Source organism: Vibrio sp. 378, from assembly GCF_033339435.1.
Genome location: NZ_JAWOUO010000002.1, coordinates 604,221 through 659,766 on the forward strand (window position 1 = coordinate 604,221; position 55,546 = coordinate 659,766).

General features: G+C 45.4%; 60 protein-coding genes (2 of these 60 only partly in view). 26 read left to right on the forward strand and 34 right to left on the reverse strand.

Annotation, left to right across the window (positions count from 1 at the left end; all coding sequences use genetic code 11):
* Positions 1–198, forward strand: partial view of a sodium/glutamate symporter gene (gltS, locus tag R7Q48_RS06050; RefSeq protein ID WP_005374448.1) — the final stretch only. The gene continues 1,038 nt to the left of window position 1, outside the view; 198 of the gene's 1,236 nt are visible here — the last part of the coding sequence; its start codon lies beyond the left edge, outside the window; its stop codon occupies positions 196–198.
* Between the two features lie 100 nt (positions 199–298).
* On the opposite strand, the gene R7Q48_RS06055 is transcribed toward gltS (R7Q48_RS06050), so the two are convergent.
* The 3 genes from R7Q48_RS06055 to R7Q48_RS06065 are packed head-to-tail and all read right to left on the reverse strand — an operon-like array spanning position 299 to position 2,354.
* The gene (locus R7Q48_RS06055; protein WP_017821047.1) at positions 299–1,129 is read right to left on the reverse strand and encodes a membrane protein; all 831 of its coding nucleotides are present in this window, start codon (positions 1,127–1,129) and stop codon (positions 299–301) included.
* Complete coding sequence (locus tag R7Q48_RS06060; protein ID WP_017821046.1) at positions 1,129–1,986, reverse strand: ABC transporter ATP-binding protein; 858 nt, start codon at positions 1,984–1,986, stop codon at positions 1,129–1,131. The genes R7Q48_RS06055 and R7Q48_RS06060 overlap by 1 nt, the downstream gene beginning before the upstream one ends.
* The gene (locus R7Q48_RS06065; RefSeq protein ID WP_005383223.1) at positions 1,983–2,354 is read right to left on the reverse strand and encodes a GntR family transcriptional regulator; all 372 of its coding nucleotides are present in this window, start codon (positions 2,352–2,354) and stop codon (positions 1,983–1,985) included. The genes R7Q48_RS06060 and R7Q48_RS06065 overlap by 4 nt, the downstream gene beginning before the upstream one ends.
* 413 nt (positions 2,355–2,767) lie before the next feature.
* Here R7Q48_RS06065 and gltS (R7Q48_RS06070) point away from each other — a divergent pair, with 413 nt between their 5' ends.
* Both gltS (R7Q48_RS06070) and R7Q48_RS06075 read left to right on the forward strand, forming a co-directional pair.
* Positions 2,768–3,994: a sodium/glutamate symporter gene (gene gltS, locus R7Q48_RS06070; RefSeq protein WP_025768732.1), complete on the forward strand. Its 1,227-nt coding sequence runs from the start codon at positions 2,768–2,770 to the stop codon at positions 3,992–3,994.
* Positions 3,995–4,148: 154 nt separating this feature from the next.
* Positions 4,149–5,015 (forward strand): hypothetical protein, encoded by an 867-nt coding sequence (locus tag R7Q48_RS06075; protein ID WP_005374442.1) that lies wholly within the window; start codon positions 4,149–4,151, stop codon positions 5,013–5,015.
* Between the two features lie 90 nt (positions 5,016–5,105).
* Here the strand turns inward: R7Q48_RS06075 and nagB are convergent, their stop codons facing one another.
* A complete protein-coding gene (gene nagB, locus R7Q48_RS06080; protein WP_005374441.1) occupies positions 5,106–5,906 on the reverse strand; it encodes a glucosamine-6-phosphate deaminase in 801 nt (266 codons plus the stop codon).
* 374 nt (positions 5,907–6,280) lie between these two features.
* On the opposite strand from nagB, the gene R7Q48_RS06085 reads away from it, so the two are divergent.
* The gene (locus tag R7Q48_RS06085; RefSeq protein WP_005374440.1) at positions 6,281–6,532 is read left to right on the forward strand and encodes a DUF3081 domain-containing protein; all 252 of its coding nucleotides are present in this window, start codon (positions 6,281–6,283) and stop codon (positions 6,530–6,532) included.
* Between the two features lie 147 nt (positions 6,533–6,679).
* Here R7Q48_RS06085 and R7Q48_RS06090 read toward each other — a convergent pair whose 3' ends face one another.
* On the reverse strand, positions 6,680–7,033 hold the full coding sequence (locus R7Q48_RS06090) for a DUF413 domain-containing protein (protein WP_005374439.1): 354 nt from the start codon (positions 7,031–7,033) through the stop codon (positions 6,680–6,682).
* 149 nt (positions 7,034–7,182) lie between these two features.
* On the opposite strand from R7Q48_RS06090, the gene R7Q48_RS06095 reads away from it, so the two are divergent.
* Positions 7,183–8,076 carry a LysR family transcriptional regulator gene (locus R7Q48_RS06095; protein WP_176311387.1) on the forward strand — a complete coding sequence of 298 codons (894 nt, stop codon included), beginning with the start codon at positions 7,183–7,185 and terminating at the stop codon, positions 8,074–8,076.
* Positions 8,077–8,157: 81 nt separating this feature from the next.
* On the opposite strand, the gene R7Q48_RS06100 is transcribed toward R7Q48_RS06095, so the two are convergent.
* The 3 genes from R7Q48_RS06100 to R7Q48_RS06110 form a co-directional block, all read right to left on the reverse strand.
* Entirely contained in the window at positions 8,158–8,853 is a 696-nt protein-coding gene (locus R7Q48_RS06100; protein ID WP_213968184.1) for a pirin family protein, read from the reverse strand.
* 9 nt (positions 8,854–8,862) lie between these two features.
* Positions 8,863–9,306: a DoxX family protein gene (locus R7Q48_RS06105; RefSeq protein WP_213968183.1), complete on the reverse strand. Its 444-nt coding sequence runs from the start codon at positions 9,304–9,306 to the stop codon at positions 8,863–8,865.
* A gap of 325 nt (positions 9,307–9,631) precedes the next feature.
* A complete protein-coding gene (locus tag R7Q48_RS06110; RefSeq protein ID WP_017633816.1) occupies positions 9,632–9,835 on the reverse strand; it encodes a hypothetical protein in 204 nt (67 codons plus the stop codon).
* 194 nt (positions 9,836–10,029) lie between these two features.
* Here R7Q48_RS06110 and R7Q48_RS06115 point away from each other — a divergent pair, with 194 nt between their 5' ends.
* From R7Q48_RS06115 to R7Q48_RS06125, 3 genes are all read left to right on the forward strand, one after another.
* Positions 10,030–11,397: an AlkA N-terminal domain-containing protein gene (locus R7Q48_RS06115; RefSeq protein WP_256903101.1), complete on the forward strand. Its 1,368-nt coding sequence runs from the start codon at positions 10,030–10,032 to the stop codon at positions 11,395–11,397.
* Positions 11,394–11,876, forward strand: coding sequence for a methylated-DNA--[protein]-cysteine S-methyltransferase (locus R7Q48_RS06120; RefSeq protein ID WP_256903102.1), 483 nt, complete (start codon positions 11,394–11,396; stop codon positions 11,874–11,876). The genes R7Q48_RS06115 and R7Q48_RS06120 overlap by 4 nt, the downstream gene beginning before the upstream one ends.
* Before the next feature lie 100 nt (positions 11,877–11,976).
* Positions 11,977–12,795, forward strand: coding sequence for a hypothetical protein (locus R7Q48_RS06125; RefSeq protein ID WP_017821039.1), 819 nt, complete (start codon positions 11,977–11,979; stop codon positions 12,793–12,795).
* Positions 12,796–12,867: 72 nt separating this feature from the next.
* On the opposite strand, the gene R7Q48_RS06130 is transcribed toward R7Q48_RS06125, so the two are convergent.
* A complete protein-coding gene (locus R7Q48_RS06130) occupies positions 12,868–13,476 on the reverse strand; it encodes a YitT family protein (protein WP_005374427.1) in 609 nt (202 codons plus the stop codon).
* Positions 13,477–13,677: 201 nt separating this feature from the next.
* Between R7Q48_RS06130 and R7Q48_RS06135 the strand changes: the two genes are divergently transcribed.
* Positions 13,678–14,073, forward strand: a complete 396-nt coding sequence (locus tag R7Q48_RS06135; RefSeq protein WP_256903103.1) for a GFA family protein — start codon at positions 13,678–13,680, stop codon at positions 14,071–14,073.
* 37 nt (positions 14,074–14,110) lie between these two features.
* Here the strand turns inward: R7Q48_RS06135 and nhaD are convergent, their stop codons facing one another.
* A complete protein-coding gene (gene nhaD, locus R7Q48_RS06140; protein ID WP_256903104.1) occupies positions 14,111–15,541 on the reverse strand; it encodes a sodium:proton antiporter NhaD in 1,431 nt (476 codons plus the stop codon).
* 420 nt (positions 15,542–15,961) lie between these two features.
* The gene (locus tag R7Q48_RS06145; RefSeq protein WP_213885271.1) at positions 15,962–16,987 is read right to left on the reverse strand and encodes an acyltransferase; all 1,026 of its coding nucleotides are present in this window, start codon (positions 16,985–16,987) and stop codon (positions 15,962–15,964) included.
* Between the two features lie 250 nt (positions 16,988–17,237).
* On the opposite strand from R7Q48_RS06145, the gene R7Q48_RS06150 reads away from it, so the two are divergent.
* Together R7Q48_RS06150 and R7Q48_RS06155 are read left to right on the forward strand one after the other, a co-directional pair.
* Positions 17,238–17,828 carry a TetR/AcrR family transcriptional regulator gene (locus R7Q48_RS06150; protein WP_005374416.1) on the forward strand — a complete coding sequence of 197 codons (591 nt, stop codon included), beginning with the start codon at positions 17,238–17,240 and terminating at the stop codon, positions 17,826–17,828.
* Positions 17,829–17,956: 128 nt separating this feature from the next.
* Positions 17,957–18,814 carry an alpha/beta hydrolase gene (locus R7Q48_RS06155; protein ID WP_017633823.1) on the forward strand — a complete coding sequence of 286 codons (858 nt, stop codon included), beginning with the start codon at positions 17,957–17,959 and terminating at the stop codon, positions 18,812–18,814.
* 168 nt (positions 18,815–18,982) lie between these two features.
* Here R7Q48_RS06155 and R7Q48_RS06160 read toward each other — a convergent pair whose 3' ends face one another.
* Positions 18,983–21,529, reverse strand: a complete 2,547-nt coding sequence (locus tag R7Q48_RS06160; protein ID WP_213973025.1) for a glycosyl hydrolase family 18 protein — start codon at positions 21,527–21,529, stop codon at positions 18,983–18,985.
* Between the two features lie 369 nt (positions 21,530–21,898).
* Positions 21,899–22,402: a DUF2850 domain-containing protein gene (locus tag R7Q48_RS06165; protein ID WP_005374408.1), complete on the reverse strand. Its 504-nt coding sequence runs from the start codon at positions 22,400–22,402 to the stop codon at positions 21,899–21,901.
* A gap of 328 nt (positions 22,403–22,730) precedes the next feature.
* Between R7Q48_RS06165 and R7Q48_RS06170 the strand changes: the two genes are divergently transcribed.
* On the forward strand, positions 22,731–23,015 hold the full coding sequence (locus R7Q48_RS06170) for a pyrimidine/purine nucleoside phosphorylase (protein ID WP_005374407.1): 285 nt from the start codon (positions 22,731–22,733) through the stop codon (positions 23,013–23,015).
* A gap of 132 nt (positions 23,016–23,147) precedes the next feature.
* On the forward strand, positions 23,148–23,429 hold the full coding sequence (locus R7Q48_RS06175) for a hypothetical protein (protein ID WP_005374405.1): 282 nt from the start codon (positions 23,148–23,150) through the stop codon (positions 23,427–23,429).
* A gap of 3 nt (positions 23,430–23,432) precedes the next feature.
* Here the strand turns inward: R7Q48_RS06175 and R7Q48_RS06180 are convergent, their stop codons facing one another.
* Entirely contained in the window at positions 23,433–24,581 is a 1,149-nt protein-coding gene (locus R7Q48_RS06180) for a GGDEF domain-containing protein (RefSeq protein WP_053308037.1), read from the reverse strand.
* 507 nt (positions 24,582–25,088) lie between these two features.
* Here R7Q48_RS06180 and R7Q48_RS06185 point away from each other — a divergent pair.
* A complete protein-coding gene (locus R7Q48_RS06185; protein WP_005374400.1) occupies positions 25,089–26,429 on the forward strand; it encodes an MATE family efflux transporter in 1,341 nt (446 codons plus the stop codon).
* A 97-nt stretch (positions 26,430–26,526) separates the two neighbouring features.
* Here R7Q48_RS06185 and R7Q48_RS06190 read toward each other — a convergent pair whose 3' ends face one another.
* The 3 genes from R7Q48_RS06190 to R7Q48_RS06200 form a co-directional block, all read right to left on the reverse strand.
* Positions 26,527–28,206, reverse strand: coding sequence for an RluA family pseudouridine synthase (locus tag R7Q48_RS06190; RefSeq protein ID WP_053350103.1), 1,680 nt, complete (start codon positions 28,204–28,206; stop codon positions 26,527–26,529).
* A gap of 117 nt (positions 28,207–28,323) precedes the next feature.
* Complete coding sequence (locus R7Q48_RS06195; RefSeq protein ID WP_025631368.1) at positions 28,324–28,944, reverse strand: DsbA family protein; 621 nt, start codon at positions 28,942–28,944, stop codon at positions 28,324–28,326.
* Positions 28,938–29,804 (reverse strand): MBL fold metallo-hydrolase, encoded by an 867-nt coding sequence (locus tag R7Q48_RS06200; protein WP_256903105.1) that lies wholly within the window; start codon positions 29,802–29,804, stop codon positions 28,938–28,940. The genes R7Q48_RS06195 and R7Q48_RS06200 overlap by 7 nt, the downstream gene beginning before the upstream one ends.
* A gap of 126 nt (positions 29,805–29,930) precedes the next feature.
* Here R7Q48_RS06200 and R7Q48_RS06205 point away from each other — a divergent pair, with 126 nt between their 5' ends.
* Together R7Q48_RS06205 and R7Q48_RS06210 are read left to right on the forward strand one after the other, a co-directional pair.
* Complete coding sequence (locus R7Q48_RS06205; RefSeq protein ID WP_005383264.1) at positions 29,931–30,818, forward strand: LysR family transcriptional regulator; 888 nt, start codon at positions 29,931–29,933, stop codon at positions 30,816–30,818.
* 94 nt (positions 30,819–30,912) lie between these two features.
* Entirely contained in the window at positions 30,913–31,716 is an 804-nt protein-coding gene (locus R7Q48_RS06210) for a Cof-type HAD-IIB family hydrolase (RefSeq protein ID WP_054729173.1), read from the forward strand.
* Positions 31,717–31,808: 92 nt separating this feature from the next.
* Here R7Q48_RS06210 and R7Q48_RS06215 read toward each other — a convergent pair whose 3' ends face one another.
* The 5 genes from R7Q48_RS06215 to R7Q48_RS06235 all read right to left on the reverse strand — a co-directional run bounded on the left by R7Q48_RS06215 (position 31,809) and on the right by R7Q48_RS06235 (position 36,276).
* Positions 31,809–32,198, reverse strand: a complete 390-nt coding sequence (locus R7Q48_RS06215; protein ID WP_256903106.1) for a hypothetical protein — start codon at positions 32,196–32,198, stop codon at positions 31,809–31,811.
* Between the two features lie 24 nt (positions 32,199–32,222).
* Complete coding sequence (locus R7Q48_RS06220) at positions 32,223–33,320, reverse strand: GGDEF domain-containing protein (RefSeq protein WP_053303994.1); 1,098 nt, start codon at positions 33,318–33,320, stop codon at positions 32,223–32,225.
* A 5-nt stretch (positions 33,321–33,325) separates the two neighbouring features.
* Positions 33,326–33,781 (reverse strand): oxidoreductase, encoded by a 456-nt coding sequence (locus R7Q48_RS06225; RefSeq protein ID WP_256903122.1) that lies wholly within the window; start codon positions 33,779–33,781, stop codon positions 33,326–33,328.
* A gap of 444 nt (positions 33,782–34,225) precedes the next feature.
* Complete coding sequence (fghA, locus tag R7Q48_RS06230; RefSeq protein ID WP_256903107.1) at positions 34,226–35,065, reverse strand: S-formylglutathione hydrolase; 840 nt, start codon at positions 35,063–35,065, stop codon at positions 34,226–34,228.
* Positions 35,066–35,127: 62 nt separating this feature from the next.
* Entirely contained in the window at positions 35,128–36,276 is a 1,149-nt protein-coding gene (locus R7Q48_RS06235; RefSeq protein ID WP_213901572.1) for an S-(hydroxymethyl)glutathione dehydrogenase/class III alcohol dehydrogenase, read from the reverse strand.
* Between the two features lie 293 nt (positions 36,277–36,569).
* Between R7Q48_RS06235 and R7Q48_RS06240 the strand changes: the two genes are divergently transcribed.
* Together R7Q48_RS06240 and R7Q48_RS06245 are read left to right on the forward strand one after the other, a co-directional pair.
* On the forward strand, positions 36,570–37,376 hold the full coding sequence (locus R7Q48_RS06240; protein ID WP_256903108.1) for an arylamine N-acetyltransferase family protein: 807 nt from the start codon (positions 36,570–36,572) through the stop codon (positions 37,374–37,376).
* 80 nt (positions 37,377–37,456) lie between these two features.
* Positions 37,457–38,329, forward strand: a complete 873-nt coding sequence (locus R7Q48_RS06245) for a LysR family transcriptional regulator (protein WP_017633836.1) — start codon at positions 37,457–37,459, stop codon at positions 38,327–38,329.
* A gap of 99 nt (positions 38,330–38,428) precedes the next feature.
* On the opposite strand, the gene R7Q48_RS06250 is transcribed toward R7Q48_RS06245, so the two are convergent.
* The gene (locus tag R7Q48_RS06250) at positions 38,429–39,202 is read right to left on the reverse strand and encodes a siderophore-interacting protein (protein WP_017821025.1); all 774 of its coding nucleotides are present in this window, start codon (positions 39,200–39,202) and stop codon (positions 38,429–38,431) included.
* A 178-nt stretch (positions 39,203–39,380) separates the two neighbouring features.
* Positions 39,381–39,965, reverse strand: a complete 585-nt coding sequence (locus R7Q48_RS06255; protein WP_062730858.1) for a LysE family translocator — start codon at positions 39,963–39,965, stop codon at positions 39,381–39,383.
* Positions 39,966–40,079: 114 nt separating this feature from the next.
* On the opposite strand from R7Q48_RS06255, the gene R7Q48_RS06260 reads away from it, so the two are divergent.
* Together R7Q48_RS06260 and R7Q48_RS06265 are read left to right on the forward strand one after the other, a co-directional pair.
* Positions 40,080–40,520 (forward strand): Lrp/AsnC family transcriptional regulator, encoded by a 441-nt coding sequence (locus tag R7Q48_RS06260; RefSeq protein WP_031780811.1) that lies wholly within the window; start codon positions 40,080–40,082, stop codon positions 40,518–40,520.
* Between the two features lie 214 nt (positions 40,521–40,734).
* On the forward strand, positions 40,735–41,913 hold the full coding sequence (locus R7Q48_RS06265) for a lytic polysaccharide monooxygenase (RefSeq protein ID WP_031813569.1): 1,179 nt from the start codon (positions 40,735–40,737) through the stop codon (positions 41,911–41,913).
* Positions 41,914–42,029: 116 nt separating this feature from the next.
* On the opposite strand, the gene R7Q48_RS06270 is transcribed toward R7Q48_RS06265, so the two are convergent.
* Genes R7Q48_RS06270 through R7Q48_RS06280 form a run of 3 tightly spaced genes read right to left on the reverse strand, consistent with a single transcriptional unit; the run spans position 42,030 to position 43,660 of the window.
* Entirely contained in the window at positions 42,030–42,650 is a 621-nt protein-coding gene (locus R7Q48_RS06270) for an HAD-IB family hydrolase (protein WP_130545288.1), read from the reverse strand.
* Positions 42,651–42,688: 38 nt separating this feature from the next.
* Positions 42,689–43,000, reverse strand: coding sequence for a cupin domain-containing protein (locus R7Q48_RS06275; protein WP_005383281.1), 312 nt, complete (start codon positions 42,998–43,000; stop codon positions 42,689–42,691).
* Positions 43,001–43,009: 9 nt separating this feature from the next.
* Entirely contained in the window at positions 43,010–43,660 is a 651-nt protein-coding gene (locus R7Q48_RS06280) for a Qnr family pentapeptide repeat protein (RefSeq protein WP_130545287.1), read from the reverse strand.
* Positions 43,661–44,155: 495 nt separating this feature from the next.
* Here R7Q48_RS06280 and ompW point away from each other — a divergent pair, with 495 nt between their 5' ends.
* The 3 genes from ompW to R7Q48_RS06295 all read left to right on the forward strand — a co-directional run bounded on the left by ompW (position 44,156) and on the right by R7Q48_RS06295 (position 47,524).
* Positions 44,156–44,797 carry an outer membrane protein OmpW gene (ompW, locus tag R7Q48_RS06285; RefSeq protein WP_213889927.1) on the forward strand — a complete coding sequence of 214 codons (642 nt, stop codon included), beginning with the start codon at positions 44,156–44,158 and terminating at the stop codon, positions 44,795–44,797.
* A gap of 214 nt (positions 44,798–45,011) precedes the next feature.
* Positions 45,012–46,037, forward strand: coding sequence for an HlyD family secretion protein (locus tag R7Q48_RS06290; RefSeq protein ID WP_256903109.1), 1,026 nt, complete (start codon positions 45,012–45,014; stop codon positions 46,035–46,037).
* Entirely contained in the window at positions 46,034–47,524 is a 1,491-nt protein-coding gene (locus R7Q48_RS06295; RefSeq protein WP_256903110.1) for an MDR family MFS transporter, read from the forward strand. The genes R7Q48_RS06290 and R7Q48_RS06295 overlap by 4 nt, the downstream gene beginning before the upstream one ends.
* 96 nt (positions 47,525–47,620) lie before the next feature.
* On the opposite strand, the gene R7Q48_RS06300 is transcribed toward R7Q48_RS06295, so the two are convergent.
* Positions 47,621–47,866, reverse strand: coding sequence for a Rho-binding antiterminator (locus R7Q48_RS06300; protein ID WP_020841653.1), 246 nt, complete (start codon positions 47,864–47,866; stop codon positions 47,621–47,623).
* 180 nt (positions 47,867–48,046) lie between these two features.
* Between R7Q48_RS06300 and R7Q48_RS06305 the strand changes: the two genes are divergently transcribed.
* On the forward strand, positions 48,047–49,183 hold the full coding sequence (locus tag R7Q48_RS06305; protein ID WP_318132210.1) for an MBL fold metallo-hydrolase: 1,137 nt from the start codon (positions 48,047–48,049) through the stop codon (positions 49,181–49,183).
* Positions 49,184–49,259: 76 nt separating this feature from the next.
* Here R7Q48_RS06305 and R7Q48_RS06310 read toward each other — a convergent pair whose 3' ends face one another.
* The 5 genes from R7Q48_RS06310 to R7Q48_RS06330 all read right to left on the reverse strand — a co-directional run bounded on the left by R7Q48_RS06310 (position 49,260) and on the right by R7Q48_RS06330 (position 53,291).
* Positions 49,260–49,685 (reverse strand): VOC family protein, encoded by a 426-nt coding sequence (locus R7Q48_RS06310; RefSeq protein WP_017634369.1) that lies wholly within the window; start codon positions 49,683–49,685, stop codon positions 49,260–49,262.
* Between the two features lie 173 nt (positions 49,686–49,858).
* Positions 49,859–50,344 (reverse strand): VOC family protein, encoded by a 486-nt coding sequence (locus R7Q48_RS06315; RefSeq protein WP_005374344.1) that lies wholly within the window; start codon positions 50,342–50,344, stop codon positions 49,859–49,861.
* Positions 50,345–50,483: 139 nt separating this feature from the next.
* The gene (locus tag R7Q48_RS06320; RefSeq protein WP_033907198.1) at positions 50,484–50,813 is read right to left on the reverse strand and encodes a DUF4144 domain-containing protein; all 330 of its coding nucleotides are present in this window, start codon (positions 50,811–50,813) and stop codon (positions 50,484–50,486) included.
* Positions 50,814–50,837: 24 nt separating this feature from the next.
* Complete coding sequence (locus tag R7Q48_RS06325) at positions 50,838–51,374, reverse strand: DUF924 family protein (protein ID WP_206957590.1); 537 nt, start codon at positions 51,372–51,374, stop codon at positions 50,838–50,840.
* A gap of 69 nt (positions 51,375–51,443) precedes the next feature.
* On the reverse strand, positions 51,444–53,291 hold the full coding sequence (locus tag R7Q48_RS06330; protein WP_206957588.1) for a M3 family metallopeptidase: 1,848 nt from the start codon (positions 53,289–53,291) through the stop codon (positions 51,444–51,446).
* A 276-nt stretch (positions 53,292–53,567) separates the two neighbouring features.
* Between R7Q48_RS06330 and R7Q48_RS06335 the strand changes: the two genes are divergently transcribed.
* Positions 53,568–53,930, forward strand: a complete 363-nt coding sequence (locus R7Q48_RS06335) for a hypothetical protein (RefSeq protein ID WP_017634365.1) — start codon at positions 53,568–53,570, stop codon at positions 53,928–53,930.
* A gap of 70 nt (positions 53,931–54,000) precedes the next feature.
* On the opposite strand, the gene R7Q48_RS06340 is transcribed toward R7Q48_RS06335, so the two are convergent.
* Entirely contained in the window at positions 54,001–54,174 is a 174-nt protein-coding gene (locus R7Q48_RS06340; protein ID WP_005374332.1) for a hypothetical protein, read from the reverse strand.
* A gap of 234 nt (positions 54,175–54,408) precedes the next feature.
* On the opposite strand from R7Q48_RS06340, the gene R7Q48_RS06345 reads away from it, so the two are divergent.
* Positions 54,409–55,546: the 5' portion of a sugar diacid recognition domain-containing protein gene (locus R7Q48_RS06345; protein WP_005374330.1), read on the forward strand. Its footprint extends 5 nt past the window's final position; 1,138 of the gene's 1,143 nt are visible here — the first part of the coding sequence; it begins with the start codon at positions 54,409–54,411; its stop codon lies beyond the right edge, outside the window.

Sequence of the window (55,546 nt, forward strand, 5' to 3'; positions counted from 1 at the left end):
GATGCTGCGGTTATTGCAGGGGGGCACTGCGGTTTTGGCTTGGGTGCAACCCCAACAGCCGTAATGAACATGGGTTCAATCGTTAACCGATTTGGACCGTCGCCACAAGCATTTATGGTGGTGCCAATTGTGGGCGCTTTCTTTATCGACATCGTCAACTTAATTATCTTGCAAGGCTACATTTCATTCCTTGGTTAAAGTTAAGTGGATGAGCTCCTAGAGGCGAAATAAAAACGGTCACAACACTGGTTGTGACCGTTTTTTTATGACTTGGTTTGGTCGTTTATTGAACGAAGAATTATTGGATAGTTCGGCTGAACTTGAGGCTAGCTGTCCAACCAAGAATACCAATGAAGGCGTAAATGCCAACGTTTAACCAACCCGCTTGAGGAATGGCATTGAATGGGTTTGGTGTAATAATGGCGTGCAGCGGAAGGTAAAGCACTTCGGAGAAAAACTGATCTAGCCCGTAGAAACCAAAAAGTGCGATAGGCATCCAACGCAGCGCATAAATGGCGATAAACAAAATGACCAGTGGTGAGTTCACTTTTTGTGAAATAGCCATCGCAGTTAATGCCAGCGGTAACAGCAGAATACCGGCGAAAAACATTCTGATTAAAAACTCTCCCCAATGCAGCAGCACGTAACCTAACGAGGCTTGGCGGTACAATAAAGCCAATTGGTGATCAGTAGAGATGTTCAGCAACCACAACATTAAATTTGCAGCGAGTACGAGCACCGAGCAGACGAGCGGAATCACCAATAAGCCAAATCCTAGCTTCACTAAATGGGTTTTTATGTCACTGACAGGCATACTGCGCCAAAACATAATGCTGCCTTCCGCCCGTTCTTTGCGTAGCGTTCTTGGGAAGTACTGAACGGCTAACAAGATAGACAGCAGCCCTGCTCCTCCGGTAATCAACATATTGACATCATCGCCAAGCTCTTTGTGAATGTCACTGACATCGCCACCAAAGCTCATTTGGAAAAACATATTGTGTTGTAGAGTGTCGTTACTCATTAAACTCACAAAGAGAATAACTCCACACGCCAACACAAACAGTGGAATACGTAAAACAAGAGGGTTTTCTAACCACTCTTTTTGCAACATCGCGACAACTGAACGCATTACGCTGCCTCCTTCTGCAATGCTAAAAATAGATCCGCTAACTTCACCCCATGGATGGAGCCCATTGTTTCTGCTTGTTGGGCATACTGGGCTTTGAGTAACCATTTCGTTGAACCGAGGCCTTTTTGTGACGAGAGTGGGTTCATCGCTTCAATTTGTGTGCGGTGCTCGTCGTTGGCTTCAAGAATGAAATAGTCTTCACTGATACTGTCCATCGAGGTTTGCAGAACGGGGCGACCATGCTTAAGAATCAGAACATCTGTCAGCAAGTGCTCAATCTCTGATACTTCATGACTGGCGATGATCAACACGCGATCGCCGTCGTGAAACCATTCCAATAAGTGACGATAAAACGTCTCGCGATACACGAGATCTAACCCGAGTGTCGGTTCATCCAATATGAGGATTTGGGTGTTGGTTGCGATCACAATCGCGAGGTGTAATTGCACCTTCATCCCTTTGGATAAAGATTTGATACGCGCACGAGGTTTGATGTCCGTTTGACGAAGTAGCGTATCTGCTTGGGCGCGATTGAACCCTGGATGCACGCCCTCGGTATAGTTAAGCAGTTGAGCAACGGTCATCCAATCTGGCAGAACGTTGACATCCGAGATGTAGGATAAGCTCTGCATTATCTTGTCGCGTTGCATAATGGGTTCAAATCCGTTGATACGAATAGTGCCCTGATATTCATGTGCACCGAGTAGGGCATTAATAAGCGTTGATTTACCTGCGCCATTATGGCCGAGTAAGCCAAGTACTTGTCCTGCATGTAGGTCGAAACTCACTTCATGCAGTGCTTCTCCTTGTTGCTGATAGTGCTTGGAGACGTTGTTTACACTGACTAATGCGCTCATTGGTCACCTTTCAAGTGTGGTTTTAGTTGTAGAATGAATTCGTCGAGTGACATATCCAGACGCTGTATTGTGTCGGCTATCTGCGGAATTTGTTGCTGAAGAAAACGTGCCTTCTCGTCTGCGAGTAATTTGAGCTTTGCTCCTGAAGCGACAAACATACCTTGACCGCGTTTTTTCTCCACTAGCCCGTCATCAACAAGCAATTGATAGCCTTTCATTACGGTGAGGTGGTTAATTTTCATATCTGCAGAGATGCTACGGACGGAGGGCAGAGCATCGCCTTCTTGCCAGACACCTTGCAGTATTTGCTGCGTGATCTGGTCTGCCAACTGTCGAAATATCGGTTGGCGATCATGCCAATTAGTCATGAGTGAATCTCTTGGTTGAGATGGTGTTATATATATGTATAACACCTAGTGCATTAGAGAGAAAGTAATAATTTAAAACCTAGTGTATCCGCCTCTCTCATTCGCTCTAAATATCCACCTATGTGGTCGTTGTTTTGAGGTTTTGTTTTATATGGAAATTAATTGCTTCTCATAAGTTGAGAAGTGTTGTTTTTCTCTTCCCATCAATACACTTATCGCCTGTTCTAAATGAATATTCTCACTGAATGATAATTAGCATAATTTTAGGTCTGCCTATTTCTTACTTGATGAGAATCAATGGTCAAAGAGGCCTAGAAAACAAAAGTTTCGAGAGGCAATCTGACTGGCTTAGGCACCTATCTCACGTTGAGCGCGTGCTCAATGAATGAGAAAGAGTAGAGTAAAGAGGTCTCATGAATCAGGTAATATCTATCGGCCCACAGGAGTCGTTCCTCGTCGCAATTTGCGTGTTGTTTTTAGGGCAGTTCATCAATACCAAGTTACCAACCTTAAAAAAATTTAATATTCCAGAGCCAATTGTTGGTGGTCTAGTGGTCGCTTGCGTCATCACGACGATGCACTTAAACGGTGTGGATGTTTCCTTTGATTTACCACTGCAAAACGTCTTTATGCTGATGTTTTTTGCAACCGTTGGCTTAGCGGCAAATTACACCCAACTGATTAAAGGCGGTGCGAAGGTTTTCATCTTCCTAGTTGTGGCATCGGTCTACATTCTTATCCAAAATGCGGTCGGCGTGTCCTTAGCAACAGCGTTGGGGTTAGATCCACTCATGGGGTTGATCGCCGGATCCATTACGCTTTCTGGCGGACATGGAACTGGAGCTGCGTGGTCGCAAACTTTTCAAGAAATGTATGGTTTGCATAATGTTCTAGAGGTGGCAATGGCTTCTGCTACATTTGGCTTGGTGATGGGCGGGATTATTGGCAGCCCTGTTGCACAAAAGCTACTAAACAAACACAACTTGGAATCGGAATACGGACGCACCAATCAAAGTCATCAGAGTTTCCCTGAACTGGTGACGTACAACGAACATGAGGAAGATCGTGTCACAGCGAAAAGAGTCGTTGAAAGCTTGTCCATCATTCTACTTTGCGTGACAGGCGCGAAGTATCTGGAGAGTTGGGTAAGCAGTTTTGACATCAAGTGGTTAATGATTCCCGATTTTGTTTATGCGCTGTTTATTGGTGTTGTTATCACTAACATCATGGAAGTGACGAAGGCGCGCAAGGTTGATTTAGAAACCGTTGATATTCTTGGCACAGTTGCACTATCTCTATTTCTTGCCATGGCCTTGATGAGTTTGAAATTGTGGAATATTTTCGATCTTGCGATCCCATTCCTTATTATTCTTGCTATTCAGTCGGCAGTGTTGGCGATGTTCACTTACTACGTAACATTCCGCATGATGGGAGGCAACTACGATGCGGCGGTGATCGCTAGCGGACACTGCGGTTTTGGGTTAGGTGCTACACCGACTGCGGTCATGAATATGGGCTCCATCGTGAGTCGATATGGTCCATCACCACAAGCATTTATGGTGGTTCCAATTGTCGGTGCATTCTTCATCGACATTGTGAATTTAGTGATTTTGCAAGGATGCATCGCTTTTATTAAATAACATTCGCTTTTTTACCGAAATAACAAAGCCAGCACCTATACGCTGGCTTTGCTATTTGTAACACGAAATCTTGTTTGCCTGACTTCAAGCCGTGAAATCAATGCGTTACTATGACGACATAGTGTTCAATTTTGCAGCAGCATGAGGTACCCACATGTCTGAAAAAATATCGACGTCGGCATTAGCGAAAATGCGCAAGGTAGAAGCTAAGCTGCTGTTTGCCGATCTCAAACGTGCAGGCTACATCGTTCGCCAAGATGAAAAGTGGATTTTGACCGAAGAAGGGGCAAAGTTTGGCGGTGAGTATGTGGATCACCCTAAATTTGGCCAGTTCATCGTCTGGCCGACCAACTTACATATTGAGCTGACTCCCAGCTCAGGGAAAACATTGAGCGCGACACAACTGGGTGAAAAGCTGAAATTGAATGCGAAGCGCATGAACCAGCTTTTGAGTGAACTGGGTTGGTTGACCAAATCCGAAGAGGGATGGAGTGTCACAGAAGCTGGTGTGCGCGCTGGTGGGCAGCAAAGAACCGATAAAGAAACACAAAATACCTTTGTCGTATGGCACGATGTGGTGCTGCGTAACAAGCGTCTTAAGCAGTCTGTCATTGAGTTTTTAGGGCAAGACGCGGAGTCACATTCTACGGATAAATCGTACTCAAGCTTTCGCCAAAAATTTGAAGCCAAGCACCGAACATTAGATGGGCATTACGTACGCTCTAAGGGTGAGTTGCTCATTGACAACTGGCTGTACTTGGCTGGTGTAGTGCACGCTTATGAGCGTCAGTTGCCGATTGACCAAGATGTCACTAGCGATTTTTACTTGCCAGGTGGCAAAGTCTATTTGCAATTTTGGGGAAGTGACGATGGGGAGATGGCTCAGGCCGACCGTGAGACCATTCGTACTGTTTATGAGCAGCATCATTTCAATCTTATCGAAGTCGAACCGAGTGAACTAGACAAGTTGGATGAAGTGCTTCCTAAGCGTCTTCGTCAGTTTGGTATTAAAGCTTATTGACGACTTAAGCCCGCTGTTCAGATAAGAAAAAACCCGTGTTCAACACGGGTTTTGTATTTTTAGTGTATTTCTAGGCTGCCATCCTATGGGTTAAAAGCCTTTGATGTTTTCTGCTTCTAGCTCAGAGAAGTACTTCACTGTCTTCACTTTCAGTTCTTGTTGAGCTGGTTCGTCGCATACGATCACCGCTTTAGGGTGAAGCTGAAGTGCAGAAACTGTCCATAGATGGTTTACACAACCTTCCACGGCTGCTTCAAGTGCCTGAGCTTTGTTATGGCCAGTGACCAAGATCATCACTTCTTCTGAGTCTAGAAGCGTACCAACACCGATAGTCAGCGCGTATTTAGGCACTTGGTTGATGTCGCCGTCAAAGAAGCGAGAGTTCGCAATGCGAGTGTCTTCAGTGAGGGTCTTGATGCGAGTACGAGAAGAAAGAGATGACGCTGGCTCGTTGAACGCGATGTGACCGTCGTTACCCACGCCGCCCATGAACAGGTTGATCTTGCCGTAAGACTTAATTTTGTCTTCGTAACGCTTACATTCTGCGTCGTGATCGTCTGTGTTACCGTTCAGTAGGTTGATATTTTCTTCTTGAATATCAATGTGATTAAAGAAGTTGTTGTACATGAACGAGCGGTAAGATTCTGGGTGATCCGCAGGGATGCCAATGTACTCATCCATGTTAAAAGTCACGACGTTTTTGAAGCTGACTTCGCCGGCTTGGTAAAGCTCGATTAGGGCTTTGTAGGTTGCTAGAGGAGTGCCACCAGTTGGTAGACCCAGAACGAATGGACGCTCAGCAGTAGGTTTAAAGTCGTTGATACGCTTAGCGATATGCGCAGCTGCCCACTTACCTACTTGTGCTGCTCGAGTTAACGGGATAAGTCTCATTTTGTGCCCCTAGTTATTGGAATTGACGATGTACTGAAACATTAATTCGCATTATAAAATAAGTAATGGCGAACTGCTATTGTTTTAGGTCAAAATTTTGCTTTTTCTTTAACCAATGTTGGTTTTGTCGACGATTTTTATATCTAAATGCTTTTATAAGACGATTTTTTACAAAGAAATTGCATTATGAAACTGACGAATCAATAGATAAAATTTATGATCTAAATTAAGTTCTGCCTTCGCACTTAACCTTGTTTTTTAACAACCTACAGAGTGCGAAATCGCACACGAACTTCAAATATTATGGGTTAGATATGGCATGGCGCTCATTCTTTAACCATAATTGAAATGTGTAAACCAGTGAGGAATTCGGTATGAAAAATGAGTTAGATCCGAGCAAAGTACTACAGGCTTACGAATGTGTGATGAACAACGGTACGCCAACCGAATTTGGTAAAATGTATGAAGGTGTAGAAGCGTTTTCTGACTACGATGGGTACAACGTTTTCTTGAGAGGGAATGGTGTTGAGCTAAAAATTGGCTTCCACAACACCTATCACTTGGAATATGACCAAGAGCATTTGAAAGAGAGCTTTCTGAAAAAGATTGCGACGCTCGCCAAGTAAACGGTCATCACCCAAATATTAAAAAAGCCCTTGGGAGAATGCCCCCTTGGGCTTTAGGAGAAGAAATGAGCTTGTCTTGCTCGCTCAGTAAAGTCAAACGAGCTTTCGCCTACTGCTAGAAAAAGGCGAGAACTAGGTTATTGGTTATTAATCGTCTTCAACCAAACTCTCTTCAATGTATTCTTCTGTGGCGTCAGGCTTGTTACGACCATTTAGCGTATGGAAGCGCTTGCGACCACGAGCAAGTTGGGTGTACTTTAGCCACGTACGCTCAAGTTTTGTTTTTGCTTTGCCCGGGTTTTCTAACACCTTGATGAAGTGTTTCTCTTCGCTGTTTTCAGGTGTTAATTCGCCTGACTCTAAGCCAAGCATTGTATCCCCATAAATTGTTAGGATTTCCTCTTCTGAAAGAGTAAAATCGCCAGACTTTGCAAAGCCGCGTGGGAATTTTACGTTATCGTAAAAACGTTTTTTGCCATGACGGAATTCAGTGTCAGACATGTCAACAGCCTCTGTAACCGTTATTGATGAATGTAGTGAACTTACGGCGAAAATTAGGCTTAAATCTAACAAAAGAAAAACAAAACTTTTTTGTCGTCATGATTTTAATTAGTTGTTAATCTGGTTTTATATTAACCAGGAGATGGTTTATGGATGTAAAAGTCTTTCGAACATTTTTAGAGCTGGCAAGAGTTCGTCACTTCGGACGTGCTGCTGAGAACCTTTATATTACCCAAGCCGCTGTGAGCGCACGTATCAAACAATTGGAAAGTTACTTCGATACGCAATTGTTTATTCGTGATCGAAATAACATAAAGTTGACCTCTGCAGGTGAGCGCTTAATCAGCTATGCCGAGGTAATGGTCACTACATTGCAACAAGCGAAGCTAGAATTATCGCTTGAAGATGGCAAAGCGCTGCAACTAACGTTAGGTGGCACGCCAAACATTTGGGACGCTTATTTACAGAATTGTTTAAGTGTCGTCACAGATTCGTTTGGTGGTTATGGCTTCATGGCAGAAGTGATGGGACGTGAGATGCTCAGTCGTAGCTTGCTAGAGCGCACGTTAGATATGGCATTTGCGTTCGATCAGATCAAAGCTGATGAGCTTAACTGTAAAAAAGTGGCGGATGTTGTTCTCGTTCTGGTATCAACTGAGAAAGATTCTTTAGACACCGTTTTCGAAAACAAATATGTGTACGTTGACTGGGGGACGCGTTTCTCCTCAGAGCATTCTGAACGTCACCCTAAGATTCCGGCTCCATATTTACGCACTTCAACAGCGCGTATCGCATTAGACTTTATTTTAGAGAAGGGTGGTGCCGCTTACTTACCAATCTCTCTTGTGGAGCCATTTATCGCCAATGGGCAGCTTTACAAGGTGTCTGGAGTAGAAGATTGGTGTCGCCCTATCTATTTGAGCTATCGTAAAGCTAGCTCGTCTGTAGACGCGATTAAGCAAGTGGAAGAAATTGTCAAAGAGATCGATCCACTGACCGCTTACAGTTTTCAGCAAATTGGTTCTGGCACTTCCGACGAATAGCGTTGAATGAAAAGTCAGAAAAACGAAAAAGCCGCCTTGAGAAATCAAGGCGGCTTTGTTTTTATCTCGATGAATCGATAGTTATGGTAAGTCAAACAACAGGGCTGTTGTGCTTTCGTTTGATGTATTGCGCAAAACAACCTTACTCTGGTGTTCAATCTTCGCGCCGTCGCCAGCCGTCAAAGTGGTATTGTCGACACTAAGGCTCCCAGTCACTTGATGGATGAATAGATTTCGGCCCGACTCAATCTCAAAGTTTAGTTCGCTACTTGGCTCAAGAATTAACTGATGCAAAGTCGCATCTTGCTTAATAAGTAGCGTGCCGTTTTCTCCAGTTGGAGTTGCGATAGTCGTTAACCCAGGATTGCGACCAAAATATTTTTGCTGATAACCTGGTTTGGTTCCAAATGTGTTCGGTTGAATCCAAATCTGTAGAAACCGCAGCGTATCTTGGTTCGATGCATTGTACTCACTGTGGTAAATCCCTTTCCCTGCCGACATGAGTTGGAATTCACCTGCAGGTAGTGTTTTGACGTTACCTTCACTGTCTTTGTGTGCGATAACACCTTCCAACACATAGCTGATGATCTCCATATCACGGTGGCCATGTGTATCAAAACCCGCGCCAGGCTTGACTACATCGTCATTAATGACTCTCAGCTCGGAAAAGCCCATATGTTGAGGATCGTAGTAGCTACCAAAAGAAAACGTATGTTTGCTATCAAGCCAGCCAAAGCTTGCTCGACCTCGGTCTGCTGCATGTCTTACCGTAATCATAAGGCCTCCTTAAGAGAGCTTTTTGTTGAAAAAGTTATCTAACGCTGCTTTACCTGCGCCAGAGAACGCCAGAGAAACGCTCGCTGCCAGTAATGCCAAGCCAAACTCGTAACCGTTGTTTGCCATGAACAGGCCATTCTCAAAGTGGACAGAGAATATCGCTACCACCATCGTGAACGCCAAAGCAACCGCTGCTGGTCGAGTTAGCAGACCAAGTAAAATGAACAAGCCGCCAAAGAACTCTGCGCTGCCCGCAAGTAACGCCATGAGTACGCCAGGACCTAAACCGATAGATGCCATCCACTGACCTGTGCCTTCTAGGCCGTAGCCACCAAACCAGCCAAATAGTTTTTGTGCGCCGTGCGCCATAAAGATAATGCCGATTGGAACGCGAAGTGATAGTGCGCTGTAACCTGCGTTTGATGTGGTAATTTTCTGTAATAGTGCTTTCATGATTCTGTCCTCTGACTCTTTTCAATGAGTGGGAAGCGTGTGCTCCCGTGCTGTTGAGAACAGTTTAGGTAGAGGCGAACATAAAAATAACGGGAGGATTTTGATAAACTCGTTCTAAAAAATTGAATGATTGGTTTTTATTTATTTAAATCAATGTCTTGATTTTTATATTCGGGTGTTTATTTGCCGATTATTGTCTGTTTTAAATCAAGGTCTGTCATTATTTTCGATAAACATTTTTGCTGTTAAACAAAAAAAGAGCACATGTACTGTGCTCTATTGCTTTCGCTTTTAACAAGGGAGAAAGGTGTGTTAAAGAAAACCGTCAGAGGTTCATTAAGCTCTCTAATGACTCCTCTACATTGTTGTAGTGATAAGTTCGAATATTACGTCCATCCGTCGCATTAATCTGAATTTCTGAGATCTCGTTATCTGAGTCTCGTTCGATAATTCCAATAGAATGATCTACGGATTTACTGGTAATAACCTTTTGGTTTCTTAATACAATTACGCAAGTATGTAAGTCCATGCCAATTCCCTTTAGCCGACGTTGTTGTGATGTTCTGGATCTAACTTTAGTGTACAAAAGCGCTAATGCCAATAAATCTCAATATTGAGTTCCGAAAATGGCTAATTGTGGGCGCTTAAGCAAGCTACAATAACACTATATTGAACGATGCCTATGAACAATAAATGACAAAAGGCATGAGCAAGGAAAGCACTATGTTTATTCACCCCCATACCTCACTGACCTTCGAGCAGTGTCACAAGGCGCGAGTCGCGCGAGACAGTCGTTTTGATGGGCGATTTTATGTGGCGGTAAAAACAACGGGAATCTTTTGTCGTCCGATTTGCCCGGCAAATTTGCCTAAAGAAGAAAATGTTGAGTATTTCGCTGATAAGACGCAAGCCCTTCAAGCAGGGTACCGTCCGTGTTTACGTTGTCGACCTGACAGCGCGCCTGGATCTTGGGCATGGAAAGGTGTCGAGACGACCTTTCAACGAGCGATTTCGTTAATTGATAGAGGGGAGTTGCATCACCATTCGGTGTCTGAGTTGGCTGAGCGTGTTGGGATTTCTGACCGTTACTTACGTATGTTGTTTGAGCAGTATCTAGGTATGTCACCCAAGCAGTATGCGCAATATCAGCAACTAATGTTCGCCAAACAGTTGCTTCACTCCAGCTCTATGTCGGTCACCGACGTGGGGTTTGCGTCAGGTTTTAACAGTACGCGCCGCTTTAACGATGCTTTTCAAAAGTTTCTCAAACTAACGCCTTCTCAAGTACGCCGTAAAGAGTTTGATGGTGCGGGTTGCAATCGAATTGCCTTACCTTATCGAGGTGAGTTGAATTGGTCGCACATGTTGGACTTCTATCGTTTGCGAGCGGTTGAGGGGGTTGAGCTAGTGAGTGATGAGAGTTATCAGCGCAACGTTTTTTTGGATAACAGCAAAGCCTGGTTTAAAGCGACAAAAGGTGAAGGATACTTAGAACTGGCGTTTGAAATTGAAGACGTAACGAAGCTGCAAAACTTGGTGTCTGACATTCGTCGTATGTTCGATCTTGACGCTGATATTTGTACTGTTGAGCAGCATTTGGAGTATGTCGCGCCTGGGCTCGTGTCGAGTAAAGGTATTCGTATTCCAGGTGTATGGAATGCATGGGAAGCAGGGGTTAGAGCTATTTTAGGCCAGCAAGTGTCGGTTAAAGCTGCGATTGGTCAACTTAACTTATTGGTGGCCACACTTAGTGGTGAGTCAGAAAAACGTTTTTTCCCGACTCCCTGTGATATTGCGAACGCCGACGTGAGCTTTTTGCGCATGCCGCAAAGCCGTAAAGAGACGCTAGTGCGCTTCGCCCAGTTTATGCAGGACAACTCAGAAGCTGACCCCCAGCAGTGGCTAGCTTTGAAAGGCATTGGACCTTGGACCGTCAGTTATGCTCAACTGCGAGGGCAATCTCAACCCGATTGCTTTCTAGATAAAGACTTAGTGGTGAAAAAGGCGATGCAGCGTTACCCATCACTGAATACGCACACTGCGGCCCCTTGGGGAAGCTACGCGACGTTTCACTTATGGAATCAATCATGAAAACATTTTATACCGAAATGCCGAGTCCACTAGGAACGGTGACTATCCAATCGAGCGCTGAGGGCTTGCTTGGTATTTGGTTTGAAACATGCACCACTAAGCCGAGTGAGCTGGGGGTGCGAGACGAGCAGCATCCGGTTTTGCGCCAAGCTGTCACCCAACTGGATGAATACTTTACTGGTCTGCGCAACGAATTCGACTTGCCCCTTGCAGCGACAGGCACTGATTTTCAAAATCAAGTTTGGCAGGCACTAACGACCATTCCATATGGGGAAACGTGGAGCTATCAAGATCTCGCGAATGCGATAGGTAACCCTAAAGCTGTGCGTGCTGTTGGGTTAGCAAACGGGAAGAATCCGATTTCTATCGTGGTACCTTGTCATCGCGTTATTGGCAAAAGCGGAAAACTGACTGGGTATGCAGGTGGAGTGGAGCGCAAGCAACGTTTGCTCGCGTTGGAGCAAGGTACACCGCTTTAAGTGAGGCGATTCTCATATTGGGATTAAGCGTGCTACACAGGGGTAACGATAGTGTAGAGTTTCATATTCGTTATACGAATAGAAAAAGGACAATAAGGACATGCCTTTCAAAACGGATTTTGATGCCTTCATGAGTGAGTGTTGGCAGCATCACGAGGAAAATCCCGAACAAGTTTATGCTCAGCTAGAAACGGCTCTGAGCGAGGTGAAAGACGTTACCCAAATCGAGCGAATATTCGCATTGATGCTGCATACCGCTATTGGGCATCTCCAGTGCCCAGAACAGTTTCTTACTTGTTTAGAGCACTTTGATGAACGCAAGGTTGCTGAGAGTTTGGCATTTCAACGCAGTATTGCCGTTGCGCGCTATTTCGTAGATGGCACTGACAATATGGAATTATTGGAAGAGCAAGAACAACGCCGAGTTTACGCTTTGATTTCGAATGAACTTTCTGCACTTGCTCAGCTTGAACTGGCGAGTCAATGGTTGGTGAAAGCAGCGTTAGGAATGACGCCGAACGATGCAGAAGGGCCATTAGCGCGCGCTTTCGCGATCACTGCAAACAACTTAGCATGTCAGTACGAAGCGCTGGCTGAGCGCACGTGCATGGAAACATCGAAGATGTTAGAAGCAGCAACACTCGCGCTAGACTATTGGAAAGTGGCAGGGGGTTGGATGCAAGAAGAGCGCGCAGAGTATCGCTTAGCTATGAGCTTGCTTAAAGCGGATAAACCGCAAGAAGCCAAAGTGCATGCTGAGCGCTGTGAAGATATTTGTCAGCAACATGGTAGCGACGCGCTTGAGCTGTTCCACGCACATGACTTGCTGATGCAAGTACACTTCCATCTTAGCCAGAAATATAAAGCTAAATTGGATGAGGAGATGCAGCAGCACTGCAAAACGAGCTCGTTGACGTGATCTTAGCGTAGAATGAAAAAAGCCCCGAGCGACTGGCTGGGGGCTTTAGGGTTGTTGACTATGCAGCGATGATTATGCTGCTTGCGCTTTTGCTTGGTATCGTCCTGGTTTATGGTTCATCGCCAAAATCAAGTTCGTTGCGATGGCACCTAGAACAGATAGAGCGATAAGGTGCACATCTACAATGAACAGTGACATCACCACGATGGCACAATCTAACGCCATTTGAACTTTACCCGCTCGAACTCCAAAACGTTCCTGAAGGTACAACGCTAGAATGTTAAAGCCACCCAAACTCATTTTGTGACGGAAAATTACCAACATACCGATTCCAATCAGCCCACCACCCAAAAGTGCCGCATAGAAAGGTTCGATTCTTGAAATCTCAATCACATGATGCAGATGATCGACCGCAAAAGAGACAATCGAAACCGCAATAAAGGTATTGATAGTGAAGCGCCAACCCATGCGCATCACAGATAAAATATAAAAAGGGAGGTTAAGAGCGAAAAATATCTGACCAAAACTGAAGTCACTCACTTTGGTTAGGAAGATCGCCAAACCAGCCGTACCGCCAGTGAGCAATCCTACTTTGCTAAAAAATATCACCCCAAGTGACACCAACGCACTGCCGAGCGTCAGAGCCAAGAGGTTCTCTCTTAGGCTATGATCTTTGTCCATAAATTAATTTCCTTGGTTTAAAAACCGCGCCGGAGATAACACGTCTCACGGACGCGATAGACAGTCGCCAAAATAGCAACTAACAAATCGGCCAATAAAATGTCGCGAAAAGTGATGGATGTCGAGTTTTTGGACGAGATTATGATGATATTAACCTGTTTAACATAATGTACACAGATAGAAAAACAACAAGGAAAAGTTATGATTAAGAAAGTTGGCAACACCCAAATCAGCACATTACATCGACTGAGTTGTCACTGTGGAAAAGTTGAGCTGGAACTGGCGTTACCCAATGGTATTGAGAAGCCGAGACGGTGTGACTGTTCTATGTGTCGACGTCGTGGCGCGATTGTAGCATCTGTACCTTTGAACGGTATTCGTATTGTGCAAGGCGAAGACGTCTTGAAGCAGTATCAATTTAATACACACACTGCGAAGCACTTTTTCTGTGGCGAGTGCGGTATTTATACGTACCATCAGCGTCGTTCTGACCCGAGTGAGTATGGCTATAATGTCGGCTGCTTAGAGGGCGTCAACCCATATGAGTTGGGAGCGATTGAAGTGATGGATGGCGTTAACCATCCATCCGACCGTTAGGTTACATTGCAAGTTAAGTGACTAATTCTAGGTGTTTTTAAGTAAATAAACCGCTATTCATCCACAAGTGTACCGCAATACTGGCGGCATAACCCAAGGCGATGACGGGAGCCCACTTTAGGTGGCCAAAGAAGGTGTATTGTCCACGCGCGGCTCCCATTAAAGCGACGCCTGCCGCGGAGCCAATGGAAAGCAAACTGCCCCCGACACCTGCGGTTAATGTGACCAGTAGCCAGTTGCCCATCGACATGCTTGGTTCCATGGTCAGTACAGCAAACATAACCGGAATGTTATCGACGATTGCAGATAGGACACCAACCATTACGTTTGCCCAGACTGGGTTCCATTGCGTGTACATGACGTTTGAAACCAGTTCGAGGTAGCCAAGTAAACTTAAACCGCCAACACACATCACAACACCATAGAAGAACAACAAGGTGTCCCATTCGGCTCGAGACACACGATGAAACACATCAAACGGAACCACTGAGCCTAAGCGCTTCAATGCCTTATCATCGCCATTGGCAATTGCCATAGCTGCTTTTTTTGCGAGTGAGTGTTTGAGAGTTTGGCGCAAAAAATATCCGAAAAACTGTAAGTACGCCAAGCCCATCATCATGCCCATAACGGGTGGGAAGTGCAGCACAGCATGGAAAGAGACCGCAGTGGCAATAGTCAGAATGAATAATGCGACAATACGCCTTGCCCCGCGTTTTAGCTCAACGTGTTGGTGAATCGTATTCGGTTTTGTGTTTGGAACAAACAGTGACATCAAAAACGCGGGAACCAAGTAGTTCACCAATGACGGTACAAACAACGGAATGAACTCAGCAAAGCTGACATGACCGGCTTGCCACACCATCAGGGTTGTAATATCCCCAAATGGGCTGAATGCACCGCCAGCGTTGGCTGCGATAACAATGTTGATACAAGCAAGATTGACGAACTTAGGATTATCACCAGAGACTTTCATCACTACAGCGCACATCAATAGGGCCGTAGTTAAGTTATCGGCAATCGGTGAAATGACAAAAGCGAGAAACCCCGTCAGCCAGAACAACTTTTTGAATCCAAAACCTTTACCGACCATCCACGCTTGTAAGGCGTCGAAGAGTTTGCGTTCTTCCATTGCGTTGATGTAGGTCATCGCCACGAGCAAAAACAGCAGCAACTCGGCATATTCCAACAAGTTGTGTTCTAGTGCGGATTTGGCGATTTCAGGCTGGTTGTGTTGAGCAAAGGTGTAGCCAATCAGAATCCAAATTAATCCTGCAGCGAGCAGCACTGGCTTGGATTTTCTCATTTTCAGATACTCTTCCAACATAACCAGTATGTAAGCGATCGAAAAGATAATCAGAGCCGCGTAACCGACACCAGAATTAACAAGGTTCAGTTCATTGGTTGATGCAGCAAAGGTGGCGCTAGAGAACAACAAACAGCAGAAAGCCACAATTGGATAGATTGGCATAGACATTTCTCCTTTGTCTGGTTGGAGAAATATTAGCCACAAATGAATGAGTTAGTTGTGAGAGAGCTCGAATTAACAGTAGGAGTTAGGAAATGATAGTGTGCGCCACTATTTTCTGAGTGACGCAATGCTTGCTGCGCCGAATAAAACCGCAGCGGCATATAAACCGTAAGTTAACCAGTGACTAATCTCTAAAAAAGGAACGAGTCCTTGACCTGCCCACATACAGCCTCCGTTTAATGAGCAATGTTGTAATAGTCGAGCCAATTTAAAGGAAATGAACAATGTTTTTTGTGAGTGAAAGCAAATTCTGAAGGATTAGAAAGTCAAAAATTGGTCAGTGAGAGAGAAATCTCATTTTTAACTGGCTAGCTCTAACCCTTTTGAGTTAAAGCTAGCTATATCTAGAGCTGAATGCATTTAGCGTAGGAGCCATTTTTTCAACGGTGAAGTGTCAATTGCTTTCACAAGCAGTATGGTTGCAACAATCGTTGCAGGATAAATAAACACATCTTTCGCGAGGTGTTGCAGCCCGATAAATCCAGCGACATTCATCATGACAATTATGATAAGCAGATGGCTAACATATATCCCTAACACGCTAGGAGATAGTTTGAAGACCCAAGGCATGTCGCCAAAATGAGGGTGAGCCAAAAGCCACATAAAGACACCTACAGCCCAGATAACGGTACCGAATAGGAAGTCGTGCGAGTTGAAAGCGATGTCATGTTGCATCAGCCAGTAAGCTTCACCAAAATGCAGTGCCATACCAAGAATAATGCATCGAACCGTATTGTTTCGCGACCACCGCCACTGCACTTCTCGTGCGAAATAACCTAGAGCAACTAGCAACGTGCTGAAAAAAGGCCCGTTACGAGTAAAGAAAGGCGCTGGCAGGTCGGTAATGGTCGCGTAACTGCCAGCAAAGGCACCGTATATGTATAGCAATACTGCGGTTGGCAGTATCAGTTGCGCCATATTGATATGCACGAGAAAGGCAATTAACGCTACGGCAATGACCAGAGCCGGAATAAACCACAGATGAACGAGTCCGCCTTCGATGAGTGAATTGATCGGGGTTGACATTAGGTACCCCCAATAACCTTGCCTTTCGGCGAGATACCCAGCCTCAGCGACCGTCTGCCATTGGAATGGCATCAGTAAACTGATCATGCTCCAAATGAGCCAAACCTTCATTAACGGTTTGGCGTAGTTCTTAAGAGTATCGATAGGTGAATGACTCAACTTCGGCTGGATTAGATAACCCGAGATGAGAAAGAACAGCGGAACAGCAAAACGAGCCAGTTGGTTGAGCATATAGCCAACCCATGGTATCCCATTCCACTGCCAGTACGTCAGTGCCATCTGGCAATGCAAACCCACAATCGCAAGCATCGCAATGATACGTGCAAACTCTAAGCTGGCTATTTTTTGTTTCTTTGCCATTACATTGTTTACCTAAATAAAAAACTTAGGTGAAAATAGCAGGTTGTTACTGAAGTAATACGTGAAAAAGTCAACAGACTTGCGCTTACATTGAAGCTGTTTTGAAAATTAAGACTTACTTCAAACTTCTTAATTATTAACCTATTAACGCAATCAATACCTGATTCGTGAGTCGAAAATAGCACTGAATAATGGTTAGACCAGTTAACTCGAGATTGCAAAAAAGAACGATCGTGCTAAAAATAAGACTATGCAAAAAGGAAAAGTGACAAAAGAGTTTATTCTGCAGCGGGCTTTTGAGATCGCCAGCGAAGACGGATTAGAAAGTCTTACGATTGGAGAGTTAGCCAAGCAATGCGGTATGTCGAAAAGTGGTCTGTTTGCCCACTTTAATTCGAAGTTGAATTTACAGCTATCGGTGCTTGATCACGCCAATAAAGTGTTCGCTGATCGGGTTATTGAGCCTGCTCGAGAACTCGGGGATGGCAATATCGAGCGTAAAATTCGAGGGTTGCTCGACTCTTGGATGACTTGGAATCACGCATTCCAAGGAAGTTGTATGTTTCTTGACGCTTGGAATGATACGGCAGATAAAGATTGCCCGCTTCAGGCCGGACTGCGTAAATCCATAGACACTTGGCTGAGTTATTTGGAGATCCAAATAGCGAAAGGCAAAGAGAAGCAAGAATTTGCAGCAGACTTAGATACACGCCAAGCAACGTTTGATTTGTACGGTCTCTATTTGAGTGCGCATGTTTTTTACTCAATTAAAGGTGAGCAAGAAAGCTTGCGTCTGTTTTGGCAAGGGATCGACAACTTATTTTCTCGCTGGAAAGGCTAATATCGGTTATTCGCTTCCCAGATTCGTAGACATAAAATCACAAAGAGCGGCTGAGTTCGCTCTTTCTTATCAGCGTAAAAAGCACGACCGTTCTATTTTGTGCAAAGCTGATAGTTAAGGACATGATTATGAGTGAAAAAATTTACTTTAATACATCGCAACGTTTCAGTATTAAGCGCAGTTTGGTGAACATTAGTACTCGGTTACACCATACACTGGCCCCGTCACATGCAAAGAAGACCGCGCGCAAGCTTCTTCTGACACCTGCTCGTACGCAACCTAAAAATATTGAACCTCAAGGGCTTATCAAAGGTGAAATTAAAGGGCATGCAGGCATCATCAAAACCTATACTTTGGGATCTGGACCTATTTGGGTGCTAACTCATGGTTGGTCTGGCACGGCAAGTCAGTTTTATCCTCTCATGGAACATATTGCGTCGAAAGGGTTTACTGCTTTGGCGTACGATCATCCGGCACATGGTGAGAGTGAGGGGCAGTATGGGCACATTCCGGGGTTTGTCAGAGGATTAGAAGATGTGTTGGATACGGTCGAGGATATTGTTGGCCTAGTTGGGCACAGCATGGGCACCGCTTCTGCTCTTGAGTGCCGACACAGCAAATTAGAAAACAAGCCTTTGCTGCTTATTGCTCCGGTATTAAATTACGTAGAGAACTTATTCGGTAGCATTGCACGTTCCGGTTACTCGATGAAGCTTTTTAATGCTGTGGTTTCAGAAGTTGAAGACCAATTTGGTTATCCGTTACAGTCCATTGATCCGATGAAGCGTTTGTCTGAGCGTCCGTCTCACACCATTATTATTCATGATGAGCAAGACAAGTTCACCAAATACAGTGTCTCGGCAAAAGCGGCTGAAGAGATTAAAAACGTTGAGTTAGTGACAACACAAGGTCAGGGGCATGGTCGAGTGATGAAGTGTGAGCAAGTCTTCAGTAGTTTTGACCGTTTGCTCGATAGTGCTTGGTAACCCTTACTTTTACTGATTGACTCGCTCCGTTTTGCGCTAATTCGATTTGAAAGTAACACCTCAGATTTTTTCGTCTCTGGTGTTGCTCTCTTCGTTAAGAGGTTAAATCCAAAAAGGACAGCCGAAGCTGTCCTTTGTTTATTTAGCAGAACGTCTGCAAGGCTGAAATTAGTTACAGTTAGCTACGCCAACTTCTTTCCAAACGCCCCATTCGCCAGATTGGCTAGGATCGTCACCCTGAGTCCACCATTTCGCTTCCCACGTTTTACCTGCGTGAGTCACTTGGTTACCACCTGTGTACACTGCGCTCGCATCCCATGCGTTGTCACAAGTACCAGGGTTCGGATCGGTTGTGTACTGTGCAACAACCACAGTCGCGCTTGCCGATGAAGACGCTTTACCGTCGCTCACACTTACAGTGAAGCTTAAGCTTGTGTCTTGCGGGTATTCCGCAGCAGTGAACGTGACTTTAGAGCCTTCAACCGTTGCATTCAGACCTTGAGGTAGAGTCCAGTTGAATGTCAGGGTATCGTTGTCTGCATCGCTAGACGCAGATGCATCTACAACCACAACGTCACCAGCGTTTGCTGTTGCTGGAGCAACAACTTGTGCTACTGGTGCGCTGTTCACTGGGTCAACAACACCTGCTGGTTTCACTGTTACTACAACGAGGTCAGATGCCGTTGCACCTTCGTTATCAGACACCGTCAGCTTGAAAGTTAATTGCTCTTCAACAGTAACTTCTGCTGCATCAAAGCTTGCTTTCGCTGAGTTTGCACCTGTTAGTACCACTGCTGTGCCAGATACTTGTTCCCAAGCGTAGCTTGCGATGGTGCCGTCAGAGTCTTTTGACAGGCTGCCATCTAGAACCACATTTGCAGGACCTGTTACCGATTGATCTGCGCCAGCTGCGGCTGTTGGTTTACGGTTTGGTTGAGGAACCACACTGCCAGCCATACCTTCGTGCATCGCGTTTAGAATGTCACCGTTATCCGCGTCAATTTCCCAAGAGAATAGACCAGCAAGACCAAGAGACTTCGCGTAGCTACCTTTTGCTAGCACTGAACGGTGGTCATCAAATGTGATCAACTCGCCCGTAGTACGGTTCCATACCCATGGTGCTTCTGCTTGTGCATCGTAGCCGTACTCGAAGCCGTTAATACCAGTGTTGTTTGCACCTAGCATGAATGACTTAATGCCTTTGTAGTCAATTACGCCATCTTCCCAAACACCTTGCGCTGTGCTGCCCTTCAGTTTACCTGTAGCAGTACCTGTCATTGGGTCGTTTGGATCGGTTAGCGTATCTGGAGTTACGCCTTCCCAGCCACGACCGTACATTGCTGTACCAAGTACTAGCTTGTTTGCAGGAACGCCTTGAGCAAGAAGAAGTTGAATGCCGTTATCTGCTGTGTAAGCAGGACCTTTGTACGGTTCGCCGTTCTCATCAACGCCACTACCGTCACACTGACCAGGACGCATGAATGAACCACAGTAAAGCGCAGTTTGGTGACCAGGAACGTTATTCCAACCACCGTAGAAGTCGTAAGTCATTGCGAAGATGTAATCCATGTACTGAACTGCATCTGCGTAGTCTACGTCTTCAATCTTGTCGTAACCGACACCGATAGCGGACGTTAGCTCGTAAGTACGGCCTGTCTCAGCTTCTAATTCATCAAGCATTACGCGCAGTTCACGCATCAGTGCGATGTATGCTGGGCCATCGTTTACAGGGTCGCCCTTATCGGCTGCTGCACCGCCGCCGCCAGGGAATTCCCAGTCGATATCAACACCGTCGTAGAATTTCCAAGTTTTCAGGAACTTCTTAACTGATGCGACGAATGTGTCACGGTTTTTCTTGTCCACGAAATCGAAGAATGGGTCAGACAGTGTCCAACCACCGATCGATGGGATGATTTTTAGATCAGGGTTACGTTGTTTCAATGCCATTAGCATTGCGTAGTTACCCTTGATAGGCGTGCTGTATTCATGACCAGCTTGTGGGAAGCTCTTCTGATAAGCAGCCCAAGGGTCATGGATAACGACTTCATAATCAGGCACACCTGTACAAGCAGTTTGTAGCGCGTTGAAACTGTTGCCGCCAACAGACTTCACAGACTCATTTGGGCCACAAATTGGGATAAAACCGTAAAGGATGTGAGTCAAGTTGTCGACCGGCATATTATCGACGGTGTAGTCACGGCCATAGATGCCCCATTCAACAAAATACGTACCCATCACGACGCTTGGATCGGTATTGTAGGTTTTGTTGTTTGGATCAACATTCATCGTTAGTGGCTTCAGGTGAGAACCATCGGTATCTGCAATTGTGATTTCAGCTGGTGCGCTTTTCGCACAACCTGTCGCATCACATGCTTCGATTTCCATTTGGTATAAGCCACCTTGGCCGTATTCAAACGAAGCTGTCGTTTGGCTACCAGTGATAGGGCCGCTTGCTACTTTTACACCATCAAAATAGACGTTGTAAGTGTCACCAGGTGTGCCACTCCACTGGTTAAATTTAACAGTAATCTTCGCTTGCTCATGGTATTTCACCATGTCGTAGTAGCCTGACGTGGTTTCCATCGCGAGTTCAATTTTAGAAAACTGAAGGTTGTTGGAACCGTACATATCGATACTTGGTGCGGTTGGAGCCGCAACTGCAGCGCCTGATAGCGCTAAAGCAACTCCAGCTGCACATAGGTTAAATCGAATCATAACTTCTCTCTCAATCCTTGGATTCATGTTCTACCTAGAACATAGGCTGCTCTTGCACCAGATAAGATGATTGGATTTACTCCACGTGCAAAAGCATCACACTCAGCATTTCAGAGAGTTTTTTTTCGTCAAAAAAAATTAAGACGGTTTTCGAGGCACTTGAGAGAACTTAACTAAAACTCGCACTCTGTTACACAGAAAGTGTCAGACTGAGTCAATAATTTATAAAATCTCAGCAGAAACTAAAATTATTGTTTACTCAGTAACGAGTTAGTTAAATGCGATGAAGGCCTTATTTTGTTGTTTATTAAGGTTTTGTTTCATTGATATAGAAAGAGAATTGAAAGGAAAAATAGCCGTGAAGACGTATTAGTCACGGCTGAAGTGTTCACTCAACGCGGCGCGACGTTTAGAGGCTGCACCGGTTTCTGAGCCCTGAACGGTATGCTCAAATCCTTTACGAATGAATCGCTGATCTGGAATAAGAGGCTCAATACGGCGTATTTGAGGTGAAAGATGAGAGCCCGAGATCTGATACGCTGTCTTTCCTAATCCGGTATTCAACGTGATGACCTTGCCATCGAATTCAAATTCCGTCGTAATAAGTCGATGGTTTCGGTATACCCCATCTTCAGTGAAAACGAGACGTTCTGTTTGGTAGGGTGGCGCGCCAATCTCAATCCATTCGCCGTACACCTTTTCCGGATCAATGTGGTCTTGATAGGAGAGGTGGATTTGATAGCCAAAAAACGTCAACAGACCCATCCCGAAGCAGACAAATGTACTCTTGAGGATTTTTGATTGGTGGCGAGCCAAAAATGAAAGTTTTGGTTCTTGTCGTGCTTTTCGCCTTCGGCGAGTCGAGTCCGTCATAGATCTAATTTTCTCCACTTTTTTAACATGGTGGAAACCTTCCTTTTTAAAAACAAACAATCCCGCCATTGAGACGACGAAACTATGATCTAATGTCCACTTTTACATTCAGATACACATCTTATTGATGGTTTTGTTGTTTGCTCACATTCATTACTTCGCAGGTTTTCTTGCTCGGTTTAGGTCGCCTGATTAATCCTCGCGAAAAGAGGTTCTCGCTCAGTAGCAAAGGATGTGCGTTATTACGTTGAGTTTAATGGCTTTCAAAGCTTGAGTAACGGAAAGAAACAAGGTAAAAAAGAGCGGACTTTTGATAAGGAAACCAATAATGAATATTAAGGAAAATAGCTATTTTGCTGGTAGTGTAAAATCACTAGGCTTTAACCAGAAAGATCAGGAAGTTAGCGTTGGTGTGATGCTTCCTGGTGAGTACACGTTTGGTACTCAAGCACCAGAGCGTATGACGGTTGTAAAAGGTGCGCTTGTGGTCAAGCGTGTTGGCGAGAGCGATTGGACGACTTATCAAAGTGGTGAGTTTTTTGAAGTGGAAGGTAATTCTTCATTTGAGCTTCAAGTGAAAGAAGCGACTGCGTATTTATGTGAGTACTTCTAGCGTTCATTTGTTGCTCGTCATAAAACCACCTGCGGGTGGTTTTTTCGTCTATGTGCTTCACTTATAACGCATCTTTTTGGTTATTTGGGTATATACTTAATAAAAATGTACCCATCGACCAGGGAGGAAGTGATGGCAGTACAACGCAAGCATTCTGATCTCCCTCCTCGTTACGAGGATAAAGATCTCACCAATGAGCAAAGACAGCGCTTTACCGAAGTTGCCAACGCCGCTCATAAGAGACGTGAATTTTATCGACGTGCTCTAGGAAAGAGCTTAATGGGCAAAATGAAGGGCCGTGCGTTTAAAGATCACCCCACTCGTCAGCAAGACAAGCCGAACAGAACGTTGCAAGTAGTGTGGTTAATCGTATTCCTCGTTGTGGGGCTTTGGGTGATGCATGTGTTCGCTTAGTCATTAGCAAGCTTCTGGTACCGCTGGTGCATCAGATGTTGACTGTTCTTCCGTATTGCAGTGCTCATAAAAGGCGTACTGGTTTTTACCAGTATGTTTAGCTGCGTACATTGCTTTATCTGCACATCGAGTCAATTCAGACAAATCCTTTGCATCTTGCTTATAGATAGCAGCACCTACACTCATCGTTAACTCGTTAATCATATCGTAGCTTCGGTAACCTGTCGGAAACAGATTTACGATCCGTTTTAGGATGCTGTCGAGGTCATCTTTACTTTTTACATCGTAAAGCATGATTACAAACTCGTCGCCCGCAAATCGAGCGATGGAGTAGTCGTGTTTATCTGTTTTTCTGTCTTTGTTGCGAATGTTATTTTTTAATCGAGTTGCGAAGGCTTGAAGTACTTGGTCACCAATATCGTGCCCGTAGGTGTCGTTGATGTGCTTGAAGTTATCGATATCGAGAAAAACCAATGCGGTGATGCTGTCATCAGATGAGTGCTTGATTTCATCGAGCTTTGCGCGCGCCCAAGTCTCAAAGCTCCAGCGATTGGCAAGCCCAGTGAGCTGGTCAAAATATGCTAACTCCTCAATCCCCTCACGATACAGTGTTTGAATGTAATTGAGGACTTTCGTGTAGTAATACGAGAACGTGTGACACACAAACGCGGTCGCTATCAGGGTCAGCATCAATCTCCGCTCTATGATTTCTGTGGCTGCTGGCAGTCGATCTAAAAAAGCGACCCCAAAAAAGATCAGTAAAATGTAGGTACCACTGAACAACAGACCGACCTTAAACTCATTAATTAATACCAGAGTGGCGACAATAGGATATAGCCATAACATTTTGCCTGACGGAGCGTCGTTATACAGAAGTAACAATAACCCTTCGAACATTAAGACAGCACTTAGCCATAAGTCGGCGTATTGATGGTGCCGCTGGACTTTTATTACATAACTGATTGCTAAGCATGCCAAGGCACACAAAGCATGGAAAAAGCTTAAACCCCAGTTATTCTCAAGTGATTGAGCAATGGAACCATAAGTTAAACAGGCAGCGGCGATACTGGAGCATAAAAAGACAATTTTCTTTTTTCTTGTTGAACGGATGTCCGCCATTTCTTCTAAGCGCGCCCCAGCCAATGTCGACATTATGTATCCTTGCTTAATTAACGTGTACGCTTATTCTAGGCGGTATTTTCGCGATAAATAGAACAACAAAGTTTCCAAATGTGATATCAGTCATTTTTAGTGCAAAGCCATCAGTGTGATTTGGTGCGAGTGTTCAAAGAGGAATGGTGGCGCATGCAGGTTTTCATGACGGTTCTTCATGGCTCTATATGGTTGGACTGATAACTCAAAGTAATGTATCTAGTTAGACACATTTCTATTGATTATCCTGATTCTGTTCGGTGCTCGTTGATTGAGAGTATTGTTCACCAATCTCTGCTCTACGTATCGTCAAGGCATATGTCGTTTCGAAAATGCATTAGAAATATTTTTCCGAAACAGGGCGAAATATTGTTGTCGTTATGACCAATATGCGACTAGAATCCGCGCTAAATCACAACCTCATATCGAGCTTCGTTCGAGTCACTATTTTTAAACTGCTTCACAAATATTGTGAGGCAGTTTTTAGTTGTAGGAAAGGTTACAAGCATGCCTAAAAGCCAAAACATCAACCAACGAATGTCCATCGTGGCATTAGCTTGGCCAATTCTTGTCGAAATTTTGCTACGGACGGCTTTAGGAACCAGTGACGTGTTCATGCTGAGTGGCTACTCAGACAAAGCCGTATCCGCTGTTGGTGTGATCACGCAGATTACCTTCTTTTTAATCATCGTTTCGACGTTTGTCAGTAGCGGTACGGGGATTTTGATTGCCCAATACAATGGCGCTGGACGCGAGCAAGAGTCAGTGAGCGTTGGTGTTGCGAGTATTGCGTTGTCTGTGCTCGTCGGTGTGCTATTGAGTGTGATTGCCGTGCTTGGTGCGATGTATCTACTCCCGTATTACGGCTTGGAAGCGCAAGTCGAGCAGTACGCTCATGAATATCTGCTGATAAGCGGTGCGATGACGTTTAACGTTACGATTGGCGTTGTTTTTACAACTATTCTGCGTAGTCATGGTTATTCACGTTCCCCAATGGTGGTGAATTTGATCTCGGGTGTGTTCAACATCATTGGTAACTATATTGCGCTTTACCAGCCATTCGGTTTACCTGTGTATGGTGTGCAAGGTGTAGCAATAGCAACCGTCGTCAGCCAAGTCATCGGTACGTTAATGTTATGGTTTATTCTCGCTCGCAGTAGCATTGAACTACCAATGTCGACTATGAAACAAGTACCGGCAGAGATTTACAAAAAGATCTTAAAAATCGGCGGTATGAACGCGGGTGAAGTGCTGTCTTACAACGTGGCGCAAATCTGCATTGTGTACTTTGTGGTGCAAATGGGGACGGCATCGTTGGCGGCTTTCACTTATGCACAAAACATTGCCCGTTTCTCGTTTGCTTTCGCGTTGGCAATTGGTCAGGCAGCGCAAATTCAGACTGGTTACTACATCGGTAAAGGTTGGGTGAGCAGCATTTTAAAACGCGTACAAATCTACTTCTTAGTGGGATTTGTGGCATCAACGGCGGCAACCACACTGATTTACCTGTTTAGAGAAGAGATTCTGCGCGTATTTACCGATCAACCAGAGATACTCGCATTGGCAGGTTCGTTAGTCATGGGCTCAATTTTGCTCGAGGCCGGACGTGTGTTTAACCTGATTTTTATCGCGGGGCTCAAAGGCGCGGGTGACATCAAGTTCCCTGTTCAAATGGGGATTTTGAGTATGTGGGGACTAGGCGTGCTTTTCTCTTACATCTTTGGCATCCACTTGGGTTATGGCGTTTTAGGGGCTTGGATGGCAATCGCACTCGATGAATGGGTGCGTGGTATCATCATGGCAAGGCGTTGGCGTTCTCAGGTGTGGACCAAGTTTAAGGTGAGCTAACGGTTTTCGGTATCGCGCATCACGCTTATTCTGTTGTTAGAAACCAAAAAAGGCACTGATAGTCAGTGCCTTTTTGTTATTTAAAATCTGGAAGACGTTAGAATTCGCACTCAGCTTTGAACACCATACGCTCTTTGCTGTATGGATGATCCAGCTCTAGCATCTCAGCATGCAGGTGTAAGCGATTCGCTTTTTCGCCGTATAAACCATCACCAACCATTGGCATGTTTAACCCCATGTGATGAGCACTGTGTACACGTAGTTGGTGAGTTCGCCCGGTTTTCGGATACATGTATACCTTGCTGCGTCCATCTTTGACTTCAATCAGTTGCCAGTAGGTTTCCGCATGTTTCCCGTGTTCAAAACACACCAGTTGACGTGGGCGGTCGTCGGGGTCACCACGCATTGGCAGTGAAATTTCCCCTTCCGGCTCGTTTAATACGCCTTCGAGCAGTGCCATATAACGTTTTTGTACGCCGCGAGCCATAAACTGTTTTTGCAGACTTTTGTTCGCGCGCTTGGTTAAGGCAAACACCAAAATGCCAGAGGTCGCCATGTCGAGGCGATGAATCACAAACGGCCCTTCCACATCAGGGAACATCGCTTGTAGGCGAGTATAAGCAGAGTCTTTGATGGTTTTACCCGGCACTGAAAGTAAGCCCGAGGGCTTGTTGACGACGACCATAGCGTCGTCTTGGTAGATTATCTCCAGCTCTTTGTCTTCTGCCCAATTCTCCGCCAATGGGTTAGGTTCGACATCCAGCCCTTGCATCATATGGCCCAAAATCGGCTGACATTTGCTGTTGCACGATGGGTAGAATTTTTTGTGTTGGCGAACTTCAGACTTTGGCGAAACACCCCACCAAAATTCTGCCAGCGCCAGCGGTTTGAATCTGTGTTTAAATGCGTATTGGAGCAGTTTTGGCGCAGCACATTCCCCCGCACCTGCTGGTGGGATTGGGTTTGTGGTGTCCGCAAAAATGTCCACCAAGTCGCGTGTTTCGCCATGGCTGTTTAGGAAGCGGTATTGTTTATGCAGTTTGTGCTGTAAAGCGTTGGAGAGCGTCTTGCGCTGCTCTTTCAGGTGAGCAAGTTGCTGCTCTAACTCGGCCAATCGTGCTTCTTTGGTTGCAAGCTTTTCATCCCATGCTTGCTTTAAGTATTTGAGAACATTTTTCTCGGCGACACTTTGCTTACCCAACTCATCCAACAAGATTTTGAGATCATCGGCATTGAGCGTTTGCTCGCCCTGTTGGCGCTGTCGTTTGCGTGCGGCGCGGCCATCAATCATCACTTGGCGCTGTGTTTGCTCCTCTTGCTGATAAGCGGCTCGGTCGGCTTGGATTTGCGCTTTAAGATCTGCCAATTCCGGATTCGCAGCACAGGTTTTGTACTCCGCATTGGCGGCGTTGATGGCATCCGTTTCTGCGCGGAAGAAGCTTTCATCGGTCAGCATGTCGTACACAGGAGGGACAAATCCTGGAATCAAGTTTTGGTCGGCAATTTTGCCAGAAAACGCACTTAAAAAGCCGAGCTCGCCTTGAGGGCTTTTTACCAGCAATACGCCAAACATTTTGCCTCGCCCCGTTTCTTCATTAACCAAACCAAAATCGTGTTCGAAGTCGGTTTGCGCTAATAAGTGCTGTTGCAATTGCTTTGCGGCCATAACGCAAAGAGGATGCGGCGTGTAGTAGAACGGAAACGTAAACTGCGTTGGTAATTCATAGTCAGAAGTATCAGCAGTAAAACGTGTAAAACAATGTTCAGGCGAGTGCATGGTGGGTATCCGCGCGAGTAAAAATTCGAGCGAGGATTGTACCTGTTTGAGTCAGGATTGCCATGTCGGTGTGTGCACTCGCTCTTGGATTAAGGACAAGAGCGAGTGGGGAAGAGTTTATTGCAGTTTTTGTAATGCAAGCTTCCACTGTGCCGGTTTGTCGTAGTAGGCCGAGTGCGGCAAGGTCAAGTACTCGCCATTTACTTCTGCAATCAGGGTTGGATAACCACCAACGTGTAACTGGCGCATCAACTGTCGGCTAGAGCGAATTCTCTCGTTTAGTTCGGCTTCGCTTAACGTCATGTTTTGCTCCCACGCATCGTTTGCTAAACCTAGCGATTCTGCAATGGCTTTGAGCGTCGATGCTTCATTCACTTTTAACCCGAGCTGATAATGCGCGGATTGGATGGCCTTTAGCATGTGCCATGGATTCAGCCCCATTTTCTCCGCACTCAAGATCGCTTGTGTTGGTAGATAAGAATCAAGAACAAACGCATCGTCGCTTTTCACGCGTTGCAGATATGCTTCACCAAACGTTGCTCCGGTTTCGGTTGCGATACGAGCGTCACTGTTGATGATGTGCTGACGAAATTCAGATTCAATCGCGCGTTTCTCAATCATGCCGCCGGGATGAAGCTCTACCTTAAATTGAGAGGTGTCCATCAAGGCTTCGATGAGTGGTGATGCCCCGTAGCACCAACCACACATGGGATCGAAGAAGTAATGCACAGTTACCATGACATTTCACCAGTATGCACTTTAGCACCGATTTCTAGCGCGATTGGCAATTGAGCTTCTGGGTATTTCGCTGACATGGTGTCAATGAGTTGAACGCTGTTATTGCTGTGTTTTTTCGCTTGCTGAAAATCCTGCAAGTATTGTTGCGAGTAGCGAATGGTGTCTGCGTTCAGCTTTGTGCCTGCTTTCATGTGACCAGGAATGACCACTTGAGGTTTAAGCGCAAGCATCTCGCTAAGTTGCTGCTCCCAAGCATTGATGGCGGTTTGGTCAGCGGCATCTGCCATCCACAAATGTACGTTTGAGTACACGGCTACGTTACCTAGAATCGCTTTGTTATCTGGAATCCATAGGTAAGGGCGGTGTGCTGATGTGCCATGGTTATCACGAATTTCAATCTTATGACCTTCTAGCTCCAATGATGTTTTGTCGTACGCGACAGGGATCACTGGTTTTACTGGTGCGTTTGCGCCAAGCTTTGGTCCCCAGTACGCCAGCTTTCCAGCCAATTTCTCTTTAATAATTTTTTGAACCGCAGGCGTTGTGATGATCTGCGCATCAGGGAACTGTTGGTGTAAGGCCTCTGCGCCAAAGTAGTAATCTGGGTCCGCTTGGCTGATAAAAATGGTTTTAAGTGTTTTGCCTGAGTCCAACACTTTAGCGGCAATGCGCATCGCGTCAGCTTTGGTGAATCCAGTGTCGATAACCATGGCGTCAGTCTCACCGTATACCAAAGTTGAGTTTACGTGGAAGCTGTTACCGTCGGCGTTGTAAACCTCAAGAGTAAGGGGAGAGTGGTTTGCCGCTAGAACAGGGCTTGCCATTAAAATGGATGCAGTAATCAAAGTGAATTTTTTCATAATAAGCTCCTAAAGAATTTGGGGCCAAGCGACCATGGCTTGGGAACGGGAGCTATATTAGGAAATTGATACGCTCGGAAAAATACACAATAATGTACATCACTATTTCTTATTTCGAGCAAATGTATGGATAGAGTAACGGCAGCAAAAGTGTTTGTGGATGTGGTGTATTCTGGCAGTTTTACCGCGACCGCAGAGCGGTTAGACATGTCTCGGCCAATGGTGACTCGTTACGTAGAGGCGATGGAGAACTGGTTGCAAACTCGTTTGTTGCACCGCACTACGCGCAAGGTGTCGCTCACCACCGCAGGGGAGCGCAGCTTGCCTCAGATTGAGCGCTGGTTAAAACAGGCCGATACATTAACGTCGAACATTGCCGCTGATGGTGAGCTGTCCGGAAAAATCCGTCTTGCGTCTAGTACTTCATTTGGATTCTCACAGTTGATCCCCGTAGTAAACAGTTTTATGCAAAAGCACCCCAAAGTGCATATCGACATAGATCTGCAAGATTCAGTGAGTGATCTAACCGAACAACGTATCGATCTGGCGATCCGAATTGCGTCAGATCCCGATCCTTCTTTGATTGGTAAGCCGATTGCGGTGTGCGAATCGGTGTTGGTAGCATCACCGCAATATTTGCAAACTCACCACGCGATCGCGCATCCGCGAGATTTATCTTCACACGACTGTTTGGGATACAAAAACTTTGAGCGTCACGTGTGGCATTTGTCTCAGGGCGACCAGTTCGAATCGGTGGGAATTGAGTGTCGCCTAACCAGCAATGAGGCCACGGCGTTATTGCATGGCGCTTTACAAGGCATGGGTATTTCGATGTTGCCAACTTACTTGAGCAATATCTATCTCAAATCGGGTCAGCTTGAGTCGGTGTTGCCGGATTGGAAGCCAAATGATCTCAACATTTACGCGCTGTATTCATCACGTAAACACTTGTCTCCTGCGGTGAGAGCTTTCATCGATCACAGTGAAGATTACTTTAAACAGCATCCTTGGTAATAGCGAAAGGCGTCGTCATCCCGACTTGAGATTCATACAAGATCCTGTACCTTACATGGATATATTTTCGCAGCGTCATTTAGAGTTTTAGTTAATGTCACAAGTTCGCATCAAATTTATTGCTTCCGATATGGATGGCACATTGCTTGACCAATACGGTCGTTTGGATCCGGAGTTTTTCGATCTGTTTTTGCAACTGGAAGAGCAAGGTATTTTGTTCTCCGCTGCGTCTGGTCGTCAGTATTACAGTCTGCGAGACACGTTCGCGCCAATCAAAGACAGACTGTTGTATGTGGCTGAAAACGGCACCTTAGTGATGTACCAAGACAAAGAGCTCTACAGTTGTACCATTCCTAAAGCGGAAGTGTTGGAGATTGTGAAAGCGGCTCGTGAGATTGACGGGGCGAACATCGTATTGTGTGGCAAGCGCTCGGCGTACATCGAAACGCATGATCAGCAATCGCTGGAAGAATTTCAAAAGTACTACCACCGCTGTGAATATGTGACGGATTTGCTTGAGGTCGAAGACGAGTTTATTAAGGTAGCAATTTGTCACTTTGACGGTTCGGAAGAGCTCCTGTTCCCGACCATGAACGCGAAGTTTGGCGCAACGCATAAAGTCGTAGTGAGCGCAAAAATTTGGCTGGATGTGATGAATGCCGAGGCGTCTAAAGGCGCGGCCATTCAGCACCTTCAAGAGACGATGAATTTTACTCCGGCAGAAACAATGACGTTTGGTGATTACCTCAATGACCTCGAAATGCTGCAAGTCAGTGAGCATTCGTACGCGGTTGCCAACGCGCACGAAGAGATTAAGAAAATTGCTCGTTATTCTGCGCCAAGCAACCAAGAGGCTGGGGTACTCAAAGTGATTAAAGAGAAAGTGTTAGCGAAGTAACGCCCTCCTTTCGATGTTACTTTCTTCTTAACGTAAAAAGCCCCGCAGTACATGCGGGGCTTTGTTTTTTTGGGGGGAGTAAGGTTCCCGTTTTAGCGTACGTATTTGGCGGTTGCGCTGACTAAAAAGTGTTGCAATTTCCCGTCTGATTTTGGCACCCACAAGTCGTTATGATAATGGTAAATACGGCCATTGACGGCCACAGACAAGGTATTATCACCCGTTTGCTCCATGCGAATAAACTGATCCGAAGTGACCAAAAACGGCTCTTGCTCTTCAATGCTCTGGCCCGTTGCCAATACGAAGTAGCCGAATCGGTTGCCAGCATCCGGATCGGTTGAGTAGATTCGATGTCCAACGAGGCTGTAGTCGTCGTTGAGTGCCTGCTCAAGCGTTTTTTGCCCGATGGTTTCGTGCGATGGAATAAATACCCAAGCCAACACACCTGCCGCAATGACTGCCAGTAGAAGCAGTACTTGCATGAACTTTCTCATCATATATACCGTTTAACGTTGAAATTTCATTTTGTACATGCGCTTATCCGCTATGCTGATAAGAAAGTCAACATTGTCACTGTCTTTAGGGTATTGCGCTAAGCCCATGCTTGTTGAAAGTGTTGAGACTTTATCGGAGTTTAATATTTGTGCATCAAAGACGGTATTTATCTGCTCACGTACGTTCTCTTCATTGAGATGCTCACCTTCAAGGATAACCGCGAACTCATCTCCTCCCATGCGATAAACAGTAAAATCATTGAGTGTCATAGAATTAAGCCGCCTAGCGATTTCCCGCAGTACAGTGTCGCCAACTTGGTGTCCGTGTGTGTCGTTGACTTCTTTAAAACCATTTAAATCTAGAATCCAGAGAGAAAAGGGCCTTTTTTCTTGAGTAAATTTGTTTAGGGTAATGAATAGTGCATTGCGGTTCCCTAGGTTCGTTAAAGGGTCGCTGAGCGCCAATTTTCTATGAAAATGGGATTCACGATAAAAGAAATAAGTTAAAGAGATAATCGACAAAACGAACGTCGCAAACAACATATATTGTGCTTGCATTAAGCGCTGGGTTTGACCTTTTTGTGCTTCATAAGCTTTACTGCTTAGACGGAAGTTTTGATTAACGAAGTCTATTAAGCCTAAATATAGTGTTTGAGTTGAACGATAAAATGCAGCAGCAGCTTGGCTATCACCTGTTCTAGCTTCTACTAGTTGTTTTTCTAGCTCTTTGAACTCTTCAAAAAGGTTAATGAAGTAAAGGTGCATGTTGTTCCGAGAAAAGAACTTATTGGCTTTCGTGCTACTGGTCAATAAGTCAAAGCGACTCCACGCTAACTCGTATTGAAGCTCTGCACCATCAATATTCAATACGTTTTCATCTAACCGTCTGGCCTCGCCGACAAGTTCTGATAGTTCTTTGGAGAGTTGGAATAAAAACCAAGTCGCTTGTTTTTGTTCGTTATTAAAATTTTGTGAGAGTGAACGTGTTTGCTGTAAAAGCACGACATTCGCGAGAAGCAAAGAAACGGCAAACACCACCAGCAGCATTTTGCTGGTGGTAGAATATTGCAATATTCTTTGTTTCTTAGAATAGGGTTCTGATAACTTCATTCTTATTATTTTTCTTTTATTTCATTTACTTGCCATACCATTTGCGCATGATATTTATTGTAGTTTAGCTCTGGATAGAGATTGAGTGGATATATCACCCAGAAAGGGCCTTTATTCCTGACTTTTATGTAATTCTGATCTTGTTGATAAGCCAGTATTGGTTGATATCGAAGAATATCTTTTCGGGACAATGTCGAGTGATAGTCGTTTAAGCTGCTGATATCAACCTGCTCTGGTACCTTTCCGTAGACGTGTGTAAGAAGCGTGCTGAGTTTAACGCCTAAAAATTCTGACGAGGCAGGAAGCCAAGGCAATGTCATCGTGTAGCTAGTGGTAGGTAAAGCTTGGATCTCTTCCAGTTCCAGTATGACACTAGGCTGCTGGCTACTACTAAATACGATCGTATTTGCAGACAAGAATGGCGCAACAAAAAACAGACCTAGCGCGACTATCTTTTTCATCATATGCCCTTTTGAGTTTTATTCTTTTTTCTTAGCTAGGACAAAGGTGCTAGCGGTAATTTATTTATAATTATAGAGCCAACCGGATGAGATTTTATAATACGTTATGTTTCAAAAATAACTGTCGGTTTACGTCACGTCAAGGTTATTAAGTTGCTTCTTAATTAAAAGCTCAGAGTATTGGGATGATGGTAGAGTTTCGTAATGATTTCGCGGTATTTAATTACTTTTTAGTGCAACTTTGTATCATTTTTAATAAAGATGCCGTGTCGGAAATGAGAATTTAATAAGGCGAGAAATGGACGTCGAATTTGTTCTTAAGTTACATTATTTTACATATTTAAATCATCGATATTCAGATATGTATTTGTTAGTACGTAAAGAAAATAAAGTCACCTAGTTTTGGTGACTTTATTTTTTATTTCATGAGCTTACTTAAATTAACTATGCAAACAAATATTTTGCATGGAAGTTGAGGTGCTCTTCAATAAAGCTTGAGATGAAGTAATAGCTATGGTCATAGCCTGGTTGCATTCTCAAGGTTAGGTTTGAATCGTGTATTTTTGCCGCAGCAATCAGCGCTTCCGGTCTAAGCTGCTCATTTAAGAAGCCATCAGCATCACCTTGATCAACCAAAATTGGTAATGGTGATTGTTGTTGTTTTAGAAGTTCACTTGCATCGTATTGCTTCCAGCTTTCAAGCTCCTTGCCTAAGTAAGCAGTAAAGGCTTTTTGTCCCCAAGGGCATTGCATTGGGTTACTGATTGGACTGAACGCTGAAATAGAACGGTACTGTTCTGAATTTTTCAGACCAATGGTGAGCGCTCCGTGGCCGCCCATACTGTGACCGGAGATTGACTTCACGTCAGAGATTGGGAAGTTACTTTCGATGATCGCAGGCAACTCCTCAGTCACATAGTCGTACATACAGTAATGCAGTGACCAAGGTGCTTGCGTCGCATTAAGGTAAAAGCCAGCTCCTTTTCCTAGGTCATAGCTTTCGTCGTCAGCGATACCTTCGCCTCTCGGACTTGTGTCTGGTGCAATGATCGCAATGCCAAGCTCGGCCGCCATACGAAATGCGCCCGCTTTCTGCATAAAGTTTTCATCGGTACACGTTAAACCAGAGAGCCAGTATAGCGCGGGTACGGGATTCGATTTCGTTGCGTTAGGTGGCAAGAATATCGCGAAGCGCATGGTGCAGTTTAGGGCATTGGATTCGTGTGTATATTGCTTGTGCCAACCGCCAAACACTTTGGCTTGGCTTACATTTTCAATGGTCATGAATAAACTCTCTAATTAGCAGAAGGAATTCAGGCTCCCCAAAAGGAGAGCCTGAGGCAGCATTATTGGTCCATATGGATAACTGTTCGGATGCTCTTACCTTCATGCATCAGATCAAACGCTTTGTTGACGTCTGCTAATCCCATTGTGTGGGTAATGAACTCCTGTAAGCCGAATTCACCAGCCATGTAACGGTTTACGATTTCTGGAAGCTCAGAGCGACCTTTAACGCCACCGAAAGCGCTGCCACGCCATACACGACCAGTTACCAGTTGGAATGGACGAGTTGAGATCTCTTGACCTGCACCAGCAACACCAATGATGACTGACTCACCCCAACCTTTGTGACAGCACTCAAGTGCTTGGCGCATCACGTTTACGTTACCGATACACTCGAATGAGTAGTCAACACCACCGTCTGTCATTTCAACAATCACTTCTTGGATTGGCTTGTCGAATTTTTGTGGGTTGATTACGTCTGTAGCACCAAGTTGTTTCGCTAGGTCGAATTTGCTTTCGTTGATGTCTACGCCGATGATGCGGCTTGCACCAGCCATGCGAGCACCGATGATTGCAGAAAGACCGATACCGCCTAGACCGAAAATAGCAACGGTGTCGCCTTTTTCTACTTTAGCTGTGTTTAATACCGCACCCATACCAGTGGTTACGCCACAACCTAGAAGACAAACCTCTTCAAGTGGTGCTTCTTTGTTTACTTTCGCTAGTGAGATTTCTGGAAGAACCGTGTACTCAGAGAAAGTAGAACAACCCATGTAGTGGAAGATAGTTTCGCCGTTGATAGAGAATCGGCTTGTGCCATCTGGCATTAGGCCTTTACCTTGCGTTTCACGAACGGCCTGACATAGGTTCGTTTTGCCAGATTTACAGAACTTACACTCACCACATTCAGCAGTGTAAAGTGGGATAACGTGGTCGCCAACTTCAACGCTTGTTACGCCTTCGCCAACCATTTCAACGATACCGCCACCTTCGTGACCAAGGATTGAAGGGAAGATACCTTCTGGATCGTCACCTGATAGTGTGAATGCGTCAGTGTGACAAACACCAGTTGCTACGATGCGTACTAGCACTTCGCCGGCTTTTGGAAGTTGTACATCAACGTCTTCCATTTTAAGCGGCTCACCTGCAGCCCAAGCGACCATTGCTTTTGATTTTATGTGAGTTTGACCAGGTTTGATTTCAAGCGACATTGGATGTTTCCTTTATATTTTCAGTATATGGAGTGACGTAATAAGCGTAGTTAAGGTTTGCTTACCGCGCTTCGTCGTTTTGTTGGTGCTCATTTTAGGTGTTTCAGTAAAAATGATAATCCGTCCATTTTGAAAATGATTTTTACATATGCGTAATAATGATAAGGTGAGCGTGTAAAAAGAGTGCGATGCCTCCTTAAAGCGGAAGGGAAATGGAAAAGGTGATTGACCTGAAGTTAGATAGAGGGGCTAAAGTAGAAAACTGTCAAACCATCAGCTAAGTAAGAGTGATTATGAATAAGACGGATCTGAGTGCCTATTTAACCAAGCTAGGCTTGCCTAGTGAATTGCCCGCCGATTTGGAGTCATTGCACAGAATTCACGTGACGCAGCATCGTTGCCTGCCGTTTGAGAATTTTGACATCGCATTGCAGCGAGGCGTCTCTGTTGAGATTGAAGATATTATTCAAAAAACCGTGTACCACTCTCGCGGTGGTTACTGCTTTGAATTAAATGGTTTAATGCTTGATGTGCTCAACACTCTTGGGTTTGAAGCGCGAAGTTTGCTAGGGCGTGTACATGTGTCTGGTACACCAACAGGTCGTAGTCATCAAATCACGTTAGTGACGTTAGAGGAACAAACATGGATTGTCGATGTGGGTTTTGGCTCCAATACCCCTCGAGCGCCATTGCCATTTATCCTTGACCAAGTGATTCAGACGGATTTACAAACCTTCCGTTTTGTCAAAGATGCTCAGTTTGGTTATTTCCTCCAAGTGCTTTCAACCGATGGAACGGACACGTGGAACAATCTATACAGCTTTGACCTAGAGTTTGTGTTTGCTGGTGACATTGCATGTAGCAACTTCTTTACCTCGACTTCGCCTAATTCGCGTTTTACTAGCGCAAGAGTCGCTGCTAGAGCGACAGAAAGTGGGTTGGTGACGCTGCTTAACTACACACTCAGATGCACCAATCATGAAGAGCTAACAGAAATAGAGCTAGAGCCAGGTCAAACCTACCTGGATGCGTTGAAAGAATATTTTGGCATTGAGCTTGATGCGCAATACGACGATCTTCGTCCGTTACCTGACGCGTAAAGTTTTCCCGTTTTCAAAGCGTAGCGCGACGAGAACAATGTAATCACTATTTGTCTAGAAGAGGTCGACAGGAATACAGCATGGCGAATTGGGAAGGAGTCAGCGAGTTTGTTGCCGTAGCGGAAACTAACAGCTTTACAGCTGCCGCGGCTAAACTGAAAACATCAGTGGCACAAATCAGTCGCCGCGTATCGGCACTTGAAGAGCGTCTTGCGGTTAAGTTACTGCATCGCACGACGCGAAAAGTTTCTCTGTCTGAAGCTGGACAGCTTTATTATCAGCAGTGCAAACACTTGGTCGAAGGGCTAGAACTAGCTGAGCTTGCTGTAACGCAAATGCAAACCGAACCGCGAGGTTTGCTGCGTGTGACAGCGCCTGTGACCTATGGGGAAATGAACCTCGCACCGCTCTTGCATCAGTTTTTGGAGAAGTACCCGCGTGTGGACCTCGATTTAGTTCTGACCAATCAAAAACTGGATTTGATAGAGCAAGGGGTAGACGTGGCGATTCGTCTTGGCCGCCTGCAAGATTCCAGCATGATCGCAAAGCGTCTTTCGTCGCGTCAAAATTACGTGTGTGCTAGCCCTATGTATTTGGAGCGATTTGGCGAGCCTCACACATTATCCGAACTGGCTCGACATCAGTGCCTAGTTGGTTCGGTCGATTATTGGCATTTTAAGGAAAATAAACGCGATAAGTCTTTGCGCGTATCGGGGAGAATTAAATGCAATAGTGGTTTTGCGCTAATGGGCGCCGCCAAACGTGGTTTGGGTTTAGTGCAGTTGCCGGACTATTACGTTCAAGAAGCTCTAGATAACGGTGAGCTAGTCGAGGTGCTGACCGATTACCGAGACGACCGTGAAGGCATTTGGGCACTGTATCCACAAAGCCGAAATTTATCGCCCAAAGTGAGGTTGTTGATCGACTTTTTAGCGCAGGAACTAGCGGATTAGAGTTTTCATGAACTTTAATACAACTGAAGTTGCTAAAACGCCCGGTGATGCCGGGCGTTTTTATTGGGATAAGCGCTTGAACTGGAAATAAATGAACCACTATTGGTTGGATTCCGCGTCTTCACGTTTAATCACTTTGTGCCCATCTTCAGACACGCCTTGCTTCCAATAGCTGCTGATGTAGATATTCTCGCGATCGACTTCTTTCTCATTGCGGAAATATTGGCGCAGCGCACGCATTGAATCGAACTCACAGGCACACCATACCGAAGCGTTACCATCTAACCATTCCAGTTCGCGAACGCTATCAGCCAAGGTTTGCTGTTCAGTTAGCCAAATCAACTCCATACCGGCTGGCGTGTTTAGGGGTTGAATGTCGGCTGGAGACATCACGCTGATCACAGCGTAGCCTTTGGCCTCTTCTGGCAGCGTACGAATTTTCGCAGAAAGTGCTGGAAGTGCCGTCATATCGGCAGCCATGAAGAACCAATCCGCCTCAGTATTTAAGTTGGAGATGCTACCCGGCCCCACGATGCTGATCGTGTCGCCTTTTTGCGCGGCCATTGCCCAACGCGCTGCAAATCCGCATTGCAGATCTTGCGTTACGTGTCGGACGAAATCCACTTCGATTGAACTGGTTTCTGGATGAAAGCGTCGAATAGTGTAGGTGCGCATGATTGGTCGGTCGTCTTCTGGCAGGATGCTCAGATCCGCGCCGCCCATATCGTTAAACAGTAATTTGATGTAACTGCCTTCGCAGTCACGAGGAAAGTGGCTCAGCGCCTCACCTTGCAAGGTAATGCGCTGCATGTTTGGAGTGATGGTTTCTGTGTCTGTGACAACAAGCGTTTTAGGTTGAGGCTTCTTTTTCATTGTTACTTTACTCGATAATTATTCTCTTTCTCATTTAAAGATTATCAAGTTCCCTAACAAGAGGGTAGCGTCTTTAAACAAATTTACACTGTGAATTAACGCCAAAGCCTCAAGCAAAATGCAGTATCTGTCCTTTCCCAATTACGTAAAGTGAGTCGTTTTTTAACCCAAAATAGACTTATATCATTGGAATCGTAGACAAAAGCAACAGCGCAGCCATGCTGTAGTTGAACCCCTTAACGCGTTTATCGGTGGTCAACCAACGCTGCAATTGCATACCTGCCGCCGTCCAAAATGTTACCGATGGCAAGTTAGCTAAGCAGAAGATACCGGCGATAAAAGTCAGTTCGAGCCATGCACCGCCACTGCTGTATACCGTAATGGCCGTCAACGCCATCGACCAACCTTTTGGGTTCACCCATTGGAATGCGACAGCCCCTAAAAAAGACATTGGGCGAAAATCGTGTTTTGCTTCGGTTTTGTCGCTGGTGGCGATTTTGTACGTCAAGTACAGCAAATAACTCAAGCTCAACACTTTCAAAATGGAGTGTGTAATTGGATATGCGTGGAACAGGCTCATCAAGCCAATGCCCACCAAAATTAGCATGGCACCAAAGCCAAAGGTAATGCCCAACATATGTGGGATAGTGCGTTTAAAGCCGACATTTGCCCCTGAGGTCATCAACATAATGTTATTGGGACCCGGCGTAAAAGTGGAGACAAAAGCGAACAACGCCAAAGCGCCCAGTTGATGATATTCCATAGATTGTTCCTTGAATCAGTTCTCGATAAGTAAAGAACAACTATAAGTAGAACTGAGGTCAATATTGTGCTTTTATTTGATGATTAGAAACCAAATAAGCAATGAAACATCATCATGGATAGATTTGACGAAAGAATATTGCAAGTGCTTAAACGCGACGGAAGAATCTCCAATGTAGAGCTGTCGGAACGCGTTGGTTTATCTCCATCTGCCACCTTACGCCGAGTGCAAGATTTAGAGCGTAAAGGCGTGATCAAAGGCTACCGAGCAGTACTGGATAATCAGCAACTTGGCGTGGGTTTTGTCGCTTATGTGTCGATTGGTTTGGCCTCGCATTCTAAGCAGGCACAGCTGGGTTTCGAAGAGCATGTGCGTTTTGTAAACGAGGTGGTGGAATGTCACAACATTACGGGATCTAACGAATATCTCATACGCGTAGAGACGCAAAATCTCGCCGCTTATAAAGCGTTCCATGCTGATGTGTTGGGTGAGTGCGAACACGTCAAGTCGATCACAACCATGGTGGTGATGGACACACCAAAAGACGAGCGATAGCCAAACGAGAGTGACAGTTTTTGTGGCACATGAATTTGAAGTGACTCGAAAGAGTCAGTCGAGTATGAGAATGGTTCACAACAAATGCTGGAAAGCAGATGGCACTCTTACAATTTCCATATTTATTCTCACCTTCTAAATAATCCCATCCTGCTAGTTTTGCTTAAACCGCTTGTGTTTCAGAGCGGCGAGTCAGCAAAATTAAGGATGAACGATGAAATCACATGTAACACTTCCTCTTTTGAGCTTAAGCGCTGTTGCCGCATTGAGCTCATTTAACGTCAACGCCCACGGCTGGGTAGAATTTCCAAGTGCTCGTCAAAATACGTGTTACTTAGACGGTGGCTTTTGGACCAACGAGATCCCTAACCAAGCGTGTAAAGCGGCTTTTGAAGAATCTGGCGCGTATCCGTTTGTGCAACGCAGCGAAATCGCGGCGAACGTACCAAATTACCGAGATATGGAGCATGTGAAAGCCGTGGTTCGCGACGGTGAACTGTGTTCTGCCGGCGATGCGGCTAAGAAAGGCTTGAACATTCCTTCTCCAAACTGGCAGCGCACCAATGTTACGCCAGATGCAAACAACCAGATTGAATTGGTGTTTTACGGCAAAGCGCCGCACAACCCATCGTACTGGGAATTCTATCTCACCAAGCCAACTTATGATGATTCAAAGCCTCTTACTTGGAGTGATTTAGAGCTGATCGACACCGCAGGTGATGTGTATGTTGATGCGGAAAAACGCTACCGTATTCAGGTGACTTTCCCTGCTGATCGTTCCGGCGATGCGGTGCTTTATACTCGTTGGCAGCGCATTGATGTCGCTGGGGAAGGTTTCTACAACTGTAGTGACATTACGTTAAACGGAACGGGCACGACGCCACCGACTGACCCTGTTGATCCAACCGAACCGGGCAACAATCTGACATCTCTAGGCTACTTTGTTCAGCAAGGTTTTGGGCCAGTAGAGTCTGGCGATACGGTGCGTTTCCGTACGTTTAATGCGACGGGGAATGAAATTGTCGATATTTCACTACCAATCAGCGCAAACAATACGGCGACTTGGGCTGCAGAAATAGCAGATCAATTTAACGCGCAGCAAACGGGCGATTGGTATGTTGGCATTTGGCATCAAGAGATGAACCACTACATGTTCGATAGTAAGAACGTGAATGCAAACCAAGTATTAGCGCCAAGTGCAGACTTCAGTTATGCGTTGTCACTGATCAAAGCGGATGTACCGCCACCAGTTGAACCAACCAACTTGTGGGACAAGACGGCCGTTTACAACCAAGGTGATGTGGTGACACACAATGGTAAAGAATGGACTGCCCAATGGTGGACGTCTGGTGAGGAACCAGGCACAACGGGTCAGTGGGGTGTATGGCGTTAAGCCATTTATTCGGGCCCTGAACAATAAAACCCTTCTCATGTGAGAAGGGTTTGTTTTTTCAGTCTAAAACGACCACTTTGGTTGAGTGGCTGTCTTGAAAATCAGAGCACATATCGTTATTCGCTTGCTCTCCACTCGCTCCAGTTGAGCATCGCGTAGTCTGCCAGTTTGAGCATCGGAATGTCTTCATGCGTATCACCGTAGGCATAAACAGACGCAAACTCGTCGAGCGAAAACGCCGCTTTCACGCGTGAGACTTTTCTTTCTAAACTGCAATCACCTTGTTGGTAAAAGCCACTCAGTTTTGGCTGTTCTGAGATCAGTTCACTGCACAGCAAGTGGTAACCGTTCGCCTCACACCAAGGCTTGAGATACGCATTGAGTGATGCCGACACCACTACGATGGTATCGCCTCGAAGTTGATGCCAAGCCAGCCTTTCCATCGCTTCTGGCCGTAAGTACAGCGGGATCACTTCATGGGCAAACTGAGTGCCAATCGCTTCAATTTTCTGCGTTTCTTTCCCTGAAAATGCAATAAAACTGCTGAGAGGGCGCATAACACGAGCGGGTAACACTCCGAGTTTGTACAGCGCATAAAATGGCATGATAGCGACCTTTCCTACTCGTTTGCGCAGGCCATAAGCAGAATAGTGGAGGAAAAGGCTAAACATATCCTCTCGGGTGATGGTGCCATCAAAATCAAACAGTGCCAGTGACGGCTTAGTAGTATCGAGCAAACTCAGCGCCTATTTTTTGGTTTAAGATCGTTTTGTGTTTATTGATAAAACACCGCCAACCAGATGGTTTCTTGCGTTGGGTCAGTCCAGCTCACTTTGTGTTTGGTATGAGCTGGAATCGTAACGTGATCGCCTGCCTCAAGTCGTTGCACGACACCTGATTCAAAAGTCAGCTCACCTGCTCCTTTAAGAACCAAGACCCATTCATGTTCTTCTTGATCGTACCAGCCACTTTCGGGAGAGGTTTGCCCCGTTGAGACAATGCGTTCTATACGCAGGTTTTTGTGGGTCAGCAGGTCTTCGAACACTTCCTCGTCGAGGTTATTCGGTAAGTCTTTAAACAGGTTCATGGCCTTTCCTTAGAGAATGATCAGTCCAAAAGGCGCAAGCAATTGCTCTTGTTGCCAATCACAAATTTTAACACCAAACAGAGAAACGCGGCGAACATCCAGCCCGTCTAGTTCGACATGAGTCAGATCACACTGCTCAACGTTAAAGGCTCCCCATTGTTCTGGCGAGAATTCGCAGCGAGATAAATCCGAGCCTTTGAGAGTTGCCCCAGCAAGGTTCGCACCGTTCCAACGGTTTTCAAAGAGGTCACATTTTTCTAGTAACACTCGCTCGAAGTTACAGTAGGTGAGGTTGCAGCCAGTAATAAAAGCAGAACAGAAAAACATGGTGTTACTGACGCGATTAGCAAAGTTCGCACCTTGGAAGTTTGCCCCTTTGAGATCGCACTTACGCAGCTCCAAGCCCATACAATTTGCGCCGTTAAACAGGCTCATCGCCAACATGCAGTTCGTAAAGCTAGCGTCTTTTAAGTTCGCGAAGCGAAAACTACACCCTTCTAGCGCTTTGGATTCGATAAAGCGACAGTCGATGAACTTAGCATCGCGCAGATCGGCATGGTCGAAACAGCACATATAAAAGTGGCAGTTTTTAAAGGTAGCATTCTGAAAATCGTGATGAGAAAAGTTTTCTCGTTCAAAAATGAGATCGGTTTTTAACATGTCTTCTCCTTAGCTGCGAGTAGACTAGCACTCCAAGTGACTGATTTTCCAGAAAAATAACTTCTTGTATTTCAGTGCTTTACAAACCCCTCAAATCGCGATTTTAAGGGGGCAAACGAGCGTTTTAAGTGGGTTGTTTTTTGAAAATAGAAGACGTAGAGGACGAAAAAAGTTTTTGCTGGCTACGAGCCTTAACGAGAGGATTCGCATTTATGGGTATGCATGGCAACTCACACGCACAGTTTGCATTACAGAATTGTATCCTATTTGCATAATTTGTTGATCAATATGGCGTTTCTCCATACAAAAAACCTATATTTTTCACAAATTGATTTCCATCAAAATAGTAGGGTTTCTATGTGCTAGATTGCGCACAGCTCAAAAAGATATAGATACCCGTGTGCTTCAAGGCGCTGAGTTTACTTGAAATCTCAGATCAGTTAGTAGGCACCCCTTTGGGTACGACATAACGAAGCCCTACGAAAGGAAATAAAAATGAAAAAAACAATCTGCAGTCTAGCAGTGGTTGCTGCACTCGTGTCACCAAGTGTTTTCGCTCATAAACAAGGTGACTTCGTTCTTCGTGTTGGTGCGGCGTCTGTCGTTCCAAACGACAGCAGCGATAAGATTCTTGGTTCTCAAGAAGAATTGAAAGTGGATTCAAATACGCAGCTTGGTTTGACGTTTGGCTACATGTTTACAGACAACATCAGTTTAGAGCTTCTAGCAGCAACACCATTCAGCCATGACATTTCGACAGATTTGGTTGGTAGTGATATCGCGAAAACCAAACATTTACCACCAACGCTAATGGTGCAGTACTATTTTGGCGAGTCTCAAAGTAAGTTCCGTCCATACGTTGGTGCAGGTCTGAACTACACCATATTCTTTGATGAAGATTTCAATAGTACGGGTAAAGGCGCTGACCTGTCAGATTTGAAATTAGATGATTCATTCGGTCTAGCAGCGAATATTGGTGTGGATTACATGATCAACGATCAATGGTTCCTCAACGCCGCTGCGTGGTACGCAAACATTGAGACAGAAGCAACTTACAAAGCAGGTGGAGTGAAGCAAAAAACCGACGTCAAAATTAACCCTTGGGTATTTATGATCAGCGGCGGTTACAAGTTCTAAGAAAAACCAGTAGTTACACGCACATTACTATTATTGGCATGACTTTGGGGGCGGTTACGGGGACTGCCCCTCTTTTTTATCCTCGTTTTGATTGCACATCATTTACTCCACTTAGCAACATGCAAAATTGGATCTTTACCTTGCAGATCATTTTATTGTCGGAAGATCGAAAAGTCCTACACTGATCACATAATTGAACAAGTGGACAATATAAATGAGCGACGACATCGCAAAGCATTCTTCCTCCAGATCTAAGTTGGCAAAAACTCTTTTCTTTACTCTATGTGTTATCGCATTTGGTGCGATGTATTGGTCTTGGCAGTATTCAGACAGTCACCCAAGCACGGAAGATGCCTACGTTAGGGCAAAAATTTTGTCGGTAGCGCCTCAGGTAAAAGGCCAAGTGGTTTCTGTGGATGTCAAAGACTTCCAATCTGTTAACAAAGGTGACCTACTGCTGAAGATAGATTCACGCCCATATTTGTTGGCAGTGAAGCAAGCAAAAGCGGCATACCAATTGGCGGTCCAGCAACATGACGTTGCCGATAAGCAGGTAACTGAAGCTGTTGCGGGCTTAGATGCGGCGCGCTCTAACCTGATAGAAGCGCAAGTAGAGTACAAACGTACGGATTCCCTAGTGAAACGCAAACTGGCGTCGGACCAAGATTTAGATACGGCGAAAAACAAACTCGCCAATGCCCAAGCGAGCCTGGAGCAAGCGCGCGCGACGGTAGAAAAAGCCATTGCGAACCGTGGTGAAGAAGGCGCAGAGGCTGCGGTTGTTCAACAAGCGGCAGCACAGTTAGCGCAAGCAGAGCTGAACTTGAGCTACACCGACATTACGTCACCAGTGGATGGCATTGCCGGTGAGATCAATACGCACGTAGGCTCGGTCGTTAGCGTGGGTCAGACGCTGTTCCCTGTGATTTTAAAAGACAGCTATTGGGTACGCGCGAATTTTAAAGAAACCGATCTTACGCATATCAAACCTGGCATGCATGCGGATGTGGTGATTGATATGTACCCAGACGTGGTGTGGAAAGCAACGGTAGAACAGCTGTCGCCTGCGAGTGGTACATCGTTCTCTTTGATGCCACCAGAAAACGCAACGGGTAACTGGGTTAAAATCAAACAGCGTTTCCCTGTACGTTTGGCATTAGAAGTACCGGCCGATGCGCCGCAACTTCGCGTGGGTGCGAGCTCAGAAGTCACCATTGATTTGCAAAGTAGCGTGCAATGAGCCATCAAATTACGGCAGACAAACGGGGGATTGCCACCGTCGCCGTGATGCTTTCTGCCATCATGGTGTTAATCGATATGACCGTTGCGAACGTGTCGCTATCGCACATGATGGGCGCGTTGGGCGCAACGGCAGACCAAATTACTTGGGTGCTGACGGGTTACAGCATGGCGGAAGCGATCTTCATTCCGATGACCAGTTTCTGGGTGTCGCGCTTTGGTGAACGCAAAGTCATGCTGGTTGCCGTGGTCGGTTTTGTGATTGCCAGTGCGCTTTGTGGGCAAGCACAGTCTCTTGAAGAGATGGTGCTATTTCGCATTATCCAAGGCGCTTTCGGCGCGTCGGTGATTCCATTGGCGCAGTCGACGTTAGTGCAGATTTATCCGTATGAGCAAAAAGGCAAAGCGATGGCGATTTTCTCCATCGGTATTTTGCTTGGTCCTATTTTGGGCCCAGTTGTAGGTGGTGTGATCACCGACAACATTAACTGGCGCTGGATTTTTTACATCAACTTGCCATTCGGTTTGATCTGTACCTCTTTGATTTATCGCTATATCTATATCGACAACAAATCCAAACCTAACTTTGACTGGTGGATCATCGGTTACATGGCGTTAGGTGTGGGCGCGTTGCAGTTTGTGTTGGATAAAGGGAATGAAGAAGACTGGCTCGACTCACGCATGATTCAGACGGCGATATTACTCGCAGTAATGGGATTGGTGATGTGGATCTATCGCAGTTGGAAAACCAAAAGCCCGATAGCGCCATTATGGCTGCTTAAAGACCGAAACCTTATGGTCTCGTCATTGATGATTGCCGTGGTGTCGATGGCGATGTTTGGCCTGACGACTCAACAACCGATGTTGTTGGAAAGTTTGCTGGATTATCCGGTCTCAACCACTGGCTTATTAATGGCACCGCGTGGATTGGCGTCAGCGGCGATGTTAATTTTGGTGATTAAACTCAATCCGCAATTCGATCCCAGAATCAAAATAGTCTTTGGCTTGAGCTGCATCGGGATTGGTAGTTATTTGATGACGCAATACTCACTGCAGATCGATACATTTTGGATTGTGATGCCGAGTATGATTCAGGGGATGGGGCTTGGTTTAACTTTCTCGACGCTATCCACCTTGGCGTATTTAACGATTCCGAAAGAGCAATCTGTCGCGGCTGCGAGTATTTACAATCTGTTCCGTACCATTGGTAGTTCGTTTGGTATCTCTATCGCCACCACGTTCCAATATCGTGACAGTCAGCAACAATGGCATGCGCTGGGAGAGGGTATTAATCCTTATAATCCTAACTTGCATGACTGGGCGGCCAATCAGGGGCTTTCCATTACCGATCCGGTTGCGTTAGAGCAATACCAACAGATGTTGCAGCAGCAATCGCAAATGGTCGCGTTTGTGCACACCTTCCAGCTTGTGGGAGTGATGTTCGTGATCATGATGCCGATGCTGGTTTTCATCCGGTCGCGTGAATAACAACAAGTTCCGGTGAACTGTGTCAGAGAACGCCTCTCAAGTTGTGTCAGCTTGAGAGGCGTTTTTTATTGGACGGTGTCAGTGAAAGAAGGACGTTTACTCAAACGTCACTTCGTCAAAATGCGGATTGGCTTTGAGCGCGCGCATTGCGACTAATTGTTCAGTCGGGAAGGCGATGTGCTCACCATCCATATCTAAAAACAAGCACTCTTGTCGCTGCATGTCGTAGCCTGTGTCGAACGCGTTGCCCTGATGAGTTTCACCATTTTTTAGTGTGATCTCGATCGGGAGCTTAAACATACAGGCGATTTCAATAAAATCGTATTGGCTGCAAGTCACCATAGTTTTCTCCTTTCAAACCGACGCAGTATTCAGAAGGTTTGAGAACCGTATCCTTAAATAGAAGACGTTTGATTGAAACTGAATCTTCATCTTACACCTCATTTTGGTCACGAAATAGACATACACGCACGTTTTAATAAACCTACTGTTGAGCGTTCGCAAGCGAGACAAAACTACGATATGTCTGAGACGATACTTAAGCGCAAATACCTAACGAGTGAACAAAAGACACAAAAGCCAAGTTCACTGATTCCGCCTCAAACCTACCATGCGCAGTTGGCGCACCGTGTTCACCACTCGCCTCAATTTGAAAACGGCCGCGTTAAAAACGAGATGCCAAATGTCCCTAGTCCGCAATCGTTCTGGCAGGTTTGTTGGAGTTATCTTGGTGGTAGAACACCGTTGAGTCCTAACGAACATCTGCCACATTCCCCAATTCAACCCACGCAGTTTGCGCAGCGAAGTGAATCGATGCGCCTTACTTGGCTGGGCCATTCCACTATGCTGGTGGAGGTCGATGGCATTCGAATTCTGACCGATCCGGTATTTGATTACGCTTCTCCGTTCATCGCAAAAGCGTGGTTTGAACGCAATATTCCCAATACTCACGCCAGAGATTGTTTGCCGATTCCTGAAATTATCGTGATTTCGCACGATCATTACGACCATTTAGAAGCGTCGACCATACGTTTCTACGCCGATAAACCCGTGACGTTTTATGTGCCCTTAGGGGTTGGCAAGCATCTGATAAAATGGGGCGTTTGCGCAGACAACATCGTGGAATTCGATTGGTGGGATAGCGTGCACTATGCTGGAATCGAACTGATTTGTACGCCCGCTAACCATAATTCGGGTCGTACTTATTTCGATAAAAACGCGACCCTGTGGGCTTCTTGGGTCATCAAAGGAAAAGAAGAGACGCTCTATTTTAGTGGCGATTCAGCTTACGATTCGCATTTTTCCGAGATCGCACTGCGATGTGGACCAATCGACATTGCCTGTTTGGAAGTGGCTGCCGATGTGAAAGGCCAAGGTTATCCGGTCGAAAACTGGGGACACATGCAGGCTCACCATACCGTGCAAGCGTTTCACGATTTAAATGCGAAAAAACTGTTGCCCGTACATTGGGCTACATACGAGCTATTTACTCACCGTTGGGACGAACCGATTTTAGATTTGCTTGCCCATTGTCAAAAAGAACATATAACGCTGCTGACGCCAATGCCGGGGGAGAGTTTTTACGTTCATCAAGAACATATAAATAAACAGTGGTGGCGAGAAAAAGAAATAGGTGAGCTAGCTAGAATTTTGACTTAATAATATGTTCTTACTTCAATAATTATTTGAGAAGTTAACCTTGTTATTTTAAAAATATAACAAGGTTTTTACTCGCTTACTCATCAATCACTTGAGGTTTTAACTCGACGACATTTCCTTCCGGATCATGTATATAGAGTGATCTACCGAACCCTTGTGCGCCATACCGCTTCGCAAACTCTTCGGTTTCAATGCCGCGCGCACGCAGATATTCCAGTAATTCATCCTCGGAAAAAGGCGCCAATTGCAGGCAAAAATGGTCAATATTACGACCATTTTGAACTGGTGGCTTACCGCCGAGTTGGCCCAATTCGCTGTCTACCGTCACTACATCAATCAATGCGTTACCTGCCCTAAGTTGAGTTAAACCAAGTTCCGTTACTTCGCGTTCGACAGGGCAGCCCAAAATGTCTCGATAGAAATGCAACATAGCATCGAGGTTACAGGTCCTTAATACAACATGATCAAGCGCTTTGATGGCGATTGGATTTTTGGTGGGCATGCTTCACTCCTTTTTGCATTGTGTTGAGGTAAGTATAAAGTGACCTTAAAAGTGGTGAGAGAAATGATCAAATTCCAGATGTTTTTTTCTAGAGCGAGTGCAGAAACACTGCAACTCAAAGCAAACAAAAAAGGCTAGCGTATTGCTAGCCTTTTGGAATATGGATGGGGCTATTACTCGTAATCAGAAGCGTAAGTTTCTTCGTAAGTGTGTGAGTAAAGCTCGAATAGGTTGCCGAATGGGTCTTCTAGGTAAACCATTTTCGCAGGCTTATTATCGTCTTCTGGGTGGTAACGCATGATGTCCATGCGAACTTTGCCACCTAGTGCTTCGGTGCGTTTGATAGCACCTTCAAAATCGTCTGTCTGCAAACAGAAATGGAAGATACCGATGCGAGAAAAATCCACTTCATGGCGCTCTTGACGCTCTTTCATTTCGAATAACTCAAGGCCGATGCCATCACTTGTCACAAGGTGCGCAATGTTGAAGCCTTTAAAGCCTTCCCCAAAGACCGCAATACACATTCTGCCAATTGCCGTTTCGCGTTCTTCAATCACTTTCGTGTTGCCCATAACGACTTTTAGACCTAGCGCTTGCGTGTAAAACTCAACCGCTTTGTCCATATCTCCGACCATAATACCGACATGATTCATTTTCATTTGTTTGCTCCCAACATGTGTGTTTGAACGTTGTCTTGTTTCGATGTGGGAGAGTATATGGCGTGATGTTGATTACATGAAATTATCATAAATTATAAAAATGATAATTTTATTTAATGTTGTACATGTTGGGATTGAGTTAGTGAGCTAAGGCCTCAACAGCTTGCCTCACCGAGGTGAAATGAATCTTGATAATGCACCGTTGCGCGAGGCTGAATTCATGCGATTGGATTAATGACGTAACCTCTTCTACGGACAGCGTTCGTTCTTTTGGGTGTAAAAGAGTGGTGTTCGAACCATTGTTTTTCAATTCGAACGTGTTGCCATTTGAGTCAATAACGTAATCATCTTGCCCAAAAATGAGGGCTTCGCATTCAGAGTCTAAGTCGGACTGGGAATGCGTATAGATCAGCTCATCGTCGCCGTCTAGTTTTAGCAAGCATGGCCAGCATACTGCGTGGTCTCTCATGGTTAACTCATTATTCATTGTTATTTAGAAACTTGACCCAGGTTGTTGCAAAAATGCTAACTCTTCAGGTGTGCTTTCTCTACCCAAGATGGCGTTGCGATGTGGGTAACGTCCAAACTGGTCGATGATGGCTTTGTGTTTTAGCTCAAAATCGTAGTTATTTTCAAGCCCTGATGCGCGAAACAATTTCTCAGCTTCGACATGAATGAGGCGAGATTCGCTGTGCATAAACGGCATGTACAAAAAGCTTAGCTGCTCAGGCGCTAATTCTTTATCGTGACCTAACCGAATTGCCTCTTGAGCCAGTGCTAATGCGAGTTGGTCTTGTGCAAACGCTTTTGGGGTGTTGCGATACACATTACGTGAAAACTGGTCGAGGACGATGATTTCGGCCAATCGTCCTTGTGCGCTGTCACGCCAATTAAACAGTTCACAACGAGCCGCTTGTTCTAATACCGAGGCAAATCGCGATGCAATACGCTTGTCCAGTTCTGGGTTGTTTTCAAACCAATTTTTGGGCGATAGCTCCTCGAACCAAAATTTGATGATTTGTTGATGCATGGATCTTCCTTCCTATTGCATTAGCTAAAGAATAAAAAGCCAGAAGGCGAGCTCCTGGCTTTCTGCGTGTTATCGACCGTAAGTCTCTATGATGTAATGTTCAAAATCGTCACACATTTGTTCGTCAGAGATGGCGTTGCTTGCCAGCTCTTTACTGCCGTCGACGACTTTAATCGCGGCGTTCAGTGAAGCGACTGATGCTCGCTCTCGCGTCGCAAGTGAGTCGATTTTCTTCTGCTGCACTTCCCATGCCTGTTCTGGCGACAGGTTACACACGTCTGCAAGGTATTTGGCATTGAAGCCTTCGCCAGTCAGGCTGACAATGGTTTCGTTGTGCGACAAGTGATTGCCTGCGTGCCAGTAGTGTTTTGCCAGCAGTGGGCCAATTTCTGGGTTATCCGTCAGGTAACCAAACTTCTCAAGGAAGTATGCACGGGTCTGATACACCGCCATGTGCGCGAGTAGATAACCTTGATACGCACAAGCTGCTTCGTCGGATAGCAAATGTGGAATCGCCATCAGTGGGCGAGGGCTGCATTCCAAACCAAGGATCTGTTTTTCACAATCGCGAGCGAGCTTAGTGATGCGCTCTGGCGTTAACTCGTCATCGCTCAATTGATACAACGCGCGCTCAAAATATGGCACAACCAAGATGCTACGTTCTTCATAAGCTTTGAATGGCTGACGGCTGTTGATCATTGCTTGAATAATCTCATCAGGCACAGAATTCCCTTCATCATCCAGTGCGTACTGTTTTAGCCAATCGGCATCGGTTAACAGGCTATCACAGAACATCGACTGAGTTTCTGCATAAGCCATTGACGTCGGCGCAAACTCCTGCGAGAAACAAGGCGCGTTCATTTTTACGTTCGCAAAGTGTGCTGCGTGGCCGCCTTCGTGGAACAGCGTGTTAATGCCATCGTAGCCGCTGCCCACTTGGTCTGGTTTGGCATTACTGGTGAAGTTCACCTGCGCTGCGACCCATTCGCCTTGATTATAGAAAGAAGGAATAGGGCCGTGGCAGAACCCATTCGGGTACTTACCTTTGCGATCTAGTAAATCCAGCGTTAGCGTCGCACCAGAGTAATCAATATTTAGGCGACCAAATGATTCTACCCAGCGTCTCAGAGATTTTGAGAACGGCACGTATGGGTCAAGGTCACGCATAACGTCACCCGCGAATGAGTAAACAAAGTTGTAGCCTGCTAGTGCGCTTGCGCCTTTCTCTTTCGCCAAGTTTTCTAAGCTGTTTAGATGCGCATCTCGCGTGCGTTGTTCGAAATCTTCCAAAATCTCGAATAGCTGTTCAGAGCTCATCTTTTCCGTTTTTTGCACGGAGTAATCAAAGAAAGTCGCATAACCGAGTGAGCGAGCGAACTGGTTGCGCAGTTTGATCAGCTCTATAAAGCCGTTTTGCAGTAGCCATTGTTCAAGGTTCAGCAACGCTTGATGAGCCGATTGGCGAACTTCTTCATGATTGCTGGTGCGAATGGTTGAGCTTAATACGGGTAGTGAACCTTCTACTTGCTCGCCGTTCTCATCGGTAAATGTTTGTACGTGGTTCTGTTTTTTCTCGAAGAGCTCAGCTTCAAAGGCAATGAGCTGATTTTTCAACGCTTGTGCTTTTTCGCCCTCGATAGCGTGAGATTCAAACATCGCCAGCCAACCAGATAGACCCGTAATGGTTTGTTGTTTCTCTTGTGGGTCGGTAATTGAGTCCGCGGCTTCAAGCTGTTGTTTGATGGCAGTAATTTGCTCGGCGTTGCTTAAAAAGCTTGTCCATGCCGTTTGTGCTTGCGTCGAGCCATCATGGTCATCGCTGATCCCCATGTAAGTTTCCCAAAAGAAATCTTCTTTGGTGCGGTGAATCGCAAGGTAACGTTGATTGAGGTCGTTGAGGTAATCCGTTGCGGTCATTTTGATCCTTCAAATGGTTTCGTTATGTAGACAGTTGATTATTGCACGCTTGGTCGCGAGAAAGGAACGCTAATCTCATTTGTCGATTTTGCATCGCGTAAAGGTGATTTTACTATTTGTTTACATTTGGGTGAGTTAATAGGAGTTATGAGCTTGCAGTGTTAAGACTGGTATGGAGTTTACAGTTTATTAAGTAATTAATCTGCGGTGCGCTATCGATGATCCTTATCAGGTGTAATAAGATTTCCATATCGTGGCGATACAGTTGGAAACGATATGATAAATAAGACAAAAGTTACGTTATTGGCGGTAGGTACGATTTTAGTTGGATGTTCCACAGTCGCGCCACCAAGAAATGATGCGGTTGAAAGCATTCAACAAAAGTGTTCTGTGATTTTAAGCAATGATGTTGCGGGCGATCAGCGCTGGCAGACGTACAACGGCTTGCTTGTAGAATATGCCGTGCATGGCGTTAAGAGTCAGGCGCAACTGGAACGTTTTGAAGCGTTTGTGCAGAGAGTGCAAGATGATGAGTCTGGACAGTTAGTTACTGAGTTGATTGAGGTCACCGACTGGGGATGCTCAAACGGCAATTATCTTGAAGAGATGAGCTTGTTTATTCAAGAAGTTCAAAAGTAAAAAACCGAGCGTTAAGTCGCTCGGTTTTTCTGTTTGTGGAACGCTTTTGTGCGCTGGCTCGTCAGGACGTTTACTCCTCTGGATACTCGCCCATACCTTGCGTTTTACCTTCCGCTTTCCAATGCTCTCCAGGAGCAAATGCTTCATCGCATAAATCTACGGTGTAGCCCATTTCTGTGATTTCCTTCAAAGTGAGGTTATCAGCAATATTTGCAACTTCCCCCGATTTATTCCGTAACTCCATGTTGATCTCTCCTCTGTAGGTAGACGAGTGGCATCAATGCACAGTGAAGAATGCATTGGTAACCTTTGTTCTAAGTATATAACCCGCTGCTAAAAATGAAGGTTTAATCCACTTTTTAAATATGGGTAATTGGATAATGCTTTGAGCTGCTTCCGTTATTTAGAACCGCAGCATCGCGATAGTTTGCCATTTGTGATTTATTGAGTGATTAAACGGTCAATTTGGAAACTCGAAATGGTGATTCTCGACCACGCTTTAGCACAACAAATTGTTGATCGAACCATGTCCATCATTGGTCACAATGTGAATGTGATGAACTCGGCAGGCATCATCATTGGCAGTGGCGACCCTAAACGTGTTGGGCAAGTGCATGATGGCGCGGTACTGGCGCTGAATCATGGCGATTCGCTAGAGCTTAATGAGCAGCAATGTTTGACGTTGCAGGGTGTCAAACCCGGTATCAATATGTTGTTGAAATTACATGGCGACGTGGTCGGTATTGTTGGCGTCACAGGAGAGCCGGAGAAAATCCGAGATTTTGCAAAACTGGTTAAAATGACCGCTGAACTAACAATCGAGCAAGCTGCGCTGGTGGAAAAATTTCAGTGGGACAGACGTCATCGTGAAGAGTTTATTCTGGCTTGGATCAATGGCAAATTGACCGATGAAGAGCTGAAAGATTGGGCGATGCGTCTTTCTATCGATGTTACTCAACCACGGGTGGCAACGGTGATTGAAGTCTCGACGCCGTCCGCCTCGAAAAGCATGAAGAGTGTGCGCAATATTGTTGAGCTGCTTGAATACCCAGAGCGTAACAACCTGGTTGCGATTGTCTCGGTGAATGAAATTGTGGTGTTGAAACCGTGTCATTCCGCCAAGCAGTGGGATAGCCAAGTTGAAAGTGAACGCATTGATAAGTTGATGTCGCGTTTAAGCGATCACGATTCACATACGTTTCACATTGCGCTAGGGCAGCTGTTTAATGAACCTAAAGATGTCGCGTTGTCATACCAAAGCGCGAAACAGGTATTAGCCATTGGCAAGCAGTTCTACCCAGAGAAACGTAAGTACCTGTTCGATGAACTTCGTTTGCCTGTGCTGTTAGCGCCGTTGGCGGATATTTGGCAAGGTGAACAAATTATTGATGGTGTGAAACGGTTGAAAGAGAAAGACAAATCTGGGCAATTATTGAAAACCCTAGATGCACTGTTTGAATGCAATGGCAACGTAACAGAATGCTCTAAAATGCTGTTTATTCACCGGAACACTCTGCGCTATCGGTTAGAGAAAATCACCGAGATAACAGGGCTACCAACTACCAATTTTGTGGGGTTAGCGGAGCTTTATATTGCGACTCGGCTCTCAAAAATGT

Bases quoted from the DNA above. Each gene is read 5' to 3' on its own strand.
- R7Q48_RS06055 (WP_017821047.1), bottom strand. From the start codon at position 1,129: ATGCGTTCAGTTGTCGCGATGTTGCAAAAAGAGTGGTTAGAAAACCCT.
- R7Q48_RS06060 (WP_017821046.1), bottom strand. From the start codon at position 1,986: ATGAGCGCATTAGTCAGTGTAAACAACGTCTCCAAGCACTATCAGCAA.
- R7Q48_RS06065 (WP_005383223.1), bottom strand. From the start codon at position 2,354: ATGACTAATTGGCATGATCGCCAACCGATATTTCGACAGTTGGCAGAC.
- gltS (WP_025768732.1), top strand. From the start codon at position 2,768: ATGAATCAGGTAATATCTATCGGCCCACAGGAGTCGTTCCTCGTCGCA.
- R7Q48_RS06075 (WP_005374442.1), top strand. From the start codon at position 4,149: ATGTCTGAAAAAATATCGACGTCGGCATTAGCGAAAATGCGCAAGGTA.
- nagB (WP_005374441.1), bottom strand. From the start codon at position 5,906: ATGAGACTTATCCCGTTAACTCGAGCAGCACAAGTAGGTAAGTGGGCA.
- R7Q48_RS06085 (WP_005374440.1), top strand. From the start codon at position 6,281: ATGAAAAATGAGTTAGATCCGAGCAAAGTACTACAGGCTTACGAATGT.
- R7Q48_RS06090 (WP_005374439.1), bottom strand. From the start codon at position 7,033: ATGTCTGACACTGAATTCCGTCATGGCAAAAAACGTTTTTACGATAAC.
- R7Q48_RS06095 (WP_176311387.1), top strand. From the start codon at position 7,183: ATGGATGTAAAAGTCTTTCGAACATTTTTAGAGCTGGCAAGAGTTCGT.
- R7Q48_RS06100 (WP_213968184.1), bottom strand. From the start codon at position 8,853: ATGATTACGGTAAGACATGCAGCAGACCGAGGTCGAGCAAGCTTTGGC.
- R7Q48_RS06105 (WP_213968183.1), bottom strand. From the start codon at position 9,306: ATGAAAGCACTATTACAGAAAATTACCACATCAAACGCAGGTTACAGC.
- R7Q48_RS06110 (WP_017633816.1), bottom strand. From the start codon at position 9,835: ATGGACTTACATACTTGCGTAATTGTATTAAGAAACCAAAAGGTTATT.
- R7Q48_RS06115 (WP_256903101.1), top strand. From the start codon at position 10,030: ATGTTTATTCACCCCCATACCTCACTGACCTTCGAGCAGTGTCACAAG.
- R7Q48_RS06120 (WP_256903102.1), top strand. From the start codon at position 11,394: ATGAAAACATTTTATACCGAAATGCCGAGTCCACTAGGAACGGTGACT.
- R7Q48_RS06125 (WP_017821039.1), top strand. From the start codon at position 11,977: ATGCCTTTCAAAACGGATTTTGATGCCTTCATGAGTGAGTGTTGGCAG.
- R7Q48_RS06130 (WP_005374427.1), bottom strand. From the start codon at position 13,476: ATGGACAAAGATCATAGCCTAAGAGAGAACCTCTTGGCTCTGACGCTC.
- R7Q48_RS06135 (WP_256903103.1), top strand. From the start codon at position 13,678: ATGATTAAGAAAGTTGGCAACACCCAAATCAGCACATTACATCGACTG.
- nhaD (WP_256903104.1), bottom strand. From the start codon at position 15,541: ATGCCAATCTATCCAATTGTGGCTTTCTGCTGTTTGTTGTTCTCTAGC.
- R7Q48_RS06145 (WP_213885271.1), bottom strand. From the start codon at position 16,987: ATGGCAAAGAAACAAAAAATAGCCAGCTTAGAGTTTGCACGTATCATT.
- R7Q48_RS06150 (WP_005374416.1), top strand. From the start codon at position 17,238: ATGCAAAAAGGAAAAGTGACAAAAGAGTTTATTCTGCAGCGGGCTTTT.
- R7Q48_RS06155 (WP_017633823.1), top strand. From the start codon at position 17,957: ATGAGTGAAAAAATTTACTTTAATACATCGCAACGTTTCAGTATTAAG.
- R7Q48_RS06160 (WP_213973025.1), bottom strand. From the start codon at position 21,529: ATGATTCGATTTAACCTATGTGCAGCTGGAGTTGCTTTAGCGCTATCA.
- R7Q48_RS06165 (WP_005374408.1), bottom strand. From the start codon at position 22,402: ATGACGGACTCGACTCGCCGAAGGCGAAAAGCACGACAAGAACCAAAA.
- R7Q48_RS06170 (WP_005374407.1), top strand. From the start codon at position 22,731: ATGAATATTAAGGAAAATAGCTATTTTGCTGGTAGTGTAAAATCACTA.
- R7Q48_RS06175 (WP_005374405.1), top strand. From the start codon at position 23,148: ATGGCAGTACAACGCAAGCATTCTGATCTCCCTCCTCGTTACGAGGAT.
- R7Q48_RS06180 (WP_053308037.1), bottom strand. From the start codon at position 24,581: ATGTCGACATTGGCTGGGGCGCGCTTAGAAGAAATGGCGGACATCCGT.
- R7Q48_RS06185 (WP_005374400.1), top strand. From the start codon at position 25,089: ATGCCTAAAAGCCAAAACATCAACCAACGAATGTCCATCGTGGCATTA.
- R7Q48_RS06190 (WP_053350103.1), bottom strand. From the start codon at position 28,206: ATGCACTCGCCTGAACATTGTTTTACACGTTTTACTGCTGATACTTCT.
- R7Q48_RS06195 (WP_025631368.1), bottom strand. From the start codon at position 28,944: ATGGTAACTGTGCATTACTTCTTCGATCCCATGTGTGGTTGGTGCTAC.
- R7Q48_RS06200 (WP_256903105.1), bottom strand. From the start codon at position 29,804: ATGAAAAAATTCACTTTGATTACTGCATCCATTTTAATGGCAAGCCCT.
- R7Q48_RS06205 (WP_005383264.1), top strand. From the start codon at position 29,931: ATGGATAGAGTAACGGCAGCAAAAGTGTTTGTGGATGTGGTGTATTCT.
- R7Q48_RS06210 (WP_054729173.1), top strand. From the start codon at position 30,913: ATGTCACAAGTTCGCATCAAATTTATTGCTTCCGATATGGATGGCACA.
- R7Q48_RS06215 (WP_256903106.1), bottom strand. From the start codon at position 32,198: ATGCAAGTACTGCTTCTACTGGCAGTCATTGCGGCAGGTGTGTTGGCT.
- R7Q48_RS06220 (WP_053303994.1), bottom strand. From the start codon at position 33,320: ATGAAGTTATCAGAACCCTATTCTAAGAAACAAAGAATATTGCAATAT.
- R7Q48_RS06225 (WP_256903122.1), bottom strand. From the start codon at position 33,781: ATGAAAAAGATAGTCGCGCTAGGTCTGTTTTTTGTTGCGCCATTCTTG.
- fghA (WP_256903107.1), bottom strand. From the start codon at position 35,065: ATGACCATTGAAAATGTAAGCCAAGCCAAAGTGTTTGGCGGTTGGCAC.
- R7Q48_RS06235 (WP_213901572.1), bottom strand. From the start codon at position 36,276: ATGTCGCTTGAAATCAAACCTGGTCAAACTCACATAAAATCAAAAGCA.
- R7Q48_RS06240 (WP_256903108.1), top strand. From the start codon at position 36,570: ATGAATAAGACGGATCTGAGTGCCTATTTAACCAAGCTAGGCTTGCCT.
- R7Q48_RS06245 (WP_017633836.1), top strand. From the start codon at position 37,457: ATGGCGAATTGGGAAGGAGTCAGCGAGTTTGTTGCCGTAGCGGAAACT.
- R7Q48_RS06250 (WP_017821025.1), bottom strand. From the start codon at position 39,202: ATGAAAAAGAAGCCTCAACCTAAAACGCTTGTTGTCACAGACACAGAA.
- R7Q48_RS06255 (WP_062730858.1), bottom strand. From the start codon at position 39,965: ATGGAATATCATCAACTGGGCGCTTTGGCGTTGTTCGCTTTTGTCTCC.
- R7Q48_RS06260 (WP_031780811.1), top strand. From the start codon at position 40,080: ATGGATAGATTTGACGAAAGAATATTGCAAGTGCTTAAACGCGACGGA.
- R7Q48_RS06265 (WP_031813569.1), top strand. From the start codon at position 40,735: ATGAAATCACATGTAACACTTCCTCTTTTGAGCTTAAGCGCTGTTGCC.
- R7Q48_RS06275 (WP_005383281.1), bottom strand. From the start codon at position 43,000: ATGAACCTGTTTAAAGACTTACCGAATAACCTCGACGAGGAAGTGTTC.
- R7Q48_RS06280 (WP_130545287.1), bottom strand. From the start codon at position 43,660: ATGTTAAAAACCGATCTCATTTTTGAACGAGAAAACTTTTCTCATCAC.
- ompW (WP_213889927.1), top strand. From the start codon at position 44,156: ATGAAAAAAACAATCTGCAGTCTAGCAGTGGTTGCTGCACTCGTGTCA.
- R7Q48_RS06290 (WP_256903109.1), top strand. From the start codon at position 45,012: ATGAGCGACGACATCGCAAAGCATTCTTCCTCCAGATCTAAGTTGGCA.
- R7Q48_RS06295 (WP_256903110.1), top strand. From the start codon at position 46,034: ATGAGCCATCAAATTACGGCAGACAAACGGGGGATTGCCACCGTCGCC.
- R7Q48_RS06300 (WP_020841653.1), bottom strand. From the start codon at position 47,866: ATGGTGACTTGCAGCCAATACGATTTTATTGAAATCGCCTGTATGTTT.
- R7Q48_RS06305 (WP_318132210.1), top strand. From the start codon at position 48,047: ATGTCTGAGACGATACTTAAGCGCAAATACCTAACGAGTGAACAAAAG.
- R7Q48_RS06310 (WP_017634369.1), bottom strand. From the start codon at position 49,685: ATGCCCACCAAAAATCCAATCGCCATCAAAGCGCTTGATCATGTTGTA.
- R7Q48_RS06315 (WP_005374344.1), bottom strand. From the start codon at position 50,344: ATGAAAATGAATCATGTCGGTATTATGGTCGGAGATATGGACAAAGCG.
- R7Q48_RS06320 (WP_033907198.1), bottom strand. From the start codon at position 50,813: ATGAGAGACCACGCAGTATGCTGGCCATGCTTGCTAAAACTAGACGGC.
- R7Q48_RS06325 (WP_206957590.1), bottom strand. From the start codon at position 51,374: ATGCATCAACAAATCATCAAATTTTGGTTCGAGGAGCTATCGCCCAAA.
- R7Q48_RS06330 (WP_206957588.1), bottom strand. From the start codon at position 53,291: ATGACCGCAACGGATTACCTCAACGACCTCAATCAACGTTACCTTGCG.
- R7Q48_RS06335 (WP_017634365.1), top strand. From the start codon at position 53,568: ATGATAAATAAGACAAAAGTTACGTTATTGGCGGTAGGTACGATTTTA.
- R7Q48_RS06340 (WP_005374332.1), bottom strand. From the start codon at position 54,174: ATGGAGTTACGGAATAAATCGGGGGAAGTTGCAAATATTGCTGATAAC.